Origin of the sequence: Bacillus sp. NPDC094077 (genome assembly GCF_050279465.1) — a bacterium.
In the GTDB taxonomy this organism is placed as follows: Bacteria; Bacillota; Bacilli; order Bacillales; family Bacillaceae_G; genus Bacillus_A.
The window spans coordinates 521,650-576,819 of sequence record NZ_JBNNUF010000003.1; the positions used below are offsets into that span (position 1 = coordinate 521,650).

Here is a 55,170-nt window from a genome sequence, read left to right on the forward strand (position 1 = left end):
AGCCTTCCTTGTGGAGGAAGATGTACGGTAACTGTGAGGGCATCCACCTGCGAGTAGCGGGTTTTTGGACATTTACGAGGAGCGGCACGTGCGGGGGGTCTTATTTCAACTAACATTATATAAAATTCCTACGGTGTACGTAGCTTATGCATGTCTTAAACCAATAAGTATAATACGGAAGTTCGATATTTAAATGTAGATAACAAGCCATCTTTTTAAGAAGGAAGTTACAAACATTTGTGAGAACATCCACCTGTGAGAGCAGGTTTATGGACATCTAGAGAGAACGGCATATGTGGGGCTAAATAAAAACCTTACGTTTTATACGTAAGGTTTTTTGTTGCATAAATATATCGATATTATCTTGATTCACCTGTGAAGTTTCCATAATAAATATAGCACTTTCGGTCTTCATCAACCTCTCTTGAAACTAAGGTGAACTCCATATGCATTCCGTCTCGCTTAATATATATAATATCTAAATGGAGAGAGGATAAAATTTCTTCATAATTCCATATATCTTTACTTTCTATTATTTTGGAGGAGGATTCCTTAAGTTCTCTAACCTCAAAGCCTATGTGGGAGTATAGGATCTGAAGGATTATTTGAAAAAACTCTGATGTGTTCAACTCATTTAAATAGTCAAAGGATGAACAGGAAGTATATGACTGTAATACACTAGAGGGAGTCATTGTAATAAGGAAAAGTTTCCATACAAAGTGTTGACATCTATTTTAAATAAGAGTAACATTTTCTATGTAATGAAATAAGTCTCTGTTAGGTGAGGCTCCTGTATAGAGAAATGCTACTGCCCAAAAATGTCGAGAGACGCCAATGGGTCAACAGGAATGATCGAATTAAGGTTTTTCTTAACGTAGCTGGTAATGTACCTATGCTATACAGTGCTAAAACTCGGCGAGGGAGAGGTCTGTAGATTTCTAATTGTATTAGGAATCGTTTATTTGTGTATGTAATGACCTTTGCTCTTTTCGGAGTAAGGGTCTTTTTGTTACAAATATATGAGTTGTTTCATAGTATAGACTATAACTAAAAAATAAACGAGGAGGTGAGGAGCATGTCAAATTCTGACTCGGTTCCGTTACCCATATACTTCAAATCAAAAATATATGATGTAGGCAGGAAACGACTTGTTCCTCCCTCTATATTTATCATAATGTAGCGTTTATATACATATTTAAGCGCTAGACGCTTTCATGGTAAAGTTGATAAATTGAGAAACAAAGCGTTTCTTCCTATGTTGTAAAGGAGGAGACGATAATATGTTATATGCAAACAAAACTGTGGGTAACACGTCATATAAACTAAGTAAAAAATCAATGAAAGAACAAACGATGCTTCAAAAAAATAAAGATTTATTAATTGAAATCGCAACAAGAGATGTAAAATCTGTATTTGCGTATTTTAAAACAACAAGAGACGGATTATCTATGAAAGAGGCGCAAAAACGTATTCAAGTATACGGCCGAAATGAACTCACTTCAAAAAGAGCGCTTCTTGCAGAGGTAATGATGAAGTTAAGCGGAATGATTCCAGGTCTTTCGAAACAACATGTGCGTGATGAATTACAATGCGAAAAAATTACTGTGTCTAGAGTGGAATGTTCTAGTAATGCAGGGCTAAACACTGAACTGAAAATGATGGAGATACCAGTACAAGAGCTTGTACCTGGAGATATGATTTTTCTTTCAGCTGGAGATACAGTGCCAGCAGATGTACGTATCATTTATGCAAATGATTTATTAGTAAATGAGTCTGTGCTAACGGGAAACGACGCGAGTATAGAGAAATTTGAGAGTTGCTATCATCTTGAACGTAAACGATTTATTCCATTAAAACGGATGAAAGATTATAATCCACTTGAGCTTGAAAATGTATGTTTCAAAAGTACGTATATTGTTAGTGGAAATGCAAAGGCTGTAGTTGTTTCGACTGGAAAGAATACGTATTCAGGAATACTGCATACTTGTTGTAGTAGAATGTCTTAATGTGTTAATGATGCTAAATATACAAAAACAATGTATAATAGACAAAGTTGAGCAAAAACGTAGAATGGTAATCTACTTATATAACCTTACGTGATAACGTGAGGTTATTATTTTTTTAATAGGAGAGGAATTATGAAAAAAGTATTATTAGTTGATGGTATGGCACTATTATTTCGTGCTTTTTACGCAACAAGTGTCTATGGACAGTTTATGAAACGACAAGATGGTACCCCAACGAACGGGATTCATGGTTATATGAAGCATTTATTAACAGCTACGCAAGCAATCGAACCAACACACATCGTAACGTGCTGGGATATGGGAAGTACGACATTTAGAACGGAATCGTTCTCGAATTATAAAGCAAATCGTGCAGCGCCGCCAGAAGAATTAATTCCGCAATTTGATCTAGTACAAGAAATGACTGCAAAATTATCGATTCCGGTCATCGGTATGAAAGGATATGAAGCGGATGACTGTATCGGTACGCTTGCAAAACAATATTGCAATGAAGCGGAAGTTTATATTTTAACAGGTGATACAGATTTACTTCAACTCGTTGATAACAGCGTTACAGTTATGCTTCTGCGCAAAGGAATTGGAAATTACGAGTATTACACACCAGAGAAAATTATGGAAGAGAAAGGTGTAGAACCATGGCAAATCGTCCATGCGAAAGCGTTCATGGGAGATACGAGTGATAACTATCCAGGTGTAAAAGGTATCGGTGAAAAAACAGCGTATAAGCTGATTCAAGAGCACGGAACAGTACCAGCTGTACTAGAAAATGTAGCATCATTAACGAAAGCACAGCGTACAAAGATTGAAAGTGATTTAGAGAACTTAAATATTTCATTACAATTAGCGCAAATTCATTGTGAAGTTCCAATTTCATGTTCACTAGAAGAAGGGTTACACACAATGGATGAAGAAAAACTTAGATTCGTTTGTGAAGAAATGAATTGGGGAAGACCTGAAATATTAATAAATATGTTGTAAGAAGTGGAAAGACCGATTAAATATTTTTTGATCGGTTTTTCTTTTTGTTCACAAAGTTGTCAGGAAATAAACAGAATTTTCATATGAAGTTCAAATAGAATTCACAACAATCAATTATTATAAGACAAACAGATAATTACTTATCCCGTATTAACGGGTAGTAGGACTTTAATCAGTGGGGGTAAATCCTCCCCGCTGATTAAAGTTTCACTTTATCTTTTATATAAACCATCCCCCAAGGAGGAAAATAAAAATGCGAAAAAAAATGAGAAAATCCTTTAAACAATTATTAATAGAAAATAAACAATCACTACTAACTAATAAAGAGAATATGAAAGAAATTGAAGAACGAATTGAGAAACGACATGTAGCATATAGTGGTTCTAATAATTGAATGAAGATTGATTTATAACACCCCTTCACAAAGTGAAGGGGTGTTATAGTATAGTGAGAAGGAGAGAAAGAAGGGGGAGCTACTGTGTGAATATAGTGGAGAGGCTTGGAGAAAATAATATATCATGTCTTCTTAGTCTATCGGAAAGGATAGGCTGGGATTATAGTTTAGAAGAAATCGACACCATTTTAAATTCAGGTATCGTATATGGCATGCGGAATGAAAAGAGAGAAGTAATTGCTAGTGCAGCAATTATATTATATGAAGGGGCGTTAGCGTCTATCGGAATGGTGATAGTACATCCAGATTATAAAGGAAGAGGGATCGGAAAAACGATAACAGACTTATGCATTAAGAGCGTATCAGCACATACTCCAATTATGCTTATTGCTACGGATGAGGGAAAGCCTTTATATGAAAAGCTAGGATTCAGGACGGTGAGTTATGTTTCTAAATACATATGTAATGTGTATAATGAATTGCATAAATATGAAACAAATGAAGAGTATCTCATTAACTATGAAGAGCAAGATTTTGAAGCTATAGTACAAATAGATGAAGAGGCATTTGGAGCAAATCGTAAAGAATTTTTAAGTTATAGAATTACACAGAGTGAACAATGTGTAGTTATTAAAGATAGAAAGCAAAATGTTATAGGTTATGGTATAAGTATACAAACACCAGAAAATAAAATCATAGGACCAATCGTTGCTAAAAATGACGCGATGGCAATGGAAATTGTTCATTCTTTAGCGAAAGGGCATAATGGAAAATTAAGAATTGATGTGTCGGAAGGAAAAATAGATTTTATGAAAGGCTTAGAGATTTCTGGTTTTCAAAAGGTGAATATACCGCCAATTATGATGAAAAATAGCAATCAATTTTTGAAAAGGAATGGAGAATTATATAGCATTGCCGCACAAATTTTTGGATAAAAAGAATCCTTCACTCGGAAGGATTTTTTTATTCACGGTATTGGTCATGAATAGGCTGAAAGAGGTCTTCTTCACTACCTCTCACAATAGAAAAATGATCAACATTATAATGACCGTGTAGAGTTTTATTATGGTGCTCGATAATTTGCTCTGCGGCCAATACGTTTGAATCAGTTGTTGAATGACCGTTTTTAATTAATGTAACATCAAACCCTTGCACAGTTGCTGTCCTAACAGCAGTGTCAATACAATGTTCGGTTTTACATCCACCTATAACGAGATGATTAATCTTCTCTTCTTTTAAAAGTTCAAGTAAAGGAGTACCATAGAATGAATTTGTTGCTGCTTTATTAATAAGGATTGCAGACTGAGGTACTTGAATTTGATTATGTACTTCAAATCCTTCACCGCTACCAGAAGCAACATCGATATCTCTTACGAAAACAATAAGGGCATTTGAATCAAGTGCTTTCTGTACAGCTGTATTTAGTGTAGCTAATAACTCGGTTTTACGGAACACTTCATTTTCCTCTTCGTTTCCATCAATTAATTCTTGCTGTGCATCAATAATTAAAAGTGCTTGTTTCATTCTGTATCCCCTTTAATATAAAATAAATTCCACTATACATATTTCTTCATATTGTAAGGAAATCCTCTATTGTTAGTGAAGTAGACAATAGATTTACAAAGTTGTCAAAGAAATTTCATTCTCATAGCATGTAAAAACATGTATGATAGGAGGTGGAGAATTTTTGAGTAGGTGGGAATATCATGCAAACAGTAGAAGATTATCTTTCATTCTTACATACGAAAGGATTTAAACTATCAGAGGAAGCACAAGGGTTTATTATGTTTGGACAAGGATATACTGGTGCATCTGATGGAATTGTGAACGCAGCAATAGAAGCGACAATTAAACATCAATTGCAGTTTGATGGCAGTTATTTTGTTGCGTTATTAGAACGATTGAAAGAGGAAGAAATTACAGATAAAAAAAGCGCTAAGGCTTTTATGCGGAAGTTACAAGCGTAACTTCACGCAGCCTGCGCTTCTTTTTTTGTTTTGGAAGGTAGTTCAACAAAAACCATGCCTAGGAAAATGCATAGACACCCGATAATGGCAGAAATAGAAAGTTGTTCGTTTGCAACGAGAACGCCTGTTAATGCAGCAAAAACAGGCTCCATTGCGAAAATAATTGCTACTCTCGTTGGAGAAGTATGTTTTTGTGCCGATGTTTGAATGAAAAAAGCAATGGATGTCGCAAACAGGGAAGTTAGAAATAGAGCGAATAAAAAGGAATGATTTGTCCATAGTGATACTGAAAATAATTTTTCCCAATCTTCAAACAAAAAAGCGCAAATAGAAGAAAACATACCGACAGCTAATACTTGAGAGGTGCTTAATAATAAAGGTGATATTTTCTTAGAAAAGAAACCGTTAACAAGAATATGGGCAGCGAAAGCGACTGCGCAACCGAGAACGAGTATATCTCCAATGTTTAATTGGAAAGAATCACCAGAAGTTAATAAATATAAACCTATTGTCGCTACAGCAATACCAAGTACGATGAAAATTGTAGCCCGCTGTTTTAAAAAGATAAAAGACAGGATTGGAACCATAACGATACTAAGTCCAGTTAAGAAACCAGCTTTTGAAGAGGTTGTATAAAGTAAGCCGAATGTTTGTAATAAATAACCAACACATAAAAAGAATCCAACAATTAATCCAGCGAGACTACTCTGTTTTATATCTTGTTTTGAAGGTTTTTGTGAGAAAATCATTTGAACGAATAATAAAATAATTCCAGCGAATAAAAAACGAACCCCATTAAAAGTAAATGGTCCGACAAAAGACATAGCATTTTGAACGACAACAAACGTAGCTCCCCAAATAAAAGAGACAAATAATAAAGCAAGAGGAGCAATCCACTCTTTTTTCACACTCATACCCCCCGTTAATTTTGTAAGATAGCTTTTCTAGCTAATTCATCAGCTACTTTATTTTGACTACTTGGAATCCACTTAATAAAAAAGAGATCGAAACTTTTTATGTACTGTAGTGCTTCTTCTAATAGTGGTGCAAACATTTTATTTTTGGCGTATTCTTTTTCAACAGCTCGCTCAACAAGCTGAGAATCTGTACGAAAAGATACAATGCTATAATTATGCTCCGTGCAATATTTTAATGCAGCAAGTAAAGCATGGTATTCTGCTTCATGATTGGACATTGTCCCAAGTGGTAATGCTAATTGTACAGGTGGTTGTACGCCTTTAATAAACACTCCCGCACCAGAAGGACCAGGATTTCCTTTTGATGCACCATCAATATACACTTCAATCAAAATGAGAAACCTCCAAATTATTAGATTATCCCCTACTTAAAAATGTTCTCAAAGTAGGAGATAGAGCATTTATCCCGCTATTTGCGGGCAGTAAGATTCCCACCTCAAAATTCGGCTAGAGCAAAGAAGTTAGGTGGGAGATCAACTGCCCGTAAACGCCCGATTGGTTCAACTAATAATCAGTTGGGGATGCCCCCCCTACTGATTAAAGTTTCACTTTATCCAATTGTAATGCTATAACGACATGTAAATGTTTCGTTCGCCTGTAAAGACTGAATTCCTTTTTTCTCTTTGAAATCTTTTGCTGGATTTATTTCATCAGCAATTCCATACCAAGGTTCAATACATAAGAAGGGTGCGTTATCCCCTGATGTCCAAACGCCGACAAATGGGAATCCGTCAAATTCTACTTTTACAAATTTATTATGTTTATGAGAACGAATAGAGATTTCATTCGTATCCATATTTTCAAAAATAAGTGCGTCATTTTTGAATAAATCATATGTAATTGGTAATTCTTTCGTACTTTCAGCAATTAGTTGCTTGTTACTTGAAAGATAAGGTCCTTCTAATACGCTTGTTTCTAAGCGTTCTGAACCATGAAATGATAAATGATAATCTGTAAATGATTCGCCGTCTAATAAGGGGAGGTTGAATCCAGGATGTGCTCCGATTGAGAAGAACATCTCTTTTGAAGTAGGATTATTTACTTTATATGTTACATGAACGATTTGTCCGTCTAGCTCATAAGAAACGAGTAATTCGAATTCATATGGGTATTTTTTTAATGTTTCTTCATTACTAGTTACGATATAAGTGATTTTTGTTTCACTTTGTTCTTTTACAGAGAACGTAAGATCACGAGCAAAGCCATGTTGTGTTAAAGAATATGGTTTACCATCTACGTAGTATGTATTATCTACTAATCGGCCGACAATTGGGAACAAAATTGGTGCACGGCGACCCCAATAAATAGAATCACCTTGCCATAAATATTCTGTGTTATCTTCTTTTAAGCGAACGCTTTGTAATTCTGCACCTTTGTCAGAAATGGAAACGATCACTTTTTCATTTTGAATTGTTGCTGTCATGAAGTGAAACCTCCTAAATCTTTCATATGTCTTATTATACGTTTTCTAAAAGGAAAAAGGTAGTGAATGATAGGAATCTATTGACGAAAGAGTGCCTATTGCGTAAAATATAATCTTGTTGTTTAAAAACGAATAACGTGGTTCGAAACCATCCCACGTAAAAAAAACTAAGGAGATTTTGTCATGAATATAAGAACATTAGTCGGTAATGGTATTTTAGCGGCATTATATATTGCTGTTTCTATGCTTATTCAGCCGTTTGGCTTTACGAATGTACAGTTTCGTATTTCAGAGATGTTTAACCATCTCGTTGTATTTAATAAGAAAGCAATTTACGGAATTGTATTAGGTGTATTTTTAACGAATCTCTTTTTCTCACCGATGATCGCTTACGATTTAGTATTTGGAGTAGGGCAATCTATTCTTGCATTAGTTGCAACGATTATTTCTATGCGATTTATTAAAGGTGTTTGGGCTCGTATGATTTTTAATACAGTTATCTTTACGATTACAATGTTTATGATTGCAATTGAACTTCATCTTGCATTTGATCTACCATTTATGTGGACTTGGTTAACATGTGCAGCGGGTGAATTCGTAGTAATGGCGATTGGTATGCCTGTAATGTACTGGATTAATAAGCGAGTACAATTTGAAAGATTTATGTAATAGATGAAAGGGCCATTCCTTATATAGGATGGCTCTTTTTATATGTGATTATATTGAATATAATACTGTGACTCTTGATAAAATATAATAAAATAAAGTAAAGTGAGGCTTTAAGTAGCTGGATACATATAAGAAGTCTTATATAAGGGGAATCTAGTATGAAATATAAAATTCATTGGTTGTATAAAACGAAGCGTGGTTTGCAGACTGAATTAACAACAGATTATATGAGCATAGAAGAAGTACTTCAATTTGCAGAGGATTTCGAGAAAACAGGAAGAGTGAAAGAACTTTTATTTTACGATGAAATGGATGCAGAATGGTCATTAAAGGAAATGAAAAAACTGAGTAAACAAGTGGAGGAAGAGCTTCAAGAAATATATGTTTACTTTGATGGTGGTTATGACCTTCAGACGAAGGAAGCTGGAGTAGGTATATGTGTGTATTATAAAAAAGGAAATACAAACTACCGAATTCGCCGCAATGCATATATAGAAGGGATATATGATAATAATGAAGCGGAATATGCATCATTATTATACGGGATGAATATACTCGAGGAATTAGGAATTAAGTATGAAGCAGTTACACTTCGTGGAGATTCCCAAGTCGTACTGCAGCAATTGGCTGGAGAGTGGCCTTGCTATGATGAGCATTTAAATCATTACTTAGATCAAATTGAACAAAAGGCGAAGCAAATGAAATTAAAACTCGTATGTGAGCCAATATCTAGAAAACAAAATAAAGAAGCACATCAATTAGCAACGCAAGCATTAGAAGGGACGGTCATTGATAGCCATAAAGAAATAACCGAATAGAGAGGTGCGAAGGTGGATAAAAAGCAACTCATTACAGAGGTAAATGACTTATTAGAAACGTATTGTGAAGGTTGTTTTTTGCGAGAACATAACCGAAAGACAAATAGTAAATATTATGCTCATTCATTTTGTATACGACAATGTACAGTTGGAGAAACATTGAAAAAGTATGGAGAACAGCTGTCATGAAAAAACATCCAGAGAAAACTCTCTGGATGTTTTTTAGTGCTTCGCTTCGTTTAATTGATGCTCGCACTTGCTTAATTTCTTTTCCTCATTCATTAGAAACGGCTCATCTAAATCTGTCGCAACAGATTTCATAACTTCAAGCTGAGACCGAGCTGCTTCTACGGCAGTAGTGGCATGCTCTAATGAGCCTGGATCCATTGAAATTGTTGCAGAACCTACCATTTTTTGTGCCGTTTCTACACGGAATTTTACTTCTTCAAAATCATTTACGTTTGATCCCATTGTTACTTCCTCCTTTGTAAATTATGCATTTCACATAGTTTTTGCTCTGTAAAACGGAAATATACAAAGGAATAACAAAGGAGGTTACCAAGTAAGGTAACCTCCTGTCATATGTTGGATTAAAGTTTTACTACGTTAGCAGCTTGAGGTCCGCGGTTTCCTTCAGTAATGTCGAAAGATACTTCTTGACCTTCTTCTAAAGCTTTGTAGCCGTCGCCTTGAATAGCTGAGAAGTGTACGAATACATCGTCAGCGCCTTCCATTTCGATAAATCCAAAACCTTTTTCGTTGTTAAACCATTTTACTTTTCCTTGCATGTTACAATTCCTCCTAAAATACGATTACTTTTTTTCATTTAGTGAAATTCTTCTAAAAAGATAATATAAACTAAAAATGCTATAATCTTGAATATTCTGCTAAATGATTAATTTAAATATACACGAATTGGTAGAATTTAGTCAAGTAAGCGGTTTAAAGTTTTTGTATTTTTAAATAATTTTTCAACCGAATTTTGAAAAAGGTATAGGACAGGCTGAGTATGTAATATTCTTAATTGAATGCTATACATAATGAGGTGAAAGGATGAATGAGTCGTACTTATTAGATAATGAAGGGATGAGAACGAGAACTGACATACCGAATTGGGTTGCAAAAGAATTTCAAAATTTTTCAAGCGTTGTGTTAGAGCCAACTTTCCCATGTTATTTCGGTTTAACAGCTTTGAAAAAGAATGAACTTCGTTATTCATTTCTCTCTCATAATGATTGGAGTCATTTGCCACATACAATGTTATCTTTTTTAGAATTAATGAAAGAGCAACCAATTGTAAAAAGAGGTTTTTTTCTTTTTGTAGAACCGGAATGTGAAGAGCAATCACTTGAATATTATCGTGATTACTTTTGGAAAGTACTACAGTATTTACATGAACACGATGATCAATCATGGCCGCAGCAAATTCCAAAAGATCCGGATCATTATTTATGGGAATTTTCATTTGGTGGTGAACCAATATTCGCATTTGGAAATGCACCAGCTTATAAGCAGAGAAAGACTAGACATTTAGGAAATTCGCTCGTTATTGGATTTCAGCCACGCACCATTTTTGATGGATTAGAAGGGGATCGTCCTAAAGGAGCATATTCAAGACAAACGGTCCGTGACCGAGTTGAAAAGTGGGATCAACTGCCGAAACATCCTAATATTAGTCATTATGGTGATCCAGACCATCGTGAATGGAAACAATACTTCATAGGGGACGATATAGAGCTAATGAAAGGGAAATGTCCTTTTCTTCATAGGATAGAAAAATAAGAGCCATCATCTGGATGGCTCTTTTGTATATTTTGGGTAAAAAGGGGCATTTTACTAGTTAATATTTCTTATGAAAGCTAGTCTATTTTTAAAAATTACAACATTACTTAATAGTAAAGGGAATAGAAAGGATAGAGCGATGTTTGGAGCAATTATACAGCAAATCGTTTTAGGTATTTCATTAGCTGCGCCGGTAGGTCCGATTAATATTGAAATGTTAAAACGAGGGATTGAACGTGGTTTTTGGCATGCGTGGGTTGTTGGAATTGGTGGAATGACTGCAGACATTTTGTTTATGCTGCTCATTTACTTTGGTTTATCTTCTGTGTTTATGTATGCATATGTACAAGCTTTTATGTATTGCGCGGGGTTTTTCCTGTTATTTCATTTAGGGTTTCAAAGTGTAAAACAAGGAATTTTTCACTCGAATATAGAATATAAACAAGAAGAGGTAGGGGGACTTAAACAATCTTTTATGGCAGGGTTTTTAATTGCCATATCCAATCCATTAAATCTTGTTTTTTGGTTTGGTATATATGGAAGTACACTTAGTTCATTGCTTACGAAGGTAACGAAACAAGAAGCTTTTTTATACAGTCTTTGCATTATCGTTGGTATTATTTTGTGGAATTTAAATATTGCTTTTTCTGTTCATTTTGGACGAACTTTATTAAAACAAAAAGCACTTGGCTACATAACAGCCGGAGCAGGTATTATTTTAGTAGGATATTCTATCCATTTTGCATACAAAGCTTTACAGTTGTTCACATAAGATTGAAGGGGAGATTTTTATGTATCGAACCACTATTGATGGAAAAGAAATTATCATCACTTTAGCACCAAAAATTAGAAAAGAAATTACTGATAGGAATCCACTATATGAAGCGGTATTTAATAATACAGCAAGGTTGTTGCAAACGAAACAACCGACGTTTGCGGTAAATCATGAAGTATTTGGGCTCATTATTGGAGAGGTACAAAGGGGAGAGGTAACAGTGTTTGCGGTAGAACACATTATTCCGAAGCAAAATATATTTGGTCCGAATACTTTTTTCTCTACAATAGAACAGCAGGCAAATTTGTAAGGTGAATAGAAAAGAAATAGTCGTAACGATATGTTGCGACTATTTTTTTGAAAAGGGGAGAAGAAATATGAAGAGAGTGGGGAAAGAGTTCTTTTTACAACATGATATTGTTATTATGTATAGTATTCTATTTGCTTTTATCATTATTTTAAAAATGCAATTTTTTACATGGATCGGTATGTTAGCGTGTTTGTTTGGGATTGTTTTTTATACGTTTAACGAATATATGACACTTCGCTTTTTGTTCCATTTAAAGCCACCTAAAAACGCATTTTTATTAAAAATGTTAAGAAGATTACATTATGATCATCACGTATATCCAGATGATTTAAAACTTTTATTTTTTCCTGTATGGTTTAGTATACCTAGATTTACTATATATTTACTTATATGATTCTCCTCGTTTATGAATGGAAACATTATATTGCACATAGGCCGATTCGTCCCTTCACTAAGTTTGGAAGATGGCTAAAAAAACAGCATATATTACACCATTATAAAAATGAAAAGTTTTGGTTTGGTGTTTCAAATCTGGTATTTGATTTTATATTTGGAACGCTTAAAGATGGTGAAGATGTTGAATTAAGCGAAACAGCTCGTAATTTGGAAAAGGAGAAAAAGAATTTTTGGGCTTCACTTTATAACGGCTATTTATGGGAAGTGGGCTAATAAACCGTGTTGGATGTACAAAACTTCTACGGATTCTAGTTTCACTTTATTTTGAAAAAGTATATTAAAATTTTAGGAGAAAATGCCGAAAAATGTCTATCGAAAAATCTTTGCAGGAATGTATGGATTGTCTAAAATGGAAATAAGTTTCTGAATATTTGTAAAATTTAATCTTTTGGTGCGCAAGGGGAAATGTATTTCGAGTTGGAGAGGGGACCAGAGAATGAAACGAGATGATACGTCAGCACGTAAGTTGCAAAATGAGGTGAATTATACAGAGATTGTTCAGTCAGAAGAATTTAAATTACTTTTAGATAGGAAAAGGAAGTTTATCGTTCCGATGAGTATTTTCTTTTTAAGTTTTTTTATAGCACTACCTATTTTAACATCGTATTCAAAGGTGCTTAATACACCGGCATTTGGTGATGTGACATGGGCATGGATATTTGCTTTTGCGCAATTTATTATGACATGGTCATTATGTATGATTTATAGCAAAAAAGCCGAATCCTTTGATGAAATCTCGCAAAAAATTCTGCAAGATATGCAAAAAGGGAGGGGCTGAATTTGAATACTACTGCTTTTGCTCTATTTTTAATTATCGTCCTCGGTACACTCGTTATAACCTATTTTGCATCGAAAAAAACGAAAAATGCGAGTGAGTTTTATACCGCTGGAGGGGGGCTAACTGGCTGGCAAAATGGTCTGGCCATTGCCGGAGATTACATGTCTGCTGCTTCATTTCTCGGTATCGCAGGAGCGATAGCCTTAACTGGATTTGACGGTTTCTTTTATAGTATAGGTTTCTTAGTGGCTTATTTAGTTGTACTATATCTCGTTGCAGAACCGCTTAGAAACTTAGGGAAATATACGCTTGCTGATATGATTGCCGCGCGTTTTGATGCGAAAAAAGTTCGTGGTATTGCCGCGCTTAATACGATGACAATTTCAATTTTTTATATGATTGCACAATTAGTTGGTGCGGGTGCACTTATTAAATTATTATTAGGTATCGAATATACGACATCTGTATTAATCGTCGGCACACTTATGACAGTGTACGTTATTTTTGGAGGTATGACAGCAACGAGCTGGGTACAAATTGTAAAAGCTGTATTACTTATGGCCGGCACGTTTATTATTTCTGTTATCGTTTTCGCAAAATTTAATTTTAGTGTGACAGAGATGTTTGCTCAAATGAAAACAGCTACACCGCTAAAAGATTCGTTTCTAAACCCAGGCGTAAAGTATAAAGATGGTCTTGATACACTTTCCTTAAATTTAGGACTAGTTCTCGGCACAGCAGGATTACCACATATTCTTGTCCGCTTTTTTACAGTGCGTGATGCAAAAACGGCACGTCAATCTGTTGTGTGTGCTACGTGGTTAATTGGCGCATTTTATATTATGACAATTTTCTTAGGGTTTGGAGCAGCAGCGTTTGTAGGAAATGAGGCGATTATTAAAGCAAATCCTGCTGGTAATATGGCAGCACCTTTATTAGCTAAAGCTTTAGGTGGAGACTTCTTATTTGCATTCGTGTCAGCAATTGCATTTGCCACAATTTTAGCTGTAGTAGCAGGACTTGTGTTAACGGCAGCATCAGCATTTGCTCATGATTTTTACAATGAAATTATACGTAAAGGAAAGTCTACGGAAAAAGAGCAAGTGTCAATGGCTCGTTATGCGTCTATTGGAGTAGCGGTATTATCTATTATACTTGCGTTATTTGCTCAAACATTAAACGTAGCATTTTTAGTTTCACTAGCATTTGCAGTTGCAGCGAGTGCGAACTTACCAGTTATATTATTTACAATCTATTGGAAGCGTTTTAATACAACGGGTGCCATATCTGGTATGATCGTCGGACTCGTGTCAGCAATTGTTCTTGTGGCGTTAAGTCCAAATGTTTGGAATCCAGTAGCCGGGAAAGCTATTTTTGTTGGGGAAGCAATATTCCCATATACGACACCTGGCATAATTTCGATTCCGCTTGGTTTCCTAGCAGCATACTTAGGAACCATTTTCTCTAGTAAGAAAGAAGATGTATCGAAATTCGATGAAATTCTTGTGAAATCTAATACTGGTCACGGTATTAGTGACGCATCTTCACACTAAAAAAGAGGGGCTTTTCGAATTATAAGAAAAGCCCCTTTTTCTTTTGTCATTTTCTTATAAATATTACTGTATTGTAAGTAGGATTTGTCATAATTTTGTGGAATGAAAATAAGCAGGGAGAAATTTAACTCATCATGGCACCAGCGCAGCTTTGTGAAAAATAAGTTGTTATGGAAGGTGGAAGAAATGATGAAAACGAAACAAACAGATGAATTATTAGCAAAAGATGAACAATATGTTTGGCATGGAATGCGCCCCTTTAGTCCAAGTAGTACAATGGTAGGGGCAAAAGCAGAAGGGTGCTGGGTTGAAGATATACAAGGAAAAAGATATTTAGACGGTATGAGTGGTCTTTGGTGTGTGAATAGTGGATACGGAAGAAAAGAGCTTGCAGAGGCGGCTTATGAACAACTACAAACGTTATCGTACTTTCCGATGTCACAATCACATGAGCCAGCTATAAAGCTTGCTGAAAAGTTAAATGAGTGGCTCGGGGGAGAGTATGTTATTTTCTTCTCTAATAGTGGTTCGGAAGCGAATGAAACAGCTTTTAAAATAGCAAGGCAATATTATGCTCAAAAGGGGGAACCACACCGTTACAAATTTATGTCACGTTACCGCGGGTATCATGGAAATACAATGGCAACGATGGCGGCAACTGGTCAGGCGCAGCGTAGATATCAATATGAGCCGTTTGCGTCAGGATTTTTACACGTAACGCCTCCAGATTGTTACCGTATGCCAGAAATGGAATCACAACATATCTATGATGTAGAGTGTGTAAAAGAAGTCGATCGAGTTATGACATGGGAATTAAGTGAAACCATTGCAGCTTTTATTATGGAACCAATTATTACAGGTGGAGGTATTTTAATGCCGCCACAAGACTATATGAAAGCTGTTCACGAAACATGTCAAAAACACGGTGCACTACTCATTAGCGATGAAGTGATTTGCGGTTTTGGGCGTACAGGAAAAGCATTTGGATTTATGAACTATGACGTTAAGCCTGATATCGTTACGATGGCAAAAGGTATTACGAGCGCATATTTACCATTATCAGCAACAGCTGTGAAAAAAGAAATTTATGAAACATTTAAAGGAACGGGAGAATATGAATTTTTCCGTCATATTAATACATTTGGTGGAAATCCAGCAGCTTGTGCATTAGCACTTAAAAACTTAGAGATTATGGAAAATGAAAATTTAATCGGACGCTCAGCACAAATGGGTTCACTTTTATTAGAACAATTAAAAGGAGAGATTGGAGAACATCCACTTGTTGGGAATATTAGAGGGAAAGGGTTGCTAGTTGGTATCGAACTAGTAAATGATAAAGAGACGAAAGAGCCAATTGATAACGACAAAATAGCAAGTGTTGTAAATGCTTGTAAAGAAAAGGGACTTATTATTGGACGAAATGGTATGACGACAGCAGGATATAATAACGTTTTAACATTAGCACCGCCGCTTATTATTTCAAGTGAAGAGATTGCTTTCGTTGTTGGAACGTTAAAAACGGCGATGGAACGTATTTAATTAATAAAAAGAAAAAAGCGAGCTACTATATAAAGCTCGCTTTTTTGTGCCATAATTCAATGCGACAGTTTCTGCTTGAAAAGACAAAGCGATTTATATGATTAAAGATTGCTTTTCGTTACTGTTTCAAGCGATAGCTGTTGGCACAGAAGAACTTTTAAAAATTCTGTATCGTCTTTACTTGCTGCTCAAAAAGAACGGTCGCAAATGTTATAGGTATAAGAAGATGACCGTCTTTGATATCTTAGGTGTTGTGTATGATTATACGTTGTCACAAAGTATCAAAGTTGCATAACATTTTTTGAAATACCTCTTTAATAGGTTTATTTGTTATGCCCATCTTTAGCTTAGTCGTAGAAATCCCAAAAAATCACACTCACATATACTATCTTGGCACTCTAAGCTTGATGGTGATGTGGCTGAACCGCTTAAAGTATATTCATTTAGTAATGACATTGAGGATGATGAAGCAAGATACATTTTTGAAAAATGAATGGAATTGTTGAAGGATGAAACGAAAAAGGAGATTACTATCTTATAAGATCGTAATCTCCTTTTATATATGAAACTTATTTACTTGCTTTCAATGTTTTATCTTTCGCACCAAAAGTGTATTTTAACATTGGTGGTGTAATCATTGTTGTTAAAATAACGACAATTACGATTGCTGTAAAGTAGTCTTGTGCTAATAGGCCAGAAGAAAGTCCTGTTCCTGCGATAATAAGAGCAACCTCACCACGAGAAACCATACCAGCACCGATAATTGCAGAAGACTTTGCATCAAATCCAGTGATTCGTGCACCGAATCCACAACCGATTAGTTTCGTTAATACGGCGATTACTGTTAATGCTAAGATAAACCAAATTTGATCGCCAATACCGTCAAATGTAATATTCATACCGATACTAACGAAGAATACTGGTACGAACATAGCATAAGCAATTGGTTCTACTTTCTTTTCTACTTCATGTTTGTAGTTTGTTTGAGAAATAGCGATACCAGCTGCAAAAGCACCGATAATACCAGCAATTCCTAGTAGTTCGCCGAAATATGCGAATGAGAAACAGATGATAAGTGCAGCACTTACGATAGACTCAGATACGCGTAGTGGTGATAACCAACGCATGATTGCTGGAACACCTTTCCATCCGATTAAAATAATAGAAGCAAAGAATACTACTTTTTTCAAGATAATCATTGTTAAGTTAACATCATCTGTACCTAAGAAGCTCATTGCAAATGCTAATAAAATAACAACAAGAATGTCATCAAATACAGCTGCTCCAAGCATCGTCGTACTTTCACGTGTTTTCATCTTACCTAAATCGCGAAGTGTTTGTACGGAAATACTAACACTTGTTGCACATAGAAGTAATCCTAAAAATATAGCGTTCCCTTGTTCCATACCCATAATAAGACCGGCAACGTAACCACCTACGAATGGAAGAACGATACCTCCGACTGCAACAGCTAAAGAAGAATTACGGTTCTCATTTAATTCTTTTAAGTCTGTTTCAAGTCCAGCCATAAACATTAGAAGAATAACCCCAACGTTACTTAATTGTGTTAGAAGTTCTGAGTTCTCAATCCAGCCTAATACTGCTGGACCGATAACGATACCAACAATTAATTTACCAAGTACAGAAGGTTGACCTAATCTTACGCTAAGATCGCCAGCAAGTTTTGTACTTAATAAAATAAGTGCAATTTGAAAGAAAAATTCGAATTCCATCTGATCCTCTCCTTATCATTTTTATTTTTATTAAACGATTTCTCGGAATTTGCTTAATGATGATATGTAAAATTACATTAAACAAAGGGTCTTTTTACAGGTTCTTTTGAACTTGTAATTTGAACCTGTAATTAATATATAATAAAATTAATTAAAAATCAATGAAAAAATAGCAGATTTTCATGATAGGATTCAATGTAGGTATGAAGGGAATCACTATATAATAATAAGAAATAAGGTTACATTTTTAATGAATTGGAGAAGGGAATATGTTATTAAATAAACGTTTTACAATTGGAGAAATGGCAAAAATGCATAATATAGCGGAATCTACATTAAGGTATTATGATGAAAAAGGAATTTTTCATCCGTCTATTGTCGATTCACAAACGAATTATCGATATTACACAATTGATCAGTTTTCACTGTTAGATATGATTAAATTTTTACGTCAGCTGAATATACCGTTAAAGGAAATAAAGAAATATATTGATGAGCGGAATCCATCTTATGCACTCAATTTACTTGAAAAGCAACAAGAAATGATGTTGAAGAAGCAAAGAGAAATTGAATATGCTTTGGCAAAAATGGAACATAGAATTCATTTAATTAAGGAAGCAACGAAGGTGAAAGCCGAGCAAATGGTAATTAAAGAAATCCCGCAGCGAAAAATTACAGCGATTGCGGTGGCGCCGAATACAACGGATGATATGTTTGAGTATTATATCCATTCATTGCAAAAAAATATGAAACAAATTGAGAGTAGTTTATTTTCCGGAGATATTGGTGTAACAGTTTCCAAGAAAGCATTATTGCAAAATCAGTTTCAAGCATACAATAGTGTGTTTATTCTTTTGGATTATATGCCTTTTCAAATTCATACTGCAGATGAGATTAAAGAAGGCCTATTTGCATGTTCTTATCACCATGGACCGTATGAAGAAACAGATGCAACGTATAAGGAGTTATTGAAGCAAATTGATAATGAAGGATACGAAATATGTGGAGATTCAATTGAGATTGGATTAATTGATTGGTCAGTAACAGAAAATCCACTAGAGCAAATAACAGAAATTCAAATTCCTATAACACAAAAAAAGAAATGACAAAATAAGTTACCTATTTTTCAATTCTCTCTTGACCTTAAAGTTACTTGAAGGTTTAAACTGTGAACAGAGCATTGAGAAAAGGAGCATAATTAGTATGGAAGCAACAGAAACATTAAGAGAAAAACCGATAAAAAGCTTATTTATGACATATTTAATACCAGCTGTTCTTGGAATGGTATTAATGTCAGTTAATATTATGATTGATGCGGTCATGATTAGTAGAGGTGTTGGATCAAACGGCTTAGCAGGAGTGAACGTTGCAGTTCCGGCGTTTTCCATTTTCTTCTCCATTTCTTTATGGATTGGAATGGGTGGAGCAACTTTATATTCAATAGCACTCGGTGAAAAAAAATTAGAAAGAGCAAGATCTATTTTTACACAATCCATGATAGTAGCAGTAGTTATTGTCGGTATTTTAATGGTTATTTGTTTATGGAAAATAGAAGATTTAGCATATTTATTCGGTGCAAATGAAGTGATTTTGCCATATGCGCTAGACTATTTACACGTGTTACTAACATTTGGGATGATTTACGTTTTAGAAAATATTTTAAGTACATTTATACGTAACGATGGAAATCCAAATTTAGCAATGGCAGGTCTTATCGTAACAGCTGTATTGAACATTATCTTTGACTATATATTTATCTTTATCTTTGGATGGGGTGTAACAGGCGCAGCCTCAGCAACTATTCTTTCAGCAGCAATTGGTTTCCTTGTGTTATTAACCCATTTCTTTAGAAAGAGTAGTGTTTTAAAATGGACGAAATTCCATTTTGAATGGGATACAGTGAAACAAATTATGGTGATTGGTTTCCCAAGCTTTACAGCAGAAATTACAGTGGCGATTGTAACGATTGGTTTTAATCTTGCATTCGTTCAATACGCGGGAGAATTAGGAGTCGCATCTTATGCGATGGTGAATAGTATTCATGCGATGACATTACTCTTATTCTTCGGTGTCGGTGCAGCATTACAACCGATTGCTAGTTTTCACTATGGTGCAAAATTACCAGAAAGATTGCGTGAAGGATTGCAGTTTGCCGTGAAGATTGCACTTGTACTTGGGGGCGTTGCAATAATTGTCGGTTTATTCTTCGGGAAATATATTATTGGTCTATTTGATGTCCAATCTTCAGAATTATTGGAGTTAACATTAACAGGTATTAGCTTATTCTTTATTCAATACGTATTTTTAGGTTATAACATTGTGTATGGAGAGTATTTCCAATCTGTTAGACAAACGACGAAATCAGTATGTATCATTGTAAGCCGTGGATTAGTGTTTGTTATTCCATTGTTATGGATTATGCCAAAGGTATTTGGTGTGAATGGAATTTGGCTCGTTATGCCAGTAGCTGAAGGAATAACAACGATTATCGTATTTACGATGAATCGTATGAAACACCCTGTTCCAATAAGAATGGTAAGTGAAAAAGAAGCGCTATAATAAAAAATCCTCTTACAATGTAAGGGGATTTTTTACTCTTTTAAACTAATCGCAAAAGATCCATCTGTTTCTTGAACAGAAGCAAAAGCAACGTTTTTAATATTTGTAATACCTTTTTCTTTTAATTCTTTATATAACCATTTTTCATCTTTATGGATTAACTTTAAGTTATCGTATTGAATTTGTGAATCGACGATAAGGACGATAGGTAATCCAGCATACTTAACATCTATGTTTAAATCTTTTGGAGTTAATGGTACAAGTTCTCTTTTTGGTAAAATACTAATGGCTCCATTCGCTTCTAAAATAGCGTATTCAATTTCATGAACACTCGGATATCCTGCGACGCGGAGGTTAGAGAGTAATTCAGCAATGGGATATCTACTTTTTTGTAAGTTCTCAAAAATAATATCACCATGTTTAATTAAAATGATAGGGTGTCCAAGAATAAAACGATTTAGTTTGTTGAGTAGGCTTAATTTTGTAAGGAGTAAATGCAAACATGTAATAACGACCATACCGAGAAATGCTTGCAAAGCACCAGAGACCGGTATGGCCTGAAAAGCTAAATAAGATAAAAAGATAATGGCTCCAAAATCATGAGGAGTTAGTTGTGCTAATGCGGATTTACCAAGTAACTTAAGTGATAGTAAAAATAAAATGAAAAAGAACGATACGTTACATAAAAAGAGAAGCAATAGTGACACTCCTTCGTGCGAAGTTGTACTTACTATTCCCGAAAGTAATATAAATATTACCTTTCGAAGGATAAATTAGGGTGAATTGGAATTTGTCTGTATACAAACAAATAAATGGATATTATGATGAAGGAAGTAAAGAAAATAGGAGTATATGAATATGAGAAAGAAGAAAATAATTAAGTCTATTTTAGCTATGATAATGATTTGCGCTGTGTATGCGGGATTCTTACAATATAACATTTATAAGCATGGGCATATGAATGCAATTGACGATGCTGATTACATAATTGTACTAGGATCGAAAGTAAATGGGACGAAACCATCATACTCATTGCAATATCGTATTGATAAAGCAGCTGAGTATTTAAAATCACATGAGAAAACAATCGCTATTGTATCTGGAGGACAAGGAAAAGGAGAAGATATTTCAGAAGCATTAGCAATGAAAAACGGGTTAATGAAACAAAATATTGCAGAAGACCGAATTATAATGGAAGATAAGTCGACGAGCACAGATGAAAATATTAAATTCTCAAAACCGTTAATTCCAGCCAATATGAAAAAAGGTATGATCGTAACAAATGATTTTCATATGTTTAGAGCGAAAAAAATAGCGGCAAAACAAGGTTTACAATTAGAAGGTCTTCCGGCAAAAACACCGAAGCCAATCATCATTCCATCGAACATACGAGAATATTTAGCAATTACACAATATTGGTTTATGAATCGAATATAGTGAAAGTGATTCCGCCTGAAATTCCAGGCGGGATTTTTTTGAGGAAAATCTTACAAATATGTCATGTTTATGAAAGGTAAAGCGATAGTTTCTAGAATGGTTTCCTGACATAATGAAGGTAACAAAAAAACATTAGAGGTGAATCGGATGAAAGGAAATAATATTTTATCTTCGTTATGTTACTTTAGTATCTTTTTTGCACCATTTTTACTGCCAATTATCGTTTACTTCATTGCGGAAGATGAAGTGAAGTATCATGCGAAAAAAGCATTTTGGTCACATATTTTCCCATACGCAATCTTATTTGGTGGATTAGCAGTGTCAGGGATATACGGTTTAAGCTTCAATCAATCTGAAGGCGTTGGAATTGGCATGGTGATGACATATGCAGTGTTCATTCTTGTAGGAATTTATTACTTCATTTGGAATATCGTAAAAGGTATTAAAGTTTTAAAAACGGCGTAACATGCAATAATATCGTACGGATTTGTCGGTAGTTTTCAGTAAGGTAATATAATTTCATTTACCGTACTAATAGATACTTAAAAAAAGAGCAATTCACAAAGAATTGCTCTTTTTGTGCTTATAAGTTGTGAATAATGAAAAAGGTATGTTAATTTTTCATTATGAAGAGAAAAAAGGAGTGAATTTCGTGAATAAGATAATACATAAAATGCAGCAACACGTTTCAGTTCGTAAATATAAAGAAGAATCGATTCCGAAAGATGTAGTAGAAACAATGGTACAAACTGCTCAGCATGCGGCTTCCTCGCATTTTGTGCAGGCTTATTCTGTTATATATGTAACAGATCAGGATCTAAAGGCTAAATTAGCAGAGCTATCCGGAAATCGTCACGTGAAAGACTGCGCAGCATTCTTTGTTTGTTGTGCAGATTTAAAAAGACTTGAAATGGCGTGTGAAAAACATGGTACAGAGATAAAACATGAAGGAGTGGAAGACTTTATCGTTGCGACGGTCGATGTTTCACTTTTTGCGCAAAACTTAGCGTTAGCAGCAGAATCGTTAGGGTACGGCATTTGTTATATTGGCGGAATCCGTAATAACCCGAAAGAAGTGAGTAAATTGCTTCATTTACCGGATAAAGTATATCCCGTATTCGGAATGACAGTCGGTGTACCAGATGAAGAACATGGAGTGAAACCACGTTTACCAGTAGCAGCAATTCTTCATGAAAATGGATATGATGAAAAGAAATATGATGAATTGTTAAACGAATACGATGAAACGATGAGCGCGTATTACAAAGAAAGATCGTCAAATCAAAAAAACGTAACATGGACAGAATCAATGAGCAAATTTATGTCTAAAGAGAAGAGAATGCATATGAAAGAGTTTTTAAGTGAGAAAGGATTTAATAAGAAATGAGTAAAAAGGCAAACCTGAGATGCGGGTTTGTCTTTTTACTTTGTAGTTAATATTCTAGCGATGATCCTGTAGTTTTAAAATATTTTTCTCGTGAAGGAGTCATTACTCGGATTGCTAATAAACAGGAAAGAGTAAGAATTAATAAGGAACTGCTTATTACAGCAATTTGAATTGAAATAAATTGTGCCGATGCTCCAATTGCTAAAATGAAAAAGATTTGGATGAAATTTTTTATTGAATCAAATACGCTATCGATACGTCCTATCATATGTACCGGGATATTATTTTGATAAAATGTTATGAAGCCAGTACCAGCAAATGATGAAGAAATTCCAAGTAAAATGAAACCACTTACTGCGACTATAAATGAATTTGAAAAGGCGAAAATCACATAGCCTATTGCTGTAAAAATCATACCTAAGCCGATACAATATTGAATCGGTAATCGTGTTGCAAAGAGAGAGACAAGAAATGAACCGCAAACGTAAGCAGCTCCAGTTATACTAACAAGCATGCTATACTTTACATCGGATAAAAACAGTACTTGTCTTGCAAAAACAACTTCTTGTGAATCAAGTGCCATAGAGACAAGCATAGTGGCTTGAAATAAAACGAATACGAGAATAATATAAGTTTCAGTACGTGCAAATGAAAAAACTTGTCTCCAATCACTGTGTAACGTCTTTACGAAAGTAGTTGTTTGCTCTTCACTTTGATGAGTTTGTAACGTGATGTTTGGTAAGAAGTAAATGAGAATAGTTGAAAGTAGAAATGAAAGTGAGTTGCAATAAATAACAAAGGCCGCTGAGTATGTAGTGAGAAGTATTCCAGCAAGGGCTGGACCGATAATAAGTTTCTCGGATAAGATGAATCCGAGAAAGAAAATTCCTTGTAGTAAATAGGACCAACCAAATGCTTTTTTCATTTTTTCTTCATTTTTAGATATATAAAGATTAACGAAAAGACTACCAATCATAAGTCCAGATCCTTGAACTGTATATAAAATTCCAATGTTAGAGTGAAAAATTTTTTCGGCATAGATTGTTAAAAGTAGCTGATAAGCACCTCCAATAATCCCCCATGAAATGCCGACAAGAATTAATGTTAAAATAATTTTTTAAAGTTTGTATTTGTTTTAAGAAGTGTGGAATAAGGAACGGACATAAAAGATTAATCCTTATCTAATAATGTTGCTTGAACTTGTTTTTTCCATTCGCTTAAATACACTTTCTCCGCTGTAGGAAGTCCAACAGGCAATTTTGCAATCAATTCTAAACTATTTCCATCTGGATCGTTAAAGTATACGGAGGCGTGTGCTAATTCTGGAAAAACGATTGGTTCAATTGGTTCCATTCCAAAGTCTTTTCGTGCTGAAATTCCTTTTTGATTTAGCCAATGTATCGCATTTTTTAAATCATGTAAGCTTACTCGGAAGGCGATATGTCGTAAAGATGGGTGATAATTAACTTTGTATTCTGTTCCTTCCCAAAGGCCGAGCCAACTTTCATTTTCGTTAATCCAAAAGAAAGCAATATCGTCTCCTCTTTTATATAATTTTAGTCCTAGTGATTCGTAAAAAGATATAGATACTTCTAAGTTACGGACGGGTAAATGTGCTTCGTAAAGACCTTTAATCATTGTAATCCTCCTTAGTAAAAATGTTTCTTATTTCATAGTAAACGATATTTTGTTAATTCAAATCACAAATAAGAGGGACATAAATTCATACGAAAGTATGAAAAAACAGCCCAAATATGAGCTGTTTTCGTATAGTTTTTAGTTCATTTGCTAAGGATATGATATTTTAATATCCGTATCCGCCGCCACCCCAACAGCTACATCCGATAATGATTAGAAGGATGAATAGTACGATAAGTAAAGCAAATCCACCGCCGAAACCAGCGCAACTTCCACCAAAGCTCATATGTTCTCCTCCTTTTTAGTAAATTAATCTATATAATTCATGGACTACTATATACGGTATGTTTGTTTTGTATAAAGGAGCAAGTCCATTTTTGAAATGGTTATAAGTCTAAATTATGTATGTAAGTGGAGAAAGTAAAGAGCTCTATTTTATACAATGATAGAGCTCCCGAAATATAAGCATGTCGATTCACATATAAAATATAAAAAACAAACGAAGAATTCCAATATGACCATATTTTAATTTGAATGAAACGTTAGGGATCATCTATCTTATTTGAAAAATGTAATTTTATAAATGGAAATAAATTTACACTATTTCTTTTTTTATAAAAAAATGTAAAAAAATAAACTTTGTATTTTTTTATGAGCGAATATGTACTATAATTTTACAAGTAATATTATGGGAAAAGGGAGTTTTAGTATAGAGATGGAGATGGGAGAATTAAAAAATAAAATAGAAAACAAAAAGAAAGAGTTAATTCAACTTGTTGCGAGACACGGATTGGATCATGATAAAGTTTTGTTATTTAGCCACGATTTAGATATACTAATTAATAAGTTTATGAATATAAAAGATAAGGTACATAAGTGAAGGATTCGTATTTTGTGTAAATAAAGGAGAGAACAGCTATTGGAACATTTACAAGAAGAGTTGTATAAGCAAATAAAAGAAGAAAAAGGTACTGTTACAATTTTCTTGAAGAGTGGCGTTAGAATAGTAGGAGAAGTTGTTGGAGTAGATAAATTTACAGTTTTAATGTTAGTAGATGGAAAACAACAACTTATTTATAAGCAGGCTGTATCAACAATAATGAAATAAGACACTCATTTGAGTGTCTTATTTCATTATTGCTTGCAAGCTTCAACGTCAATGCCAGCAGCTAGTAATTTCTTTTCACCATCTTGTTCAATAATTTTTTGTAATTTAGATAGGAAAGAATCAAAGTTTGTATGCTTTGCTACTTGGAATGTCATTTTATGCTCAATTGGTAACCACGTATCGATGTCAGCTTCGTTATGCTGAATTTTCACCTCAAGTTTATCCAGCGCGTTAGCAACTTTTGCTTCGTACGTTTCTTTTGCTTCAAATTCCATCCATAAATCATATAGTTCCTCACCGAGAGTACCTGTTAATGTTTGTTTAATATTTAAAATTGCTTCTAGTTCATTTTTTTGTTTTTGTAATTGTAATTCGTGACTATTCATTGTATCAAAAGCAGGGATATCACCAGCTTCTGCTTCGACTAGGTCGTGAATAATCACCATTTTAAGTAATTTTTCAATATTTACTTTTTGATCCAAATAAGGCTCAACTAAAATGGCCATTAGAGACATGCGCCACGTATGTTCGGCAACACTTTCTTGGCGTCCGTTAGAAAGCCAGCTATGTCGCATTTCGTATTTTAGTTTTTCTGCTAATGCAATGACTTGTAAAATGTTATGTTCCATCGTGATCCTCCTCTTATTTCCATACCATAATTCTAATATGGAAATGAAATGTGTCAATTTTATGAGTATATTGCGATAAATAGATGATAAGCGTATAATGAACATTATATGTGAAAACGCATTATTAAAATAAAAAAATGTTTTATAAAAATGAAAAGGGAAGGGCAGGAATATGGGAGACGAAAATCAAGTGTTTGCTAGACCGAAAAGAAAAAAAAGGAAGTTTGATATTTCTAGCCCAGTAGGCATTATAGTGGGTTTCGCCATTGTAATAGCGGCGATCATGCTTGGTGGCGGTGGAATAAAAGCTTTTAAAAACTTTTTAGATATTCCATCCATTTTAATTGTCATAGGGGGAACGACAGCGACAATTGTTGTGGCATATCGATTTGGAGAAATAAAAAAATATACGCAAAGTATTTTTACTGTTTTACATAGAAGAGAAGAAGATTTAGAACAGTTAACGGATTTGTTCGTTGACTTTTCGAAAAAGTCTAAAAAACACGGTTTGCTTTCTTTAGAAGTGGATGGAGAGCAAGTAGATAACCCTTTTATTCAAAAAGGAATTCGATTAATGCTAAGCGGTTACGATGAAGATGAGTTAAAAGAAGTGCTAATGAAAGATATAGAAACAGAAGTGTATGAATTAAGAAAAGGAGCAACATTATTAGATAAAATTGGTGATTTCGCTCCAGCTTGGGGAATGATAGGTACGTTAATTGGTCTTATCATTATGCTTCAAAACTTGCAAGATACATCGCAAATTGGTACAGGGATGGCAGTCGCGATGTTAACGACATTGTATGGATCTGTGCTTGCGAATATGATTGCAATACCTCTGGCAGAAAAGGTGTATCGTGGTATTGAGGATTTATATACAGAGAAGAAGTTTGTAATAGAAGCAATTTCAGAATTGTATCGTGGACAAATTCCTTCTAAATTAAAGTTGAAACTTGATACGTATGTATACGAAACGAAGATAAAAAAAGAAAAACGAGCAGCCTAACATTTCAAGGAGTGGTATGATGATAAAACGACCGCAAAAGGGATCGCCTCGTTGGATGACGACTTTTACAGATTTAACGATGTTATTATTAACTTTCTTTGTATTACTAGTTGCTACATCAAAGCAGGATGCAGTAAAATTGTCAAAGATGCTTGAAAAGTTTAGTGATGCGGAGCAAGTAGATGCAAAAGTAATGGAAAATACAATACCGGATATTTCACATGAAAAAAATGATGAAAAAGTGGTCTCAAAAAAGAGAATGGACGAATTATATAAAAAGTTAAAAGCATATGTAGATAATAACGGTATTAGTCAAGTGAATGTATACCGAGAGGATACAGGGGTAAGCGTCGTTATAGTAGATAATTTAATATTTGATACGGGTGATGCGAATGTTAAACCGGAAGCAAAAGATATAATGAGTCAATTAGTCGGATTTTTCCAATCGGTACCAAATCCAATCGTTGTGGAAGGACATACAGATAGTAGACCTATTCATAATGAAAAATTCCCTTCTAACTGGGAATTGTCTTCCGCACGAGCAGCTAATATGATTCACTACTTAATCGAAGTGTACAATGTGGACGATAAGAGGTTAGCTGCGGTAGGATATGCAGACACAAAGCCAGTTGTACCAAATGATTCACCGCAAAATTGGGAGAAAAATCGTCGCGTTGTTATTTATATAAAAGAATAGTATTTTAGTATTTTAATAATAAAATACTAAAAATACGAAAATTCTTTTAAAAAAATATTAAATTTTATCATTTTATTTTGTATAATGAGTGAGAATGATAAGGTTAAATATTAAGATATATTTATACATAGAAGGAGAGAATCAAAAAGAATGGCACATAAAATTTTAGTTGTAGACGATGCGATGTTTATGCGAACGATGATTAAAAACTTATTAAAAAGTAATTCTGAATTTGAAATTATCGGTGAGGCGGAGAATGGAGTAGAAGCAATTCAAAAGTATAAAGAACTTCAACCTGATATTGTAACATTAGATATTACTATGCCAGAAATGGACGGACTTGAAGCATTAAAAGAAATTATGAAAATTGATTCAAGTGCAAAGGTTGTTATTTGTTCTGCAATGGGACAACAAGGTATGGTATTAGATGCAATTAAGGGCGGGGCAAAAGACTTTATTGTAAAGCCATTCCAAGCGGATCGTGTAATCGAAGCTTTAACAAAAGTAGCAAATAGCTAATATAGAAGGGTGCCACAAGGAATCAAAACAGTGATAGAGGATACACGTGTGGCCCCTTTTTTCTTATTTTAAAACACTAAATTGTTATACATAAGTGAAATGTTTGTCAGACAGGTAGGGGATTAAAATGCAAACAGATCTATTAAATATATTTTTTGAGGAATCAGAAGAACATTTACAATCGCTAAATGAAAATGTGCTAATTTTAGAACAGAATCCTACTGATATGGATGTTGTAGGAGAAATATTCCGCTCAGCCCATACATTTAAAGGTATGTCTGCAAGTATGGAATTTACGGAAATGGCGGATTTAACGCATAAGATGGAAAATGTATTAGATGAAATCCGTCATGGAAATATAGTGGTAAATACGGATATTATTGATGTGATTTTTGAGTGCATTGATAATTTAGAGAAGATGGTTGCAGATGTGCAACAAGGTGGAATGGGCAATATCGATGTAGTCTCAACTAAACAGAAATTAGAAGCATTATTGAACTGCAATGTAGAAACTCCTACGGAACATATAGAGCAAGATCATATAGGCAACGATGATGCAGTTTCACATGAAGTGCATATAACGGTAGAACAGCAAGCTATTTTAAAAGCAGTACGTGCCATTATGTGTATTGAAGCATTGCAAAATGTAGGTAATGTACAAAAAACAGTTCCAAGCATTGAAGAAATTGAAGCGGATGCTTTCGGATTTGAGTTCATAGTATTTATGGATACTGATCATAGTGTAGAAGAATTGAAACAAGTAGTACTTCATGTTTCTGAAATTGAGAAAGTAGAAGTGAAGCAAGGGCATATATCACAAGAAGTAATTTTGGAAGAAGTGGCTACACAAGGAGCTGTGCAAGTAGAAGAAATGATACAACCGGATGCGGTTGCGCAGGTGGAATCATCTATAGAGACATCGAAGCAACCTGCTAGTACTACGCCAGCTAAAAGCACTGCAAAAACGAAAAACGCTAAAGTGGAGAATCGCTCTATTCGTGTTCAATTAGAGAAAATCGAAACATTAATGAATATGTTTGAAGAAAGTGTAATTGAGCGTGGGCGCATTGATGAATTGGCACAAACGATTCAAAACAAGGAATTAATTGAGCATTTAAATCGATTGGGAGATATTTCAAAAGATATTCAAAATGTACTACTAAACATGCGTATGGTGCCGATTGAAACGGTATTCAATCGTTTCCCGCGTATGGTACGAATGTTAGCGAAAGATTTAGGTAAAAAAATCGATTTACAAATTACAGGCGAAAATACTGAAGTTGATAAAATTGTTATTGATGAAATCGGTGATCCGCTCGTTCATTTAATTCGAAATGCAATTGATCACGGTGTTGAGACTGTTGAAAAGAGACGTGATGCAGGTAAAAATGAGACAGGTACTATTAAATTAGAGGCGTTTCATAGCGGAAATCATGTCGTTATTCAAATTACTGATGATGGAAACGGTATTCATAAAGGGAAAGTATTAGAAAAAGCGATTAAAAATGGTGTTGTAACAGAAGCAGATGCGAATAGATTAACGGATCGTGAAGTGTTTGATCTTATTTTCCAACCAGGATTTAGTACAGCTGAAGTTGTATCGGATCTTTCTGGGCGTGGCGTTGGATTAGATGTTGTAAAACATACGATTCATAGTCTAGGTGGGCATTTAATTATTGATTCTGAGGAAGGAAAGGGAAGTACATTCAGAATTGAACTTCCGTTAACTTTGTCCATTATTCAATCTATGCTTGTTCAAACGAATGATAAGCGTTATGCTTTACCTCTTGGAAATATTGTTGAAGCAATTCGAATTAAGAGAGAAGACATCCAATCCTTACAAGGAAAAGATGTGCTAAATTATCGGAATCAAATTATTGAAGTGAAGCATTTAAGTACTGTATTTGGTGAAAAAACAGTAGATGAGGCGTTTGCGTCATATGATGGTCAAATGGTTCCTGTGTTAATTGTTCGTAATACACATCGCAGCTATGGACTTATTGTAAACACAATTATCGGTCAAAGAGAAATAGTCTTAAAGTCATTAGGTGACTTCTTTGCAGAGAGTTCTAACTATTTCTCTGGCGCGACGATTCTCGGTGATGGACGAGTGGTCCTCATTTTAAACCCAGAAGGTTTATAATAGGAATGAAGGAAAGCTCCCCACTTGTATACAATTGGGGAGCTTTTTGGCTAATCATTACTAATCTAATAATGGGAATAAATACATATTAACGTTTTATATAATAAATTTGCTAAAATCAAATGAGAGTTTATATTATTTGATAGAAAAACAGAAATGAGGAGGCAGGGAAAATGCCTGAGCAACACACAAACGGGGATACGAGCACAATTGTGCTAGAAAAAGAAAATGAGCATTTAACGCCTCAAGAATGCGATATTCTTGGCGAAATCGCAAATATATCATTTGGTTCAGCTTCGACTGTATTATCAACAATTTTAAATAGGCAAGTAAACATTACTGCTCCTCGTATAGAATTGGTAGATTTATATGATACAAGCGATGTCGAAGTTCCGCATGTTGTATTAAATATTCATTTTACAAAAGGATTAGATATGGAAAATCTTCTTGTCCTTAAGCAAGATGTTGCATTATCAATTGCTGATTTAATGATGATGGGGACAGGTGAAGTGGAAGACGGAAAAGAACTTGGTGAGTTAGAGCTAAGTGCTGTACAAGAAGCGATGAATCAAATGATGGGGTTCGCAGCTACATCTATGTCGGAATTCTTCCAAGATACAGTAGATATGTCTCCGCCGACAATTAAAGTTGTAAAGTTATCAGAAGAAATGGAGAAAATCTCTGAAATTGATGGGAATCAAACGATTGTTAAAGTATCATTTGATTTAAAGATAGATAATCTTGTAAACTCTAAACTTGTGCAAATTGTTTCAGTTGAACATGCGAAACAAATGATAAATAAATTAATGCAATTATCTAGTGGAGTAGAAGAAAAAGACGAGCCAGCAGAAGTAGTGGAAACTGAGATTGTGGAAGAACAAGTTGAAAAAGAGCATTTAACACAAGAAGAGAAAGATGTGCTCGGTGAAATTGCAAATATTTCAATTGGTTCAGCTTCAACGGTATTGTCAACGCTTTTAAATCAGCCAGTTACAATTAGTACACCAAATGTAGAGGCAATCAATGTTCGTCATTATGATGGAGTACCAGTCCCGTTTGTTATTTTAAATGTTGATTTTGTTGAAGGACTAAAGAATGAGAATGTATTCGTATTTACGAAAGATGTCGCTTTGACAATGGTAGATTTGATGATGATGGGAACAGGGGAAGTTGATTCGGAGAAAGAACTTAGTGAATTAGAACTGAGCGGTATTAAAGAAATCATGAACCAAATGATGGGGCATGCTGCTACGGCGATGTCAGAAATGTTTCAAGAAAAAATGGACATGACGCCGCCAAATGTTAAATTTGTAACGTTAAAAGAAGAAATGGAATATTTGGGAGAGTCAATGGAAGTGGACGAACTCGTTCAAATTACGTTCAATCTTGAAATTGGCGATCTGCTTCAATCGAAAATGTATCAAATTTTGCCAATTTCTGAAGCGAAAGAAATGGTAAGGCGACTTCTGTATCCAATGGTGGAAGAAGAAGAGATTGCCACAGAAGAAATTGAAGAAGAAAAAATTGTAGAACCAGTTGTCCAACCTATTGAATTTAAAGAAGTAAAACAAATGGAGCCAGTATATATGGACACGTCCATTCTACAAAATGTAGAAATGAATGTTAAATTTGTATTCGGAAGTACAGTGAAAACGATTCAAGATATATTAAGTTTACAAGAAAATGAAGCGGTTGTATTAGATGAAGATATTGATGAACCAATTCGAATTTATGTGAATGATGTATTAGTGGCGTATGGTGAACTTGTGAATGTAGATGGATTTTTTGGAGTAAAAGTGACGAAATCGCTATAAGGCGTTGAAATAGGAGTTTGAACAAGTAGATGAAAAACGTAAAGTTTTTTCTAATGAGTTGGTTATGCATACATGTGTGCCTGTTCTTCCCGCTGCAAAGCCAGGCGGAAGAACAAATTGAACCAGATCAAAAAATAAATGAAGTGAATGTAAAAGAAGAAAATAAGGAACTTCAAGAGCAGCCAGAGCAAGTAGAAATAAATCAAGGTGAAGATGAACAAAAAGAAGTGGCGAATGAACAAAAGAGCGAAAGAAAGATAGAAACGGATCAAGGTGTTATTACAGTAAATAAACCAGAGCTAAAAGTTGGCGAAGAAGTGCGGATTACTGTAGAACCAAATGAGAAAAACATTCAAAGTATGAAAGGTATATTGCAGTTGCCCAAAAATGGCGAGCAGTATGCACAAGAAAGAATGCTATCTTTTGAGTATGATGAAGAAACGAAGCGATGGATTGCTAGCTATAAAGTCGGGAATTTTGATTTACAAGGTGATTGGAATCTTCAGCTCGTTCAAAGTTACAAAAAAAATGAGAAGGAAGAACTCATAGAAAATGAAGTAAAAGTCCCGCTCATCCGTATCGGAAATGAAACACCAACTATAGATAAAGAAGTGCCGAAGTTACATAAAGTTACTATTGATGAAGCGAAAGAGAACTTAATTGAACGGAAGCAAGGAGAATCTATACATATACGAGTAAAAGCGTCAGATGTAGAATCTGTTGTGAAAGAAGTGCGCGTTACATTAAAAGGGAAAGAAGATAAAGAAATTCCCTTTTTATTAGACTACAACAAGCGCGACATGGATTGGCAAAAAGTATATGAAATAAATGATGCGTTGCCAATTGGATCATATAAATTACTTGTAGAAATAGTAGATACAGCAGGCAATAAACTTGTTGTGGAGAGTGAATATATCGTTTCTGTTTTGGGACAAAAAACGGAAGATGATAAAAAAACAGAAGAACAAGAGAATGAAAATAAAGTAGAAGATAAGAAAGAAGAAGATAAGAAAGAAGATTCGAAAGTAGAGGTCTCGCTTCCGGAAGAAAAACTTCCAGTTGTTCAAATCCCAAAGCAAGACGAGAAAGTAAATGAGTTTATAAAAGAACCGTTGAAAGAGAAAGAGGAAATTATTTACGCTATAAAAGAGCCATTGACAGACAACAAGATAATAACGAATACGAAGATTGAAAAAGAGAAAAATAATAAAAATGACAATCAAGTCGTTTCGAAAAAGAAAGAAAAAATAGAGAAACAACAAGAGAAGAAAGAAGAAAAAAGTGAACAAGGAGTACAAGCTTCTAATGTGTTTGCTGTCATGTCAGGTTTATTTGTATTGTTTTTAGTTTTAAAAAGTAATAAAGAATGGGGCTAATTATTTCATAGTAGTGGAGGCGCTTAAATGGAAATTAACCGTACGACAATTGAAAATAAGACGCTACAACCATTAAAACAGCCTGCAGCTATTTCGGAACATGAAATTCAGAAAGAACGAAAGCGTAGCAATCTAGTGTTTACTGGACAGTCTAAAATCATTTCGAAAAATAATGAAATAGGAATTTTACTTGCAAATTTAGGTGATGGAAAAATTATGAAGGAAATGCTTTCTAAAGAGATGGATACAGTGTTACAACTCTTTAAAAAGTTACATACGTTATCTGGAGAAGGCAAGCAAACAGAAAAAATATTTGAACAAGTAATTAGAAGTTTACAAGGACTTGTTAAGCAGGCGCATATAAAAGAACTTCCTTTATTAGATGGAACGTATGATTTCGCCGAAGTACAACTATCATTTGGTAGAAAGGTACATATTCCGTTACTAGATGTAAGTGCACTCATCTCTAGAGTGGAAAGTGATTCTTCAGAAGGAAATATAAATTTAATGGTAACGGTTATTACTGCTTATATAACGAAATTGTCTAACGAAACAATTTTAATTAGCGTTACAGATCGCACGGTTAAAGAGCGGGATGTAAGTGTATGGAGAGCGCTCGCAGAAATGAACATGACACAATTGTCACAGGCGTTGAAACATACGATGCAAGAACATAAATGGTCTATGACATTTCTTTTTCTCTTTATATGGATTGTTGGTATCATTTTGATTCGAGTTATATAAAAAGGTCGTCACTTCATTGTGACGACCTTTTTATATTTTTTCGTAGAAGAAGGTATCAAATCGCTGAAGATTATAGCGTTCGGGTGTTAAAATTTGTTCAGTACTACCAACAAATAATACGCCGCCTTTTCGTAAAGAACGACTAAACTTTTCATAAAGTTTTACTCTTGCTTCTTCTGTAAAGTAAATCATTACATTGCGACATATGATTAAATCGTAATTTGTATCATATGATTGCATTAAGAGGTCGTGCTGTTTGAACGTAACGTTTTGCTTAATGTTTTGATGCAATGAATATGTATCATTTTCTTTTGTGAAATGACGCTCTTTCAAATCGGTAGGTAATTCTTTTAAAGAACGTTCTGAATATTGACCGCGTTTTGCGGTTTCTAAAATATGGAAATCAAGATCTGTTGCTTGAATTTCAAAGCGAAATGGAGCTAGATGCTTTGATAAAATCAAAGAGAGTGTATACGGTTCTTCACCAGCAGCACAAGCGGCACTCCATACTTTTAATTTCCCATTATTTTGTTCAAGTAATTTTGGGAGTGCTTTCGTCTCTAACGTTTGCCAACGTTCTTTATTTCTGAAAAACTCCGAAACGTTAATTGTAATATAGTCAATGAAACTTAAAAATAAATTTTGATCGGCACGTAAATTACTTAAAAAATTAGTATAGTTTTCAAAGCCTTTTCTCGAAATGAAAGCATCGATTCTACGGCGCATTCTATCTTGTTTATACGAAGCGATATCCATATTGAATTGCTGTTTAAAACTCGCGATAAAATGATCATAATCTTGTTCAATTATCATATTTACAATAGGCACAATAACGATATTGTGCCTCCCCCTTTACATCATACGGATTTTTTGTTCAAAGCTTTTTTTCATCTGCTTTTCATGTAAACCTGGTAAATCATAAATGACAGCATCAATCCCCGCTTCTTTTGCAACGTCAACAGGAATGACAGATGTATGTTTGTCCCCGTTATAAAAACAGAGAACTAAATCGGTATCTTCAATAATTTGTTTTACAAAAAACATAAAATCTGATCGATAAATGGAGTCGGAAGGATGATCAAAAGCGACATACTCGGCTCCGTGTTTTTTTAAGTAATCTACGACTTCTTGGAATTCATCTGTTACTGCTTGTAATGGTTGTAGCGTGTAAAGGCATAAATTTTGAGCGAGTCTTTCGTTTTCGATGAAAAAACGAAGAACCTCATTTTCAATAGTTTTATAACATAATATGTAAATTTTATGTTTGTGAGCATAGTCAGTTAAGAATTTTTTAATTTCTTCTTGATCTAATGCCGTTAATTGATTTGAACCACAAAGAAAAATATTCATAGAATTGTGCCACCTCATGCTAAATTGTAACATATCTTTTATAAAAAATAACTGCAAAATATTACTGTTCAGAGTATAATTATAAATAACTGGATTTTACGATTAAGTTTAGGAAGAAATAAAAAAATAAATAGGTGATATATATGCTACATTCTATCTCGCATAACCCAATTTTATCGCATATACCGCCTGCTACTCAAATGCCGAAAGAAGCAAATGTCAGGACAGGACTTGCATTTTCGGATAATTTGCATGCAGATCCGAAAAAAGATAAATTACTAGAACAAATGGAAGCGTTTGTCGATAACATTGGGGAAATAAAAGAGAAAATTGAAATGGAATTAACGCTCGATAATGTTATGGAATACAAAAATACAGTAAAATCATTTTTGAATTTTTACGTTGATAATGTATTGCAATATAAAGACGTTATGTCTCGTCATCCACGTTACGGATATTCACAGAAAATGACGATTGTGAAACAAGCAGAAATGGGATTAAATGAATTAGAAGATGTTATGAACTTAATTAATACGAAAACTGGGCATTTAGAAATGTTAAATCAAATTGGAGAAATCCACGGTTTAATTGTAAATTTAGTCTTGTAAAAGGAAGGAAGCTATATGTACATACAATTATATGAAAAGCTCGTTATTATTCAAAAAGCATATGAAAATATTCAAACGCTTGGAGAACAAATATATGAGAATTTAAAACATAAAAATGTAAATGCAGTTCAAAAGTTGCAAGTAGAGCAATTGCAGTACATAGATGGTTTAAAAGGATTATCAAGCTCATTTGAAGAAATGGTTGTGCAGTTTTGTAAAGAAAAGGGCGTTGAACCATCTCGCGTGAGTGCATTATTTTCGTATTTTTCTCATGAAGAAATTGAAAAAATTGAAAAAATGCAAAAAAACTTAGTTGAATTAGAAGAGAATGTAAAAATGATTCTTTTGAAAAATCAATATTACTTAAACGTACTATTAAAAACTACAGAAAGTATTGTGGATTCCGTTTCTGAATACAATTTGGAGAGAAACAATAATTCGCAAATCTTTATGAACGAACTATTGTAAAGGAGAAGTGAAGCTTTATGAGATTATCTGATTATAATACACCGCTATCGGGTATGTTAGCGGCTCAAATGGGGTTACAAACAACGAAACAAAACTTGTCTAACATTCATACACCGGGTTATGTGCGTCAAATGGTGAATTACGGATCTGTTGGAGCAAGTAATGGTCATACGCCAGAACAGAGAATTGGTTACGGTGTACAAACGCTAGGTGTTGATCGTATTACAGATGAAATGAAAACGAAACAGTTTAACGATCAATTATCTCAGCTTTCTTACTATAACTACATGAATTCAACATTATCACGTGTGGAGTCTATGGTTGGAACGACAGGAAAGAATTCATTATCTAGTTTAATGGACGGCTTCTTTAATGCTTTTCGTGAAGTGGCAAAAAATCCAGAACAACCAAATTACTACGATACATTAATTGCTGAAACAGGGAAGTTCACAAGCCAAGTAAATCGTCTTGCGAAAAACTTAGATACAGTGGAAGCACAGACGACAGAAGATATTGAAGCACATGTTAATGAATTTAATCGTCTTGCTGCTAGTTTAGCAGAAGCGAATAATAAAATTGGACAAGCAGGCACACAAGTACCAAATCAACTTTTAGACGAACGTGATCGCATCGTTACAGAGATGTCTAAGTATGCCAATATAGAAGTATCTTATGAATCTATGAATCCTAATATTGCGAGTGTTAGAATGAATGGTGTTTTAACAGTAAATGGACAAGATACATATCCACTTCAATTAAATAAAGCGAAAGACCCAATGTCAGTTGAGATTTATGGTTCGGAAATTCCTGTAACTAGTGGAGCAATAAAATCAGCTATCGATACGAAAGCGAAGATTGCTGATTATAAGAAAAATCTTGAAGACTTAATGAGTTCAGTGAAAAATCAAGTGAATACAGTGATGGGAAAAGAATTCTTCGTTGGAGATTATGCGAAAGATATGAAATTAAATCCAGGATTCGAAAAAGATGTTTCGAAAATGAAAATATCTGCTGAAACAGCAAATAAACTAGCAGGAATTACAGATGGAGATTATAAAGAAGGTCTTTCGTATAAGCAAGCATTAGACCAATTTATAGTTGGTGTTGCATCTGATAAAAGTGCAGTGGATGCTTATCAAAAAATTCATGGGGACTTATTAGAAGGTATTCAGCAAGAGAAGATGAGTGTTGAAGGTGTGAATATGGAAGAGGAAATGGTAAATTTAATGGCCTTCCAAAAATACTTCGTGGCGAACTCTAAAGCGATTACTACGATGAATGAAGTGTTTGATAGTCTGTTTTCGATTATTAGATAATGAGGAATAAAATCTTAGCCCTTTTTCTTTTATGGTTGAAGAGAGGGCCAGCGGAGGGTAGAGGCGGTCAGTGCCTATTAGTGGACCAATCAATGTGAGACCAGAAATATGAAGTGGTTGTAGGATAAGTTAAGCTAGAGAGCAGTCATGTTTAGAGATAATCCAATCTAGCGTAGAAGCGGACAGATCCTTTAAGTGTACCAATCCGTGTAAGGCCAGGGATATGAAATGGCTGAATTGTAGGGAAGAAACTAATTGTACATAGTTGAGGTTGCTTCTTCACACCAAGTTAAATATAAATAAAGGAGGAGATAGAAATGAGAGTATCTACATTTCAAAATGCAAACTGGGCAAAGAATCAGTTGATGGATTTGAATGTGCAACAACAATACCACCGAAATCAAGTAACTTCAGGGAAGAAAAATCTTCTTATGAGCGAAGATCCACTTGCAGCAAGTAAATCATTTGCGATTCAACATTCATTGGCGAATATTGAACAAATGCAGAAAGATATAGCGGATTCAAAAAATGTATTAACACAAACTGAAAATACGTTACAAGGTGTTTTGAAATCTTTAACAAGAGCAGATCAATTAACGGTGCAGGCATTAAATGGAACAAATAGTGAAGAAGAATTGAAAGCCATCGGTGCAGAGATTGATCAAATTTTAAAACAAGTTGTATATTTAGCGAATACGAAAGAGCAAGGTCGTTATATTTTCGGTGGTGATAGTGCAGAAAAGCCGCCATTTACAGAAGATGGTACATACCAAGGTGGAAAAAATGATGTGAACTGGCAACTAAATGATGGTTATGAATTAAAAGCATTTCGTAACGGAGAAGAATTATTATCCCCAGTTATAAAAACGTTAAAACAGATGAGTGAAGCGATGCAAAACGGTGACCCAAAAGCGTTAAAACCGTTATTAGAAGAAAATAAGCAAAACTTAGATGGCATCATTAACCGTACAACTGAAGTTGGTTCGACAATGAACACAATGGAGACGTTTAAAACAATTTTAAGCGAGCAAAATATAGCGCTTCAAGAAAACCGTAAAGAAATTGAGGATGTCGATTTAGCGGTAGCAATTTCTGATTTAGCTTATATAAACGCAACGTACGAAGCAACATTAAAAGCTGTTAGTACGATGAGTAAAACGAGTATTTTAGATTACATGTAAATGATAAGGAGTGAAAAATATGGCAGGGACAATATCTGATTATAGTGGCAGACAGCAAATATGGAATTTAGGAAATAACATGATAGATACAAAGAAGTTAGTAGATTTAGAGTTACAAGCATTGGAAATGAAAAAATCACCATATAATACACAAAAACAAACGTTAACAAATGAAAAAAATGTGTATGCGAGCATGAAAAAAGAGTTCGGAAATCTTGTGCAAGTATTCAAAGATTTAGACGCATTTAAAGGTGATGAAAAGAAAACAGCACTATCCAAAGAGGGTTTTATGACAGCGCAGGCGGATGCTGCTGCAATTCCTGGAACATACACGATTACAGTAGAGCGAGTAGCAGAAAGGCATCAAATAACTACAGGTTCACTTACTCCCCCAAAAACTCCTGAAGGCACGGAGCAAAAATTTAGTTTGGATTTAAAGCTTGGAGTAGACGACGTATTTCAGATAAATGGAAAAGAAGTTAAAATCTCAGAAGATATGACGTATAAAGATCTTGTCAATAAAATTAATAATGGAAATTATGGTGTATCGGTATACACATTAGGGGACCAACTATTTTTTACATCTACTACTGCCGGAGAAGCTGGGGAGCTGAAATTAACTGATGGTGCCAATGGCTTTTTACAAAATATAGGCCTGGTAACTTCTGTGAAAAATGAGGATGGAACGAATGCCATTGCACATCAAGTGACAGGAGCTGTAAATGCAGAATATACAATAAACGGAATTAAAGAGACTAGTAAAACAAATAAGATTGATACAATTCCAGGATTAACTATTACCTTAGAAAAGGTAACTACGGAGCCAATTAAATTAACTATCGAAGATTCAGATATAAAAAATTCGATAGATTTAATCAAAAAAATGAAAGATGAGTATAATAAAGCTGTTAAAAGTTTAGATTTATTTGCTGGTGAAAATGGAGTAATGCAAGGAAATAATGTTTCATTTGCTATCGGTAATGCAATGACGAGCATTTTTAGATTTTCCCAAGATGATAAGTATTTATTTTCTTTCGGGATTCAAATTGATAAAACAGGAAATATGACTCTTGATGAAGAAAAATTGAAAACAGCTTTTAAAGAGAATCCAGAAGCTACAAAACAATTTTTCTTTGGCTTTAATGGCATAGGTCATGATACAGATAAAAAGCTCGAGGGAATATTTGGAGATGAAGGGATTATTGGAAAACGCTCTAAAAGTATTGAAAAGCAAGTAACTGATTTAGAGAGAAAAATTCAAGATATTGATACAAGTAATAAGAAAAAACAAGAATCAATTATTGATAAATATGCAAAGTTGGAAAGCCAGCTAGCATTGCTTGATAATCAGCTGCAGACAATCAAAGCAATGACAAAAACAAAAAGTGATGACTAATGAAAGCTGAGGAAGTGATTATATGCAAGCATGGCAACGTTATATGCAAAATGATATTATGACGAGTAATCCGATAAAAAATACAATATTTATTTATGAGAGATGTATCGTAGAGTTTCGTAAATTAGAAGAACTTTTAAATACATTTAAACTTCAAGAAGGAGACGATCTTCTTGAAAAGTTAGAACGTATATTTGAAGAGTTGAAGCTTCAATTAAATCCTGATATTACGAAAGATTTATATGATAGTTTATTTGGTTTATACGATTGGATTAGCATTCAAATTCAAACGATGAAAGTAACGCGTGAAGCAAAAGACATTGATGCGATTGTGCAAGTGTTACAAGATTTAATAGACGGTTACCGTGGAGCGCTCGAAAATGAACAATGATATTTATCGGACGTTTGTTGGCTGTTTTAATGGAATCGGTGAATTGCAGGTTTCTGATGAAGAGTTTGCTGAGAAAAGTGAGATGTTAAATCGCTGGATGATGACATTGGATGAAGAAACGCGCACGCAAGTTGCAGCGGAAGTTACTCCGTTGATTATTAAGGCAGCTCAGCATATTCGAGATAAGCAAAAGATTTTGGAAGAAATGATAATGGAAAATGATGGGCGGATGAAAGCTAATTCATTTTACGGTAAATATTAATGATAAAGTTTGGAAACGGAATCCCCTTTTGACAAGGGGATCCATTCCTTTGTGTAAAAAAAGAGTTCCGCTGATTGAGGTTTCACTTTATGCCTGTAATGAAAAAAGAAGTAATCTAAATAATATAAAAATAAAATTCCTTTTGTTTATATATTGGAATGTTGTATGAAATACTACGAGTATACAGTTTTTTTGTATTCTTTTTTATATTTTTGTATTTTTCTAAAGACAACAATGGAAAAATGGAATAAAATATGTAAGGGTACATAATAGTTAATATTTTAATAAATACATATAAGGAAATAAATAATGAAGTGAAACTTCCATCAGTGGATCATTAAGTTAGAAAAGGAAGGGTGTGGAATATGCCAGATTTAGTGAGTGATGTAAGCCAGTATATGAATTATTTAGTGACGAAACGAAATACTGTTTCTAGTAATATTGCAAATGCGAATACACCTGGCTATAAAGCACAAGATGTAACATTTGCTGAGCAGATGAATAAAAGTAGTGCATTATATAAAAACAATGCTGCTGATTTAAAGAGCAATCCAGATTTATATCAAACGAATGAAATGCACTTACCGACAGTAAATTCGAAAAATACATATGCAAAGATTCAAACGAAGTCAATGCAAACGAATGAAGATGGAAATAGTGTGGATGTAACGACAGAGATGCTAGATTTAATGAAAGCAAATCAGTTATACGGTATTTCAATTAATGCAATTAATACACAATATGCGATTAATCAAGCGGCACGTGGACGTTAAAAGTAGAAGGAGAGACAACGATGTTTCAGGCAATTAATGCAAGTGGCTCAGGACTAACGACAGCGAGAAAGTGGATGGAAGTTACTTCTAACAATATTGTAAATGCGAATACGACGGCGGCTCCGGGGGCAGATTTATATGAGCGTCGTAGTGTGGTGTTAGAATCAAATAATAGTTTTGCAAGTATGTTAGACGGGGCTCCTACTAACGGAGTAAAAATAAAAAGTATTGAAGCAGACAAAACGGAAAACTTAGTGTATGATCCGACGCATCCGCATGCAAACGAAGAAGGATATGTACGTTATCCAAATATTGATGTGACTGCTGAAATGACGAATGTAATGGTTGCTCAAAAAATGTATGAAGCAAATACAAGTGTATTAAATGCGAACAAAAAAATGCTAGATAAAGATTTAGAAATTGGACGAGGATAAGGGGGAAGATAGGGATATGAAAATCCAACCAATGTTACATACACAGCCATTTGGGGCAATTCAGTCAATTGGTGCACCGAAAACTTCGCAAACATCTGTAGTTGAGGGGAAAAAGTTTATTGATTTATTGGAAGATATGAATCAAACGCAAAACAATGCGCAAACAGCGGTATATGATTTATTAACAAAAGGGGTAGGAGAAACACATGACGTTTTAATTCAGCAAAAGAAAGCTGAGTCCCAAATGAAAACGGCTGCTCTCGTACGTGATAATCTTATTGAAAATTATAAGTCACTAATTAATATGCAAATTTAGGAAAGTGGACGGGTGTGTTTAAATGGAAAAGATAAAAAATGTTATCCAATCGTTAAAAACGTGGCATAAGTTAGTAATCGGTGCTGCGCTTTTAGCGATTGTAACAGGAGCACTTTTATACTTCACCTTGCCAGATAAATATGTTGTTGTATATCAAAATTTAAATGATGCAGATAAGCAAGAGATTACAGCAGAATTATCGAAGTTAGGTGTCGATTACCAATTAGCGGCCGATGGTTCGATTCGTGTGCAAAAGAATGATGCTCCATGGGTTCGAAAAGAAATGAATGGAATGGGCTTACCGTTTAATTCTAAAAGTGGTGAGGAAATTTTATTAGAAAGCTCGCTCGGTTCAAGTGAGCAAGATAAAAAAATGAAGCAAATTGTCGGTACGAAAAAGCAATTGGAGCAAGATATTGTAAGAAACTTTGCGACGGTTGAAACGGCAAATGTTCAAATTACATTGCCTGAAAAAGAGACAATTTTTGATGAAGAAAAAGCAAAAGGAACAGCGGCGATTACGGTTGGTGTGAAACGTGGCCAATTATTAACGGCTGATCAAGTTGCGGGTATACAGCAAATGATTAGTGCGGCAGTTCCTGGCGTGAAAGCAGAAGAAGTAAGTGTTATTGATAGCAAAAAAGGTGTTATCTCAAAAGGAGCAGATGAAGCGCATTCTACTAGTTCCTCTTCTTATGAAAAAGAAGTAGAGATGCAGCATCAAATTGAAAGTAAATTAAAGCAAGATATTGATGCAACGTTAATGACGATGTTTAAGCCGAATGAATATAAAGTGAATACGAAAGTTACCGTAAATTACGATGAAGTTACACGTCAATCAGAGAAATACGGAGATAAAGGTGTACTTCGTAGTAAACAAGAGCAAGAGGAAAGCTCTACTGCGCAAGAAGGAGCAGAAACGAAGCAGGACGCTGGTATTACAGCGAACGGTGAAGTGCCAAACTACGGTACGAACAATAATCAAAACGGTAAAATCGTCTACGATAATAAAAATGGTAACAAAATTGAAAACTATGAAATAGATAAAACAGTTGAAACAATTAAGAAACATCCAGAATTAACGAAAACAAATGTTGTTGTATGGGTAGATAAAGATACGTTAGTAAAACGAAGAATGGATATGACAACGTTCAAAGAAGCAATTGGAACGGCAGCAGGACTTCAGGCTGATCCGAACGGGAACTTTACGAACGGACAAGTTAACGTTGTAACAGTACAATTTGATCAACCGAAAGAAGAGAAGCCGAAAGAACCAGAAGAAAGTGGTATGAACTGGTGGTTAATTGGCGGAATTACAGGTGGATTGTTAGCGCTCGTTGGTCTAATATGGTTCTTCTTAGCAAGACGTAAGAAAAAGAGAGAAGAAGAGGAATATGAAGAATACTTAGCAGAAGAGGAAATTGCTGCAAGTAATGAAAGTATCTTGGAAATTCCCGAAGAAAAAATAGTGCCAGAGCCAAAACCTGAACCAGAAGAGCCGAAAGAACCAACGTTAGATGAACAAGTGCAGGAGGCTACGAAAGAACATGTAGAAGGTACTGCAAAAGTAATTAAAAAATGGTTAAACGGACAGTAAGGGAGGAACAACGATGTTAGATGAAATCTCCTCCAAAGAAAAAGCTGCCATCCTCATTCGTACATTAGACGAAGGGGTGGCAGCAAAAGTCATTGAATATATGACGGCTGAGGAAAAAGAAGTATTACTTCGTGAAATCGCGAAGTTTCGTGTATATAAACCAGAAACATTAGAAAATGTACTAGGGGAGTTCTTATATGAACTAAATGTAAAAGAATTGAACCTAGTCACTCCAGATAAAGAATACATTCGTCGCATATTTAAAAATATGCCAGAAGACGAGCTGGAAAAATTATTAGAAGACCTTTGGTATAATAAAGATAATCCGTTTGAGTTCTTAAATTCACTTACAGATTTAGAACCACTTCTTACAGTGCTTAATGATGAATCACCGCAGACGATTGCGATAATCGCTTCTTATATTAAACCGCAACTTGCTTCTCAATTAATTGAGAGATTGCCAGATCATAAACGAGTAGAGACGGTAATGGGAATTGCAAAATTAGAACAAGTTGATGGTGAATTAATTAATCAAATTGGTGAGTTGCTAAAATCGAAATTAAATAATATGGCATTTAGCGCAATTAATAAAACTGATGGATTGAAAACGATAGTGAACATTTTAAATAATGTTTCACGAGGTGTTGAAAAAACAGTCTTTCAAAAACTGGATGAAGTCGATTATGAGTTATCTGAGAAAATTAAAGAAAATATGTTTGTCTTTGAAGACTTACTCGGTCTTGAAGATCTTGCGCTTCGCCGTGTATTAGAAGAAATTACAGATAACGGTGTTCTTGCGAAAGCACTTAAAATTGCAAAAGAAGAAATTAAAGAGAAATTATTTACATGTATGTCTTCAAACCGTAAAGAGATGATTCTAGAAGAATTAGATGGCTTAGGACCGCTTAAGATGACGGATGCTGAAAAAGCGCAGCAAACGATTACAGGTGCAGTTAAAAAGCTAGAAAAAGAAGGAAGAATTATCGTTCAAAGAGGTGAAGGGGATGTCCTTATTTAAAAACAGAATTCCGAAGAATTCTGTTTCTTTTTCTGAAGAAACGTATGAATTACAATTTCCAAAACCAGCTTCAATCCAAATAGAAGAGGAAGAATTACAAGCTGATCATGCAGAGCTTCGTGCCCAGCAAGAATCATTACATATGGAAATGAATCAGTTAAGGCAAGAGCAGCAAATGCTAGAACGAGAGCGTCAACAGCTATTACAAGATAAAGAACAATTTCAAGTGCATATTCATGAACAAATGGAACAGATGGAAGCAGCACGTATGCAGTTTCAAAAAGAACAACAAGAAACAGCATACGAATGGACAGAGTTATTATGGGATCAATCTTTTCATCTAGCAGAGAAAATCGTGAACCAAGCGGTAGATTCGCGATTGCTTGATGTGTTACCAATTTTAACTGGCATCGTTCAAACGTTGCCTACTTCATTTGAAAAATTAATAATAACAGTACATCCAGAAACGTTTGAACGTATTCAAGAAGAGAAGGAAAATACGAAAGAGTATTGGCTGTTACAATTAGTAGAATGGAAATATGATTTCTCTTTACAGTTCGGTGAATTTGTTTTGGAGGAAGAGAAAGAGTTTTTTGAATTTAAATTTGCACCTATATTTGCAAAACTTCGTCAGAAATGGGAAGAAGAGAAGTTGTTTGAGGAGCAAAAATTATGAACAACAAGCTCATAAATGAACATAATAAGTGGAATACGTTTATCGAAACACCGTTTTATACGAAAATCGGTAAAGTTCATAGTGTACAAGAGCAGTTTTTCGTAGCGAAAGGACCGAAGGCGAAAATTGGAGATGTTTGTCTCGTTGGAGAACATAGCGTCTTATGTGAAGTAATTGCGATTGAAAAAGAAAACAATATGTTACTTCCGTTTGAACAGACAGAAAAAGTATGTTACGGAGATTCTGTAACATTAATTGCGGAAGATGTTGTTATACCTCGTGGTAATCATTTACTCGGAAAAGTGTTAAGTGCAAATGGCGAGGTGTTAAATGAGGATGCTGAAAATATTCCATTACAGAAAATAAAACTAGATGCGCCGCCTATACATGCATTTGAACGTGAAGAAATCACCGATGTGTTTGAAACGGGAATAAAATCAATTGATTCTATGTTAACGATTGGTATCGGTCAAAAGATTGGTATTTTCGCCGGATCAGGTGTTGGTAAATCTACTTTACTTGGAATGATTGCGAAAAACGCAAAAGCTGATATTAACGTTATTAGTTTAGTAGGAGAACGTGGCCGGGAAGTAAAAGACTTTATTCGAAGAGAATTAGGTGACGAAGGTATGAGGAAAAGCGTCGTTGTTGTAGCGACGTCAGATGAAAGTCACCTTATGCAACTTCGTGCAGCGAAGCTTGCAACGTCTATTGCAGAGTACTTCCGTGATCAAGGTAATAACGTATTACTCATGATGGATTCAGTTACTCGTTTTGCTGATGCGCGCAGAAGCGTTGATATTGCCGTGAAAGAGTTACCGATTGGTGGTAAAACACTGTTAATGGAAAGCTATATGAAGAAGCTGTTAGAGCGATCTGGGAAAACGCAAAAGGGATCTATAACGGGCATTTACACAGTACTCGTTGATGGAGACGATTTAAACGGTCCAGTACCAGATTTAGCGCGTGGTATTTTAGATGGTCATATCGTATTAAAGCGTGAACTTGCAACGCTTAGTCATTACCCTGCCATTTCAGTGTTAGATTCAGTAAGTAGGATTATGGAAGAAATCGTGTCGCCGAATCATTGGGAACTTGCAAATGAAATGAGAAAAATTTTATCTATTTATAAAGAAAATGAATTGTATTTTAAATTAGGAACGATTCAAGAAAATGAAGAAAATGCTTATATTTTTGAATGTAAAAATAAAGTAGAAGGTATAAATACGTTTTTAAAACAAGGTCGATCGGATAGTTTCCAATTTGATGATATCGTTCAAGCGATACACCATATAGTATAAGGCCTCTACCCAAGAGGTCTTATTTTTTTGTTTTTTAATATTTCACAGATTTTTTTGGAAAAAAACTATATAATAGAAAAAGAGAGCGTTATAATAGGAAGGGGCTATGAAAACAGGTGGATAAGCAGCAGTACGACACGATAAAATTGCAGATTAATCAAGAAAAAGAACATATTTTAAAAGAAGTGTACGAACTAACAGCTGAAAAAAGAAAAATAGAACAAAAAAAAGAATATGATTTATATGTTGTGAAATCACGTAGTAAAGTCGTACAAACTGGGCAACATGTTATGGCTGGCATGCTTTCTTCACATACGTTTTCACCTGAAAGAATAGAAGAATGGAATCGAAAAATTAAAAAAACAGAAGGTTTTATTCAAAAAAATGAAAGCCTTTTAGAGCAAGTCAAAGAAAAAGAACGTGTCATTGATGAAATGTATCAAGAAGATTGTAAGAAGCTTGCAAAAGCGCAAGAAAAGCTAGAAGAAAAAATGCTTCTTGATTTGAAAATGTGTATGAATGGATGAGGTGAATGTAGTGATACAATCTGTATTACCGGTGCAACAAAGTTTACCTCCGCAAAAAGAAAAAGGGCTAGAAATACAATCAAAAAATGAAAATTCTTCATTCGATTATACGATGAGAATGGAGAATAAAAAACAGCCGAAAACGGAGAAAACGAAACGAGAAGAAGCACCGAAAGAAGAGAAGAAAGAATATATTCTTTCTAAGCAATCGGTAAAGAAAGAAGAGCCAATTGCAAAGAAAGAAGAAAAAAAAGAGACAGAACAGTTATTATTAGCTGTATCTGAGCAAATGGTTGCAATTGAGCAATTACGTGTGCAGCCAGAATTGTTATATCAATACATACAAAAAATACAAGAGTTGTATAAAGAATATGGAAATATAAAACTTAACGAATTACCCGCGGCTGAATTACAAAAAATACAAGAGCTTCTTTCAAACATGAATATTAAAAATGCCATATGTTTAGAAGATACAATGCAAATGGTGTTAGACAAAGTGACGATGCCGGAGCAAACGATGCAAGCATTGAAAGTTGTAGAGACAGAAACTTGTAATATTGCAAAGAAACAAGAAGAGTCTAAAGAGGCAGATCTTATGGAACCAGAGAGCGACGATGTGAAGGTAGAGTTGCCAGAAGTTGATGCATCACATGATTCGAGTTCAGTGGGCGCGGAATTATTAAATAAAGCAACGAGTACAGACCAAATAGGAAAATCAAATAGTGGTGCTGAGAAGGTTACATTACCTGACTTAGGAAAGAAAATGGAAGCACAAGTAGAAGCGCTACAAAAGTTTGTAGTGAAACAAGAACGTGTTTTATTCCAGCTAAATCCAGAAAAGTTTGGCACATTGACGGTGTTTATGAAAAAACATGGAGATCAAATTGATGTTCACGTAGAAATGGAAAAACACGATGCGAAAAAACGTGTTGAAATCATTTTTGATGAATTGAGGTTAAAGTTAAAAGAAAAAGAAATCAATATTCAAATTAGCTATTCAGATAAAGATGAAAGCCGTAAAGAACAGCGAGAACAAGAGCAAAGGCAAAAACAGAAATTAGCAAGTACGAAACATGAGCAACAACATTCAAAAGAATTCGCGGGATTATTGGAGGAATAAAGCGTGCCAACAGTTGAATTAAATACAACGAGTACAAATCATATTCCGTTACAGGCAGGAGCGCAAACAAAAAACGCATCTGTTAATGGCGTACAATCGCCAGTTCAACAAACAAACGGAGTTTCAGCAGGAGAGCAAAAGACTCCTGGGGTAATGGGGAAAGATGATTTCCTAAAATTATTTTTATCAAGTTTCGAACATCAAGATCCATTTAATGCAATGGATATGAATCAAATGATGAACCAGACAGCGCAGTTATCTCTTATGGAGCAAGTGCAAAATATGACAAAAGCAGTGGACTCTTTAAGAACGACGATGTATTCGACAGCGCTTGATGGTGGAATGAAGTTTTTAGGAAAGTATGTAAGAGGTGTTGACGGTGACGGTAAAAAAGTAACCGGTCAAGTAGAAACAGTTCGCCTTGCAGAAAATAATGAAGTACAGCTCGTTATTGATAATAAGGTTGTATCTCTTCGTTTCGTTGAGAGGGTGTCTGATAAACCGATTGGAGAAACGAATCCAGAAGACGCAAAGAAGGACGGTCAAAAAGTAACTGAAGAAGTAAATACTACAAATTCATAAGGAGTGTCTATACGTTATGATTAAAGCGTTATATACAAGTATTACAGGAATGAATGCAACACAAAATGCATTAAGTGTAACTTCAAATAATATTGCCAATGCACAAACAGTTGGTTATAAAAAACAAAAAGCAATGTTTGATGATTTACTATATAACAATTCAATTGGTGCAAAAGGTGATGGTAAATATGCTGGAACAAACCCAAAAAGTATCGGTAACGGTGTAAAAATGAGCGGTACGGTTACGGATTATAGTGATGGTCAAATTACGCTAACTGGTGGGAAAACACAAGCGGCAATGGAAGGTAACGGCTTCTTCGTTGTAGGTGATTCAAAGGGCGGAAACATGGAATTTACGCGTAAAGGTACGTTTGCAATATCTTCAGATTACTATATTACGAATACAGAAGGTCAATACGTATTTGCATATCCTGCGAATGAAGCAACTGGTGAAGTTGATTTATCTGGAATTCCAGGACCGTTGCAAATTCCAATGGGAACGGCAATTGGTGGTATTCGAACATCGGAAGGGACAATTAAAGGGAATATTCCAACTGATGCAAAACAAATTACACAAGATTTGCCTGTATATGATAATGCCGGTAATACATGGACAATGCGTGTAGAGTTTACACAAGATAGTGAACATAATTATACATATAAAGTACAAATGCGTAACGATTCAAAAAAAGACACAAAGTTTGAAGATGTGAAAGGTGCAACTGGTAAAATGACGTTTGATGCAGTAGGAAATCCAAATCAAGAAAAACCAGGAGCATCTATTCCATTTGATGGCGGAACAATAAATTTAGATTTTAGTAAATTAACAAACCATCCGACAGATAAAACATTATCAGTAACAGGCGTAGATGGTAGAGCGGCAGCAACTGTAAAAGATTGCTTTATTGCTGACGGTGGATATGTGATGGTAAAATATTCTGATGGAAGTATGAAATCTGCTGGTCAATTAGCTGTTGCAATGTTCCCGAACGAAGGCGGTTTAATGAAAACTGGTAATGGTAACTATACAGCAACGAATACAACAGGTATTTTAGCACTTGGTGCATCTGGTCAAAACGGTGCAGGTAAAGTACGTGGTGGCGCACAAGAAGCTGCGAACGTAGATTTATCTGTAGAGTTCGTTGACTTAATGCTATATCAACGTGGATTCCAAGGAAATGCGAAAGTAATTAAAGTATCAGATGAAGTATTAAATGAAGTTGTAAACTTAATTCGATAATATATCATAAAGAAAAATTGTAATGTAGTAGAAAGGGTTTTTTATTCGTATGACAAGACAAGAGCGAATTTTACAATTGCCTTTTTTCGAAAATAAACGCGAACTTGCCGAGCAAGTGTTGAAAATGGAACGAGAAGAGCATGTATATTTACCGGATCAATTTGAAATTAAGCAAGTGCCTCCGTATTCATTTGGTGAAAAGGAAGCCATTATTGGTCGTATTCATGAGTTTTATTTCGTCAGTGTTGGCAGTGATGGTGCATGGAAGTATCAACTGTTTAAGGACGAGATGAAGTGCCGTGAGTTTTTTGTTACGTTATCAGGGATAACGGATCAGCAAATTGCATTTTGGTTCAATAACATCGAGTTACTGAAGGGCGTTTAAAAGATTTAAAAGCTATCTTTTTAGGTTTAAAGAGAGAACCCAGCGGTGTATGGTGGCGGTTAGTGCCTAAGAGAATCTCGACCGGTGTGTAGGGCCAGAGATATGGAGAGGTACTAGTGTAGTTTAAGACGAAATAGTCGAAGTGTAGTGTAGGTAACGTCTTTGGTTCAGATGGGCTCGTAGTTGTAAAAACAGAGGTGTGAATAGGTATTGGGATAGCTGATGATGAGGAAAGTAATCATTATTTATTAGCAACCCAGTACCTTTTGAGTGATTTGAAATTAGAGCTAGCTAGGATATAAGAGTTGGCTGGATTAATATGTTTGTTTGTGGTGATAGATTTTTATAAAAGGAGTGGTGAGGAGGATGGCGCAGAATAAGTATCGCGTTACATTCATTTCGCCGAGTGAGGTTGAGCAGCGGACTGTAATGGCGGCGAGTAGTTTGCCAGATTTAATTCGTAAAGTTGAGAGTATTATTGCAGATCCGAATGGTTATTTTGTGAATGATAAAAAAAATAATTGTTATTTTAAAGTGATGAAAGAAAATGTTACGTTTATTCAATATGAATTACTATTTTCGGATAAGGAAATTCATATTGAAAAACTAAAACATATAGCACCAGCAATACTGAAGCAATTATTTGAAAAAATAAACGACCCGGAACTATATGTACTCGCGCTACTTGATGTGGATATAGCTACGAAAGAATATGTGCTAGAAGAAATGAATCCGGAGCTAAGAATAAGAGTAGAAACGGAACTTTCAAAAAAATGGGAAGCAATGCCGACAGAAATTGTAGGGGCACAAGAAGTGTTATTAGAGGCACTTTCTTCGTTTATACAAGATTAAGCGTCTTTATTAATAAATAAATTGTTCGACTATCTATATTTTTTATATAGGTAGTTGACTTTTTTGGTTTAGTAAAGCTTAATAATTAGATATACGGAATTAACGGAAGGGGAGCGACACCTTTATGTCACAAGCGCAAAGTATTTTATTAGAAAGCGGAACAAATGAATTAGAGATTGTTACATATACTGTTGGTGAAAATCTATTTAGTATCAATGTAATGAAAGTACGTGAAATCATTAATCCATTCCCTGTTACAACTGTACCAGAATCTCATCATGCAGTTGAAGGTGTTGTCCAAGTACGTGGTGAAATTTTGCCAGTTATTAATTTAGCAACGGCTTTAAATTTAAGATCGACAAAGCCACTGGATCAAACGAAATTTATCATCTCAGAATTAAACCAAATGAAAGTTATTTTCCGCGTGGATGAAGTGCATCGTATTCAACGTATTTCGTGGGAACAAATTGATGAACCAGCTTCATTATCTATGGGACTAGAAGAAACGACATCTGGTATTGTAAAACTAGATGGGAAAATCATTTTACTATTAGATTATGAAAAAATTGTATGTGAAATTAGTGGTACTGGTTATGACAATAAATCACTTTCAGGATTAGAACAAAAAACAGATCGAGCTGAAAAAGTTATTTATATTGCAGAGGATTCAGCGATGCTTCGCCAAATACTAGAAGAAACATTATCATCAGCTGGATATACGAAAATGAACTTCTTCAGTAATGGTGCAGAAGCGTTAGCGCAAATTGAAAAACTAGCGAAAGAGCAAGGCGAAAAAATGTTTGAACATATTCATTTGCTAATTACAGATATTGAAATGCCAAAAATGGATGGACATCATTTAACGAAAGTAGTTAAGGATAGTGAAGTAATGAATCGTTTACCAGTCATTATTTTCTCTTCATTAATTACAAATGAATTATTCCATAAAGGTGAAGCTGTAGGAGCAAATGCGCAAGTAAGTAAGCCAGATATTCAAGAGTTAATTGGTCTTGTTGATAAGTTAGTTTTATAAGAAAATATGTAATTGTTTTGGAATTTCTTTAAATATAAGGTGGTCAATTCATATATATGATTGATTACCTTATTTGTTTGGTTTATATATTTCAAATTAAGTATTACTGCTTTTAAATATATATTTTTATGATGAGAAAGTACTTAAAAATAAAAAAATCTACTAGCATATTTTTAAAAAAAGTAAGATAATATAATCTGTTAATATTAAAATATCCTATTATCTAATTATCATTTTATTAAAACAGGAGGAATTAAAATGAAAAAAAATAAAAATTCTAAACTTTTAACAAGTATTTGTGTGAGTTCAGCTTTGATGATTTCTGCTACATCCCCATCTATTACAGCTTTAGCAGCAGGTAATCCATCCATAGCTCCAGCGACTTCAGCTATTAAGGTTGAAAATAAAAAAACGGGCGATACAGATACGATTTCAGTTGGTAATTTAGAAGCTGGAGATATTGTAAAAATATACAATGCGATTAAAGAAGAGAAGGCATTGGCCACAGCAACAGTTGCAGAGAATAGTAAAGAAGGAACAATTACGAAAACAGATTTATTAACAGCGACGGGTGGTACAGTATACGTAACAGTTACTAAGGCAGGAAAAGAAGAAAGTACACGTGTGGCGGTAAAGTATGCAGCTGAGCCAGTAACAAAAGCACCAGTGGCAGGAACAATCACAGTAGCGAATAATAAAGCAGGTGTGAAAGATGTAGTGACAGTGACAGGAGTGAAAGCAGGCGACGTAGTCAAAGTATACGACGCAGCAACAAAAGGAAAAGAATTAGGAACAGCAACAGTGGGAGAAAATGCGGTAGAAGCAAAAATAGAAATTGATCAAATTGCAAAAGACGCAAAAACAAAAGGAAATGTATACGTAAGTGTACAAAGTAAAGGTGAGCTAGAAAGTACGCGTACAGTGAAAGCATTTGATGCAGAAATTACAGTAACGCCAGCGGCGTCAGTAATTAAAACAGCGAACAACACAACAGGAGAAGAAGACACGATCATAGTAAGTAAGTTAGAAGCAGGAGATGTAGTCAAAGTATATGACGCAGCAAAAGAAGGAAAAGAAATCGGAACAGCAACAGTGAAAGCGAATGAAG

Annotated in this window: 63 protein-coding genes, 2 other RNA genes, 4 pseudogenes and 2 riboswitches (1 of these 71 only partly in view); of the genes and pseudogenes, 54 read left to right on the forward strand and 15 right to left on the reverse strand. The window is 34.6% G+C overall.

Annotated elements, in window-relative coordinates; translation table 11 throughout:
• Both ssrS (ACQKNR_RS11450) and ssrS (ACQKNR_RS11455) read left to right on the forward strand, forming a co-directional pair.
• A non-coding RNA gene (gene ssrS, locus ACQKNR_RS11450) (6S RNA) lies at window positions 1-101 on the forward strand; it begins 83 nt to the left of the window's first position.
• Window positions 102-122: 21 nt separating this feature from the next.
• A non-coding RNA gene (ssrS, locus tag ACQKNR_RS11455) (6S RNA) lies at window positions 123-306 on the forward strand.
• Between the two features lie 53 nt (window positions 307-359).
• On the opposite strand, the pseudogene ACQKNR_RS11460 reads toward ssrS (ACQKNR_RS11455), so the two are convergent.
• Window positions 360-615 (reverse strand): annotated as a pseudogene (locus ACQKNR_RS11460) (hypothetical protein); the annotation flags it as partial.
• 151 nt (window positions 616-766) lie between these two features.
• Window positions 767-930, forward strand: a riboswitch (M-box (ykoK) riboswitch).
• Between the two features lie 350 nt (window positions 931-1,280).
• Between ACQKNR_RS11460 and ACQKNR_RS11465 the strand changes: the two are divergent.
• The 4 genes from ACQKNR_RS11465 (at window position 1,281) to ACQKNR_RS11480 (ending at window position 4,334) form a co-directional block, all read left to right on the forward strand.
• On the forward strand, window positions 1,281-2,006 hold the full coding sequence (locus tag ACQKNR_RS11465; protein ID WP_427317878.1) for a cation-transporting P-type ATPase: 726 nt from the start codon (window positions 1,281-1,283) through the stop codon (window positions 2,004-2,006).
• 132 nt (window positions 2,007-2,138) lie between these two features.
• Complete coding sequence (locus ACQKNR_RS11470) at window positions 2,139-3,005, forward strand: 5'-3' exonuclease (protein WP_427317880.1); 867 nt, start codon at window positions 2,139-2,141, stop codon at window positions 3,003-3,005.
• A 253-nt stretch (window positions 3,006-3,258) separates the two neighbouring features.
• A complete protein-coding gene (locus ACQKNR_RS11475) occupies window positions 3,259-3,399 on the forward strand; it encodes an FbpB family small basic protein (protein WP_427317882.1) in 141 nt (46 codons plus the stop codon).
• Window positions 3,400-3,485: 86 nt separating this feature from the next.
• Window positions 3,486-4,334, forward strand: coding sequence for a GNAT family N-acetyltransferase (locus ACQKNR_RS11480; RefSeq protein ID WP_427317884.1), 849 nt, complete (start codon window positions 3,486-3,488; stop codon window positions 4,332-4,334).
• 28 nt (window positions 4,335-4,362) lie between these two features.
• Here ACQKNR_RS11480 and ACQKNR_RS11485 read toward each other — a convergent pair whose 3' ends face one another.
• On the reverse strand, window positions 4,363-4,923 hold the full coding sequence (locus tag ACQKNR_RS11485) for a cysteine hydrolase family protein (RefSeq protein WP_427317886.1): 561 nt from the start codon (window positions 4,921-4,923) through the stop codon (window positions 4,363-4,365).
• A gap of 182 nt (window positions 4,924-5,105) precedes the next feature.
• Between ACQKNR_RS11485 and ACQKNR_RS11490 the strand changes: the two genes are divergently transcribed.
• On the forward strand, window positions 5,106-5,366 hold the full coding sequence (locus ACQKNR_RS11490) for a DUF6123 family protein (RefSeq protein WP_001195212.1): 261 nt from the start codon (window positions 5,106-5,108) through the stop codon (window positions 5,364-5,366).
• Between the two features lie 2 nt (window positions 5,367-5,368).
• On the opposite strand, the gene ACQKNR_RS11495 is transcribed toward ACQKNR_RS11490, so the two are convergent.
• From ACQKNR_RS11495 to ACQKNR_RS11505, 3 genes are all read right to left on the reverse strand, one after another.
• A complete protein-coding gene (locus ACQKNR_RS11495; RefSeq protein WP_427317888.1) occupies window positions 5,369-6,274 on the reverse strand; it encodes a DMT family transporter in 906 nt (301 codons plus the stop codon).
• Between the two features lie 14 nt (window positions 6,275-6,288).
• Window positions 6,289-6,675 (reverse strand): reverse transcriptase-like protein, encoded by a 387-nt coding sequence (locus ACQKNR_RS11500; protein WP_427317890.1) that lies wholly within the window; start codon window positions 6,673-6,675, stop codon window positions 6,289-6,291.
• A gap of 218 nt (window positions 6,676-6,893) precedes the next feature.
• Window positions 6,894-7,766, reverse strand: a complete 873-nt coding sequence (locus tag ACQKNR_RS11505; RefSeq protein ID WP_427317892.1) for an aldose 1-epimerase family protein — start codon at window positions 7,764-7,766, stop codon at window positions 6,894-6,896.
• Window positions 7,767-7,897: 131 nt separating this feature from the next.
• Window positions 7,898-7,943: riboswitch (PreQ1 riboswitch) on the forward strand.
• 6 nt (window positions 7,944-7,949) lie between these two features.
• On the opposite strand from ACQKNR_RS11505, the gene ACQKNR_RS11510 reads away from it, so the two are divergent.
• The 3 genes from ACQKNR_RS11510 to ACQKNR_RS11520 all read left to right on the forward strand — a co-directional run bounded on the left by ACQKNR_RS11510 (window position 7,950) and on the right by ACQKNR_RS11520 (window position 9,442).
• Window positions 7,950-8,435: a QueT transporter family protein gene (locus ACQKNR_RS11510; protein ID WP_001026471.1), complete on the forward strand. Its 486-nt coding sequence runs from the start codon at window positions 7,950-7,952 to the stop codon at window positions 8,433-8,435.
• A gap of 158 nt (window positions 8,436-8,593) precedes the next feature.
• Window positions 8,594-9,253, forward strand: coding sequence for a ribonuclease H family protein (locus tag ACQKNR_RS11515; protein ID WP_427317894.1), 660 nt, complete (start codon window positions 8,594-8,596; stop codon window positions 9,251-9,253).
• Window positions 9,254-9,265: 12 nt separating this feature from the next.
• Window positions 9,266-9,442, forward strand: a complete 177-nt coding sequence (locus tag ACQKNR_RS11520) for a zinc-finger domain-containing protein (RefSeq protein WP_000358801.1) — start codon at window positions 9,266-9,268, stop codon at window positions 9,440-9,442.
• Window positions 9,443-9,475: 33 nt separating this feature from the next.
• On the opposite strand, the gene ACQKNR_RS11525 is transcribed toward ACQKNR_RS11520, so the two are convergent.
• Together ACQKNR_RS11525 and cspB are read right to left on the reverse strand one after the other, a co-directional pair.
• Window positions 9,476-9,724, reverse strand: a complete 249-nt coding sequence (locus ACQKNR_RS11525) for a DUF2564 family protein (RefSeq protein WP_193411304.1) — start codon at window positions 9,722-9,724, stop codon at window positions 9,476-9,478.
• Between the two features lie 119 nt (window positions 9,725-9,843).
• Window positions 9,844-10,041, reverse strand: a complete 198-nt coding sequence (gene cspB, locus ACQKNR_RS11530; protein ID WP_001161731.1) for a cold shock-like protein CspB — start codon at window positions 10,039-10,041, stop codon at window positions 9,844-9,846.
• Window positions 10,042-10,306: 265 nt separating this feature from the next.
• On the opposite strand from cspB, the gene ACQKNR_RS11535 reads away from it, so the two are divergent.
• The 8 genes and pseudogenes from ACQKNR_RS11535 to ACQKNR_RS11570 form a co-directional block, all read left to right on the forward strand.
• Window positions 10,307-11,035: a YqcI/YcgG family protein gene (locus ACQKNR_RS11535; protein ID WP_427317897.1), complete on the forward strand. Its 729-nt coding sequence runs from the start codon at window positions 10,307-10,309 to the stop codon at window positions 11,033-11,035.
• A gap of 139 nt (window positions 11,036-11,174) precedes the next feature.
• The gene (locus ACQKNR_RS11540) at window positions 11,175-11,807 is read left to right on the forward strand and encodes a LysE family transporter (protein WP_427317899.1); all 633 of its coding nucleotides are present in this window, start codon (window positions 11,175-11,177) and stop codon (window positions 11,805-11,807) included.
• 19 nt (window positions 11,808-11,826) lie between these two features.
• Complete coding sequence (locus tag ACQKNR_RS11545) at window positions 11,827-12,120, forward strand: cytoplasmic protein (RefSeq protein WP_070141581.1); 294 nt, start codon at window positions 11,827-11,829, stop codon at window positions 12,118-12,120.
• Window positions 12,121-12,187: 67 nt separating this feature from the next.
• Window positions 12,188-12,789 (forward strand): annotated as a pseudogene (locus tag ACQKNR_RS11550) (sterol desaturase family protein).
• Between the two features lie 223 nt (window positions 12,790-13,012).
• Window positions 13,013-13,354 carry a DUF485 domain-containing protein gene (locus tag ACQKNR_RS11555; RefSeq protein WP_427317901.1) on the forward strand — a complete coding sequence of 114 codons (342 nt, stop codon included), beginning with the start codon at window positions 13,013-13,015 and terminating at the stop codon, window positions 13,352-13,354.
• 2 nt (window positions 13,355-13,356) lie between these two features.
• On the forward strand, window positions 13,357-14,907 hold the full coding sequence (locus ACQKNR_RS11560; protein WP_427317903.1) for a solute symporter family protein: 1,551 nt from the start codon (window positions 13,357-13,359) through the stop codon (window positions 14,905-14,907).
• A gap of 189 nt (window positions 14,908-15,096) precedes the next feature.
• Window positions 15,097-16,446, forward strand: a complete 1,350-nt coding sequence (locus tag ACQKNR_RS11565) for an aspartate aminotransferase family protein (RefSeq protein WP_427317905.1) — start codon at window positions 15,097-15,099, stop codon at window positions 16,444-16,446.
• A gap of 85 nt (window positions 16,447-16,531) precedes the next feature.
• A pseudogene (locus tag ACQKNR_RS11570) lies at window positions 16,532-16,741 on the forward strand (IS4 family transposase); the annotation flags it as partial.
• A gap of 274 nt (window positions 16,742-17,015) precedes the next feature.
• Here the strand turns inward: ACQKNR_RS11570 and ACQKNR_RS11575 are convergent.
• A complete protein-coding gene (locus tag ACQKNR_RS11575) occupies window positions 17,016-18,179 on the reverse strand; it encodes a cation:proton antiporter (RefSeq protein ID WP_427317907.1) in 1,164 nt (387 codons plus the stop codon).
• 269 nt (window positions 18,180-18,448) lie between these two features.
• Between ACQKNR_RS11575 and ACQKNR_RS11580 the strand changes: the two genes are divergently transcribed.
• Window positions 18,449-19,285, forward strand: a complete 837-nt coding sequence (locus ACQKNR_RS11580; protein ID WP_427317909.1) for a MerR family transcriptional regulator — start codon at window positions 18,449-18,451, stop codon at window positions 19,283-19,285.
• A 97-nt stretch (window positions 19,286-19,382) separates the two neighbouring features.
• Window positions 19,383-20,738, forward strand: a complete 1,356-nt coding sequence (locus tag ACQKNR_RS11585) for an MATE family efflux transporter (protein ID WP_427317912.1) — start codon at window positions 19,383-19,385, stop codon at window positions 20,736-20,738.
• Between the two features lie 32 nt (window positions 20,739-20,770).
• Here the strand turns inward: ACQKNR_RS11585 and ACQKNR_RS11590 are convergent, their stop codons facing one another.
• The gene (locus ACQKNR_RS11590; protein ID WP_427317914.1) at window positions 20,771-21,436 is read right to left on the reverse strand and encodes a DUF421 domain-containing protein; all 666 of its coding nucleotides are present in this window, start codon (window positions 21,434-21,436) and stop codon (window positions 20,771-20,773) included.
• Window positions 21,437-21,596: 160 nt separating this feature from the next.
• Here ACQKNR_RS11590 and ACQKNR_RS11595 point away from each other — a divergent pair, with 160 nt between their 5' ends.
• The 3 genes from ACQKNR_RS11595 (at window position 21,597) to nfsA (ending at window position 23,562) form a co-directional block, all read left to right on the forward strand.
• A complete protein-coding gene (locus ACQKNR_RS11595; protein WP_427317916.1) occupies window positions 21,597-22,175 on the forward strand; it encodes a YdcF family protein in 579 nt (192 codons plus the stop codon).
• 147 nt (window positions 22,176-22,322) lie between these two features.
• Entirely contained in the window at window positions 22,323-22,640 is a 318-nt protein-coding gene (locus tag ACQKNR_RS11600; protein ID WP_427317918.1) for a DUF4870 domain-containing protein, read from the forward strand.
• A gap of 187 nt (window positions 22,641-22,827) precedes the next feature.
• Window positions 22,828-23,562: an oxygen-insensitive NADPH nitroreductase gene (nfsA, locus tag ACQKNR_RS11605; RefSeq protein WP_427317920.1), complete on the forward strand. Its 735-nt coding sequence runs from the start codon at window positions 22,828-22,830 to the stop codon at window positions 23,560-23,562.
• 46 nt (window positions 23,563-23,608) lie between these two features.
• Here the strand turns inward: nfsA and ACQKNR_RS11610 are convergent, their stop codons facing one another.
• The 3 genes from ACQKNR_RS11610 to ACQKNR_RS11620 all read right to left on the reverse strand — a co-directional run bounded on the left by ACQKNR_RS11610 (window position 23,609) and on the right by ACQKNR_RS11620 (window position 25,486).
• Complete coding sequence (locus ACQKNR_RS11610; RefSeq protein ID WP_427317922.1) at window positions 23,609-24,538, reverse strand: MFS transporter; 930 nt, start codon at window positions 24,536-24,538, stop codon at window positions 23,609-23,611.
• 194 nt (window positions 24,539-24,732) lie between these two features.
• Window positions 24,733-25,200 carry a VOC family protein gene (locus tag ACQKNR_RS11615; protein WP_427317924.1) on the reverse strand — a complete coding sequence of 156 codons (468 nt, stop codon included), beginning with the start codon at window positions 25,198-25,200 and terminating at the stop codon, window positions 24,733-24,735.
• Window positions 25,201-25,366: 166 nt separating this feature from the next.
• Window positions 25,367-25,486: a YjcZ family sporulation protein gene (locus ACQKNR_RS11620; protein ID WP_427317925.1), complete on the reverse strand. Its 120-nt coding sequence runs from the start codon at window positions 25,484-25,486 to the stop codon at window positions 25,367-25,369.
• A 375-nt stretch (window positions 25,487-25,861) separates the two neighbouring features.
• Between ACQKNR_RS11620 and ACQKNR_RS11625 the strand changes: the two genes are divergently transcribed.
• Window positions 25,862-26,080, forward strand: a complete 219-nt coding sequence (locus ACQKNR_RS11625) for an aspartyl-phosphate phosphatase Spo0E family protein (protein ID WP_427317927.1) — start codon at window positions 25,862-25,864, stop codon at window positions 26,078-26,080.
• Window positions 26,081-26,119: 39 nt separating this feature from the next.
• On the forward strand, window positions 26,120-26,308 hold the full coding sequence (gene hfq / locus ACQKNR_RS11630; RefSeq protein ID WP_000400666.1) for an RNA chaperone Hfq: 189 nt from the start codon (window positions 26,120-26,122) through the stop codon (window positions 26,306-26,308).
• Between the two features lie 26 nt (window positions 26,309-26,334).
• Here the strand turns inward: hfq and ACQKNR_RS11635 are convergent, their stop codons facing one another.
• Window positions 26,335-26,937, reverse strand: a complete 603-nt coding sequence (locus ACQKNR_RS11635) for an HD domain-containing protein (protein ID WP_427317928.1) — start codon at window positions 26,935-26,937, stop codon at window positions 26,335-26,337.
• Window positions 26,938-27,109: 172 nt separating this feature from the next.
• On the opposite strand from ACQKNR_RS11635, the gene ACQKNR_RS11640 reads away from it, so the two are divergent.
• The 7 genes from ACQKNR_RS11640 (at window position 27,110) to ACQKNR_RS11670 (ending at window position 35,236) form a co-directional block, all read left to right on the forward strand.
• Window positions 27,110-27,943, forward strand: a complete 834-nt coding sequence (locus ACQKNR_RS11640) for a flagellar motor protein MotP (protein ID WP_427317930.1) — start codon at window positions 27,110-27,112, stop codon at window positions 27,941-27,943.
• 19 nt (window positions 27,944-27,962) lie between these two features.
• The gene (locus ACQKNR_RS11645; protein ID WP_427317932.1) at window positions 27,963-28,640 is read left to right on the forward strand and encodes an OmpA family protein; all 678 of its coding nucleotides are present in this window, start codon (window positions 27,963-27,965) and stop codon (window positions 28,638-28,640) included.
• A 150-nt stretch (window positions 28,641-28,790) separates the two neighbouring features.
• A complete protein-coding gene (locus ACQKNR_RS11650; protein WP_214931730.1) occupies window positions 28,791-29,159 on the forward strand; it encodes a response regulator in 369 nt (122 codons plus the stop codon).
• A gap of 127 nt (window positions 29,160-29,286) precedes the next feature.
• A complete protein-coding gene (locus tag ACQKNR_RS11655) occupies window positions 29,287-31,302 on the forward strand; it encodes a chemotaxis protein CheW (RefSeq protein ID WP_427317934.1) in 2,016 nt (671 codons plus the stop codon).
• A gap of 173 nt (window positions 31,303-31,475) precedes the next feature.
• Complete coding sequence (locus ACQKNR_RS11660; protein ID WP_427317936.1) at window positions 31,476-33,116, forward strand: flagellar motor switch protein; 1,641 nt, start codon at window positions 31,476-31,478, stop codon at window positions 33,114-33,116.
• A gap of 29 nt (window positions 33,117-33,145) precedes the next feature.
• Window positions 33,146-34,492: a transglycosylase gene (locus ACQKNR_RS11665; RefSeq protein ID WP_427317938.1), complete on the forward strand. Its 1,347-nt coding sequence runs from the start codon at window positions 33,146-33,148 to the stop codon at window positions 34,490-34,492.
• 27 nt (window positions 34,493-34,519) lie between these two features.
• Window positions 34,520-35,236: a hypothetical protein gene (locus tag ACQKNR_RS11670; protein ID WP_427317940.1), complete on the forward strand. Its 717-nt coding sequence runs from the start codon at window positions 34,520-34,522 to the stop codon at window positions 35,234-35,236.
• Between the two features lie 30 nt (window positions 35,237-35,266).
• On the opposite strand, the gene cheR is transcribed toward ACQKNR_RS11670, so the two are convergent.
• Window positions 35,267-36,049, reverse strand: a complete 783-nt coding sequence (cheR, locus tag ACQKNR_RS11675; RefSeq protein WP_427317942.1) for a protein-glutamate O-methyltransferase CheR — start codon at window positions 36,047-36,049, stop codon at window positions 35,267-35,269.
• Window positions 36,050-36,088: 39 nt separating this feature from the next.
• Window positions 36,089-36,586, reverse strand: a complete 498-nt coding sequence (locus tag ACQKNR_RS11680) for a flagellar motor switch protein FliG (protein ID WP_427317944.1) — start codon at window positions 36,584-36,586, stop codon at window positions 36,089-36,091.
• Window positions 36,587-36,729: 143 nt separating this feature from the next.
• Here ACQKNR_RS11680 and ACQKNR_RS11685 point away from each other — a divergent pair, with 143 nt between their 5' ends.
• The 22 genes and pseudogenes from ACQKNR_RS11685 to ACQKNR_RS11790 form a co-directional block, all read left to right on the forward strand.
• Window positions 36,730-37,194 (forward strand): YaaR family protein, encoded by a 465-nt coding sequence (locus ACQKNR_RS11685; protein WP_427317946.1) that lies wholly within the window; start codon window positions 36,730-36,732, stop codon window positions 37,192-37,194.
• A 15-nt stretch (window positions 37,195-37,209) separates the two neighbouring features.
• On the forward strand, window positions 37,210-37,662 hold the full coding sequence (flgN, locus tag ACQKNR_RS11690) for a flagellar export chaperone FlgN (RefSeq protein WP_427317948.1): 453 nt from the start codon (window positions 37,210-37,212) through the stop codon (window positions 37,660-37,662).
• Window positions 37,663-37,679: 17 nt separating this feature from the next.
• The gene (gene flgK / locus ACQKNR_RS11695) at window positions 37,680-38,978 is read left to right on the forward strand and encodes a flagellar hook-associated protein FlgK (RefSeq protein ID WP_427317950.1); all 1,299 of its coding nucleotides are present in this window, start codon (window positions 37,680-37,682) and stop codon (window positions 38,976-38,978) included.
• Window positions 38,979-39,295: 317 nt separating this feature from the next.
• A complete protein-coding gene (locus ACQKNR_RS11700) occupies window positions 39,296-40,159 on the forward strand; it encodes a flagellar hook-associated protein 3 (protein WP_427317952.1) in 864 nt (287 codons plus the stop codon).
• 19 nt (window positions 40,160-40,178) lie between these two features.
• The gene (locus ACQKNR_RS11705; RefSeq protein ID WP_427317954.1) at window positions 40,179-41,555 is read left to right on the forward strand and encodes a flagellar hook-associated protein 2; all 1,377 of its coding nucleotides are present in this window, start codon (window positions 40,179-40,181) and stop codon (window positions 41,553-41,555) included.
• Window positions 41,556-41,577: 22 nt separating this feature from the next.
• Window positions 41,578-41,946, forward strand: coding sequence for a flagellar export chaperone FliS (fliS, locus tag ACQKNR_RS11710; RefSeq protein ID WP_427317956.1), 369 nt, complete (start codon window positions 41,578-41,580; stop codon window positions 41,944-41,946).
• A complete protein-coding gene (locus tag ACQKNR_RS11715; RefSeq protein ID WP_427317958.1) occupies window positions 41,936-42,208 on the forward strand; it encodes a flagellar biosynthesis protein FlgG in 273 nt (90 codons plus the stop codon). Before fliS ends, ACQKNR_RS11715 begins: the two co-directional genes overlap by 11 nt.
• Before the next feature lie 365 nt (window positions 42,209-42,573).
• Entirely contained in the window at window positions 42,574-42,981 is a 408-nt protein-coding gene (gene flgB / locus ACQKNR_RS11720) for a flagellar basal body rod protein FlgB (protein WP_427317960.1), read from the forward strand.
• Window positions 42,982-43,001: 20 nt separating this feature from the next.
• The gene (gene flgC, locus ACQKNR_RS11725) at window positions 43,002-43,415 is read left to right on the forward strand and encodes a flagellar basal body rod protein FlgC (RefSeq protein WP_000484680.1); all 414 of its coding nucleotides are present in this window, start codon (window positions 43,002-43,004) and stop codon (window positions 43,413-43,415) included.
• Between the two features lie 16 nt (window positions 43,416-43,431).
• Window positions 43,432-43,731: a flagellar hook-basal body complex protein FliE gene (gene fliE, locus ACQKNR_RS11730; protein WP_000701672.1), complete on the forward strand. Its 300-nt coding sequence runs from the start codon at window positions 43,432-43,434 to the stop codon at window positions 43,729-43,731.
• Between the two features lie 22 nt (window positions 43,732-43,753).
• Window positions 43,754-45,328, forward strand: coding sequence for a flagellar M-ring protein FliF C-terminal domain-containing protein (locus tag ACQKNR_RS11735; RefSeq protein ID WP_427317962.1), 1,575 nt, complete (start codon window positions 43,754-43,756; stop codon window positions 45,326-45,328).
• Window positions 45,329-45,341: 13 nt separating this feature from the next.
• Window positions 45,342-46,346: a flagellar motor switch protein FliG gene (gene fliG, locus ACQKNR_RS11740; RefSeq protein WP_427317964.1), complete on the forward strand. Its 1,005-nt coding sequence runs from the start codon at window positions 45,342-45,344 to the stop codon at window positions 46,344-46,346.
• Window positions 46,333-47,022 carry a FliH/SctL family protein gene (locus tag ACQKNR_RS11745; protein ID WP_427317966.1) on the forward strand — a complete coding sequence of 230 codons (690 nt, stop codon included), beginning with the start codon at window positions 46,333-46,335 and terminating at the stop codon, window positions 47,020-47,022. The genes fliG and ACQKNR_RS11745 overlap by 14 nt, the downstream gene beginning before the upstream one ends.
• Window positions 47,019-48,323 (forward strand): flagellar protein export ATPase FliI, encoded by a 1,305-nt coding sequence (locus tag ACQKNR_RS11750; protein WP_427317968.1) that lies wholly within the window; start codon window positions 47,019-47,021, stop codon window positions 48,321-48,323. The genes ACQKNR_RS11745 and ACQKNR_RS11750 overlap by 4 nt, the downstream gene beginning before the upstream one ends.
• Window positions 48,324-48,439: 116 nt before the next feature.
• Entirely contained in the window at window positions 48,440-48,850 is a 411-nt protein-coding gene (locus ACQKNR_RS11755; RefSeq protein WP_427317970.1) for a cytoplasmic protein, read from the forward strand.
• Between the two features lie 10 nt (window positions 48,851-48,860).
• Window positions 48,861-49,970, forward strand: coding sequence for a flagellar hook-length control protein FliK (locus ACQKNR_RS11760; RefSeq protein WP_427317972.1), 1,110 nt, complete (start codon window positions 48,861-48,863; stop codon window positions 49,968-49,970).
• Window positions 49,971-49,973: 3 nt separating this feature from the next.
• Entirely contained in the window at window positions 49,974-50,552 is a 579-nt protein-coding gene (locus ACQKNR_RS11765; RefSeq protein WP_427317974.1) for a flagellar hook assembly protein FlgD, read from the forward strand.
• 16 nt (window positions 50,553-50,568) lie between these two features.
• Entirely contained in the window at window positions 50,569-51,792 is a 1,224-nt protein-coding gene (locus ACQKNR_RS11770; protein WP_427317976.1) for a flagellar hook protein FlgE, read from the forward strand.
• Between the two features lie 49 nt (window positions 51,793-51,841).
• The gene (locus tag ACQKNR_RS11775; RefSeq protein ID WP_427317978.1) at window positions 51,842-52,177 is read left to right on the forward strand and encodes a DUF3964 family protein; all 336 of its coding nucleotides are present in this window, start codon (window positions 51,842-51,844) and stop codon (window positions 52,175-52,177) included.
• A 366-nt stretch (window positions 52,178-52,543) separates the two neighbouring features.
• Window positions 52,544-53,029, forward strand: coding sequence for a LysR family transcriptional regulator (locus tag ACQKNR_RS11780; RefSeq protein WP_427317979.1), 486 nt, complete (start codon window positions 52,544-52,546; stop codon window positions 53,027-53,029).
• A 124-nt stretch (window positions 53,030-53,153) separates the two neighbouring features.
• Window positions 53,154-54,062 (forward strand): chemotaxis protein, encoded by a 909-nt coding sequence (locus tag ACQKNR_RS11785; RefSeq protein WP_427317981.1) that lies wholly within the window; start codon window positions 53,154-53,156, stop codon window positions 54,060-54,062.
• Window positions 54,063-54,320: 258 nt separating this feature from the next.
• Window positions 54,321-55,170, forward strand: a pseudogene (locus ACQKNR_RS11790) (hypothetical protein); the annotation flags it as partial.

Coding starts and splice junctions, on each gene's coding strand:
- ACQKNR_RS11465 (WP_427317878.1), top strand. CDS start 1,281: ATGTTATATGCAAACAAAACTGTGGGTAACACGTCATATAAACTAAGT.
- ACQKNR_RS11470 (WP_427317880.1), top strand. CDS start 2,139: ATGAAAAAAGTATTATTAGTTGATGGTATGGCACTATTATTTCGTGCT.
- ACQKNR_RS11475 (WP_427317882.1), top strand. CDS start 3,259: ATGCGAAAAAAAATGAGAAAATCCTTTAAACAATTATTAATAGAAAAT.
- ACQKNR_RS11485 (WP_427317886.1), bottom strand. CDS start 4,923: ATGAAACAAGCACTTTTAATTATTGATGCACAGCAAGAATTAATTGAT.
- ACQKNR_RS11490 (WP_001195212.1), top strand. CDS start 5,106: ATGCAAACAGTAGAAGATTATCTTTCATTCTTACATACGAAAGGATTT.
- ACQKNR_RS11505 (WP_427317892.1), bottom strand. CDS start 7,766: ATGACAGCAACAATTCAAAATGAAAAAGTGATCGTTTCCATTTCTGAC.
- ACQKNR_RS11510 (WP_001026471.1), top strand. CDS start 7,950: ATGAATATAAGAACATTAGTCGGTAATGGTATTTTAGCGGCATTATAT.
- ACQKNR_RS11515 (WP_427317894.1), top strand. CDS start 8,594: ATGAAATATAAAATTCATTGGTTGTATAAAACGAAGCGTGGTTTGCAG.
- ACQKNR_RS11525 (WP_193411304.1), bottom strand. CDS start 9,724: ATGGGATCAAACGTAAATGATTTTGAAGAAGTAAAATTCCGTGTAGAA.
- cspB (WP_001161731.1), bottom strand. CDS start 10,041: ATGCAAGGAAAAGTAAAATGGTTTAACAACGAAAAAGGTTTTGGATTT.
- ACQKNR_RS11535 (WP_427317897.1), top strand. CDS start 10,307: ATGAATGAGTCGTACTTATTAGATAATGAAGGGATGAGAACGAGAACT.
- ACQKNR_RS11540 (WP_427317899.1), top strand. CDS start 11,175: ATGTTTGGAGCAATTATACAGCAAATCGTTTTAGGTATTTCATTAGCT.
- ACQKNR_RS11545 (WP_070141581.1), top strand. CDS start 11,827: ATGTATCGAACCACTATTGATGGAAAAGAAATTATCATCACTTTAGCA.
- ACQKNR_RS11555 (WP_427317901.1), top strand. CDS start 13,013: ATGAAACGAGATGATACGTCAGCACGTAAGTTGCAAAATGAGGTGAAT.
- ACQKNR_RS11565 (WP_427317905.1), top strand. CDS start 15,097: ATGAAAACGAAACAAACAGATGAATTATTAGCAAAAGATGAACAATAT.
- ACQKNR_RS11575 (WP_427317907.1), bottom strand. CDS start 18,179: ATGGAATTCGAATTTTTCTTTCAAATTGCACTTATTTTATTAAGTACA.
- ACQKNR_RS11580 (WP_427317909.1), top strand. CDS start 18,449: ATGTTATTAAATAAACGTTTTACAATTGGAGAAATGGCAAAAATGCAT.
- ACQKNR_RS11585 (WP_427317912.1), top strand. CDS start 19,383: ATGGAAGCAACAGAAACATTAAGAGAAAAACCGATAAAAAGCTTATTT.
- ACQKNR_RS11595 (WP_427317916.1), top strand. CDS start 21,597: ATGAGAAAGAAGAAAATAATTAAGTCTATTTTAGCTATGATAATGATT.
- ACQKNR_RS11600 (WP_427317918.1), top strand. CDS start 22,323: ATGAAAGGAAATAATATTTTATCTTCGTTATGTTACTTTAGTATCTTT.
- ACQKNR_RS11610 (WP_427317922.1), bottom strand. CDS start 24,538: ATGATTGGTAGTCTTTTCGTTAATCTTTATATATCTAAAAATGAAGAA.
- ACQKNR_RS11615 (WP_427317924.1), bottom strand. CDS start 25,200: ATGATTAAAGGTCTTTACGAAGCACATTTACCCGTCCGTAACTTAGAA.
- ACQKNR_RS11620 (WP_427317925.1), bottom strand. CDS start 25,486: ATGAGCTTTGGTGGAAGTTGCGCTGGTTTCGGCGGTGGATTTGCTTTA.
- ACQKNR_RS11625 (WP_427317927.1), top strand. CDS start 25,862: ATGTACTATAATTTTACAAGTAATATTATGGGAAAAGGGAGTTTTAGT.
- ACQKNR_RS11635 (WP_427317928.1), bottom strand. CDS start 26,937: ATGGAACATAACATTTTACAAGTCATTGCATTAGCAGAAAAACTAAAA.
- ACQKNR_RS11640 (WP_427317930.1), top strand. CDS start 27,110: ATGGGAGACGAAAATCAAGTGTTTGCTAGACCGAAAAGAAAAAAAAGG.
- ACQKNR_RS11645 (WP_427317932.1), top strand. CDS start 27,963: ATGATAAAACGACCGCAAAAGGGATCGCCTCGTTGGATGACGACTTTT.
- ACQKNR_RS11650 (WP_214931730.1), top strand. CDS start 28,791: ATGGCACATAAAATTTTAGTTGTAGACGATGCGATGTTTATGCGAACG.
- ACQKNR_RS11655 (WP_427317934.1), top strand. CDS start 29,287: ATGCAAACAGATCTATTAAATATATTTTTTGAGGAATCAGAAGAACAT.
- ACQKNR_RS11660 (WP_427317936.1), top strand. CDS start 31,476: ATGCCTGAGCAACACACAAACGGGGATACGAGCACAATTGTGCTAGAA.
- ACQKNR_RS11665 (WP_427317938.1), top strand. CDS start 33,146: ATGAAAAACGTAAAGTTTTTTCTAATGAGTTGGTTATGCATACATGTG.
- ACQKNR_RS11670 (WP_427317940.1), top strand. CDS start 34,520: ATGGAAATTAACCGTACGACAATTGAAAATAAGACGCTACAACCATTA.
- cheR (WP_427317942.1), bottom strand. CDS start 36,049: ATGATAATTGAACAAGATTATGATCATTTTATCGCGAGTTTTAAACAG.
- ACQKNR_RS11680 (WP_427317944.1), bottom strand. CDS start 36,586: ATGAATATTTTTCTTTGTGGTTCAAATCAATTAACGGCATTAGATCAA.
- ACQKNR_RS11685 (WP_427317946.1), top strand. CDS start 36,730: ATGCTACATTCTATCTCGCATAACCCAATTTTATCGCATATACCGCCT.
- flgN (WP_427317948.1), top strand. CDS start 37,210: ATGTACATACAATTATATGAAAAGCTCGTTATTATTCAAAAAGCATAT.
- flgK (WP_427317950.1), top strand. CDS start 37,680: ATGAGATTATCTGATTATAATACACCGCTATCGGGTATGTTAGCGGCT.
- ACQKNR_RS11700 (WP_427317952.1), top strand. CDS start 39,296: ATGAGAGTATCTACATTTCAAAATGCAAACTGGGCAAAGAATCAGTTG.
- ACQKNR_RS11705 (WP_427317954.1), top strand. CDS start 40,179: ATGGCAGGGACAATATCTGATTATAGTGGCAGACAGCAAATATGGAAT.
- fliS (WP_427317956.1), top strand. CDS start 41,578: ATGCAAGCATGGCAACGTTATATGCAAAATGATATTATGACGAGTAAT.
- ACQKNR_RS11715 (WP_427317958.1), top strand. CDS start 41,936: ATGAACAATGATATTTATCGGACGTTTGTTGGCTGTTTTAATGGAATC.
- flgB (WP_427317960.1), top strand. CDS start 42,574: ATGCCAGATTTAGTGAGTGATGTAAGCCAGTATATGAATTATTTAGTG.
- flgC (WP_000484680.1), top strand. CDS start 43,002: ATGTTTCAGGCAATTAATGCAAGTGGCTCAGGACTAACGACAGCGAGA.
- fliE (WP_000701672.1), top strand. CDS start 43,432: ATGAAAATCCAACCAATGTTACATACACAGCCATTTGGGGCAATTCAG.
- ACQKNR_RS11735 (WP_427317962.1), top strand. CDS start 43,754: ATGGAAAAGATAAAAAATGTTATCCAATCGTTAAAAACGTGGCATAAG.
- fliG (WP_427317964.1), top strand. CDS start 45,342: ATGTTAGATGAAATCTCCTCCAAAGAAAAAGCTGCCATCCTCATTCGT.
- ACQKNR_RS11745 (WP_427317966.1), top strand. CDS start 46,333: ATGTCCTTATTTAAAAACAGAATTCCGAAGAATTCTGTTTCTTTTTCT.
- ACQKNR_RS11750 (WP_427317968.1), top strand. CDS start 47,019: ATGAACAACAAGCTCATAAATGAACATAATAAGTGGAATACGTTTATC.
- ACQKNR_RS11770 (WP_427317976.1), top strand. CDS start 50,569: ATGATTAAAGCGTTATATACAAGTATTACAGGAATGAATGCAACACAA.
- ACQKNR_RS11775 (WP_427317978.1), top strand. CDS start 51,842: ATGACAAGACAAGAGCGAATTTTACAATTGCCTTTTTTCGAAAATAAA.
- ACQKNR_RS11780 (WP_427317979.1), top strand. CDS start 52,544: ATGGCGCAGAATAAGTATCGCGTTACATTCATTTCGCCGAGTGAGGTT.
- ACQKNR_RS11785 (WP_427317981.1), top strand. CDS start 53,154: ATGTCACAAGCGCAAAGTATTTTATTAGAAAGCGGAACAAATGAATTA.